The organism is Sporolactobacillus terrae (genome assembly GCF_019930545.1).
Classification (GTDB): domain Bacteria; phylum Bacillota; class Bacilli; order Bacillales; family Sporolactobacillaceae; genus Sporolactobacillus; species Sporolactobacillus terrae.
On sequence record NZ_CP082837.1, the window covers coordinates 2247233 to 2304903 of the forward strand.

Below are 57671 nucleotides of genomic sequence, written 5' to 3' on the forward strand. Positions count from 1 at the left end.
TGTTTTTGGGTGGTGTCATAGATGAGACGGAACGTGATGCCCCGATTATAGGAAGCGTCCTTCTGCTCTTTGCCTTTTTTTAATGTATAGCCAAATTTATAGGAGACAACCGTGTCCACGGACACATTCCACTGATTGCCGTAATGAGTGATCGTTAAACTGTCCGGATCGGCAAGCATGCCCAAATAAGCGGATTGCATCCCGTCCAGCTGATCTTTAAGTGCCGCGAATTCTCGGATGCGAAGCGCAGACTGCGTCTTAGCGAGCGTCTCGGTCGCCGAGGGCAGCTTTTGCGGCGCATAGTCCGAAGTCTCCCAATCCGATACTTCCGCATTGAACTGATTGATTCGGTCAAAGACTGCTTTTTGCAGCGATTTGGCATGAGCCATCCACGCTTCGGAGTCAACGTGAAGCGATACCTCCTGATCCCAAACAGAAATTTTTGCATTCTTCATAAATATGCCTAGATCATTGGTCAATTGCTGCTTTATTTTATAATTACCTGGAAGAATCGGTCCATAACTGTTGCCCTTTCTAAGGATTCCACGCTCCGAAGTATTGAGCGCAAGCACTTCTCCTTCGCGCAGTCCGTATACGGTGATTGATTGCGGTTCTACTTCTATTTTGTACTTTTTAAAGAAAAGGAACTGCCTTCCATCCTCAGAAAGCTGCAGGACTCCATCTCCATCCGTATTTTTTTCCCCTGCCTGTTCCGTCAGGCTTTGCGTCACTTGACGCGCCGCGCTTTTATTTGAACGCAAATAAGCCAGAAGCGCCTGGGTGGATGCCTTGGTGATCGGCACATTCTTATCCCCCGTTATGAGGAGCGGCTTCAAGGCTGCCGCATCATTCTCATTCACTGCCTGCTTGAAATCCTCAACCACATTTTTTGGAGATGTCTTGGCCCAGCCGATTCCGATTGAAATCAAAAGTGCGAAGAATACCACACTGCTGCCTATGATGATCTTGATGCATTTGTTCCATTCCATCGCCCTCACGTCTCCTCCCCTATTTTCTCATTCTATGCAGTTTTGGGCTGATCCAAGCCGTCTTTCACTTAAATTTTTCCCAGTCATTTGAAACGTCCCTTCATTCAAAAAATGAATGAGCAGCAGTATCGAATGATTGCACCTGCCCTTGTTTCGTCTCTCCATCGTTAGGTCAAAAAGGACAAACTGATCGATTCTATTTATCCAATTCATGACATAGAACTGACCGTAGACTTTTGTGAAGATTTTATGACAGGAGGTCGATGATCATTAAACGCAAGCTTCTTTTCATCCTCGGACTCGCGCTGCTTCTCGTTATTGCCGGGTGCGGCGGATCAGGTTCCAAAAAAGAAGAGGGCAAGACCAGCGTGGCCACATTGAAGGTCAAAAGCGGTGAATTCATTACGATGAACAGCCAGGAAAATACGGATGACAGCGCACTTCTCGCTTTGCAGATCAGCATCACCAACAACTCAGACAAGTCGCTCGACCTCTTGAGCGATGACTTCTCACTTTATGATCCAAACGATGAGAAGGTATCGGTCGATGAAGCCATTTACGACGCGCCTGATGACTTCAAAATGCTGAATACAGATGGTTTGGCAAAAGGGAAAACGGTAACCGGATACCTCCCGTTCCGGGTTGCGAAAAACAAGTCCTATGAGCTGCATTATCAGCCGAGCGTCTATGAGGACAGCAAACAGGCAGATGAAATTGTCGTGAAAATCAATACGAAAAATTATAAAGATCATAGCGGGGAAGCAAAAGATGCGCTGGACGCATACGTACAGACCGTTTTCTTTGCGAAAGACGTCAGTAACTATTCAAAATGGGTTGCAAATGACGCTGCCAAAGAAAAACAACGCTTGAAAGAACGCTTTATTAAGAATATGGGCAGCACACTGGATGATCAGCTTTCCAATCAGCAAAAAAATCAAATTTACACCAATTTTATTGCGGCCAATCGTGAGAAAGGCAGCGTTACGTTGAAAGTCAACACCGCTTTTCCAAATTCGGCTGTTGTCGAAGTCACACCCAAAGTCTTGTATCTTGATGATATGTACGATGAGGTTCAAGATCTGAAGGATCAATTTATCGATGACAACCGCGGCGCATATTCCGATTACAATGCTGCAATGAAAGGATGGTACGCATACGTTGCCAAAAATTTTGGCGAAGTTTTCAAAAACAATGAAGCGCGTACCTCGGACAATGCTTACAAAATCAACCTGAAGAAGCAAGGCGATAAATGGGCTGTTGATTCAGAAAAGCGTAGCGACAACTATGACTATGAAGACCTGCTCAGTGAAATGACCGGCGGCTATTAATGAAGCGATTTGCAGCACGATAAGAAACCGGATTGCCGCACACGATCCGGTTTCTGAATGCGAAGGATAGGGACAACAACGATTGCCAATCGTTGCCTCGAGCAAGAACTTCCCCATCCATTCTAATTCCACTTGATCTACTCAAACAATAAATTCAATTGAGCGCTTCTTAATCAAAATTTCGAATGGCCGGTGCAAACAAAATAAGTGCGGCAGCACCTACACTCACACTGCTCATTATGGTTATCGCTCCAATTCCGCCGAGCACGCCCGCCAGCCATCCGGTCATTAAATAGCCGAGTGGCAAAAGCGCAAAAGATCCGACCATATCAATGCTAGCGACACGCCCAAAGACCTCAGGGGAAACAAGTTCCTGCATACTTGTTTCCCATATTAAACCGAAAATCATGACCCCTGCACCTTCGACGATCATTAATAAAACAAACAAGAAGGAATGATGCGCATAAGGCATTAGCCATAACGCGAGTCCTGCGATTAGAATGCCGCTATAACCGATCATGCCACGATGCCGCCATTGTTTTCGCATTCCGAAAAAGAATGCAGCTGCAATAGAGCCGAATGCTGCGCCCGACATGGTTAACCCATACATATAATTGGGTAAATGCGCATGGACTTTGATCAGCCATGGCACGAGCACCGTAATCATACCGGATAAACAAATATTAGCAAAGCTGAAAAAGACAATCGTTACCCATAGCCATGTATTCTTTTTAATCACTTGAATTCCTGCAAAACATTCATGAACAAACGTTTCCTTCCGGCTCTTCCTTTTTTCAACGCTGCCTTCTTGTACTAAAAACATGAGGCAAAGAAACGAGAGAAAAAATGTACATGCATCAATACCGAAGCCAAGCGTGGCCGATGCAAAACTTACGATCAGCCCGCCAATCGACGGTCCGATAAGACGCAGTAACTGTTCGCTGAATTGGTTGAGCGCATTGGCTGCGTTGCGAATATCAGAGACAAATATCCTTGCTCTCATTGCCGCAAAGGCTGGTTGAAACAGGCCGTTCATTAACCCCATACCAGCTATAATCACGATTAAAACCGGAAGCGACAACCGTCCAAAGGTGCCGAGCGTCATTAAACCCATCATGAGCAGAAACCGAATCAGATCTGCAATCTGCATGATTCTTATGCGATTGAAACGATCGACAATGACCCCGGATACCGGAAGGATTAAAACCACCGGAATCATATAGGCTGCCATGATCGTTCCCATTGCCATTGGGGAATCGGTCAGTTCATAAACGAATAAGGGTAAAATCACATTGGTAATCGCGGATCCGAACGTTGACAGAGCGTTGCCGATCCATAAACTGCGAAACGCTTTGGATACCGCCAATGGTCTAAAAAATTCCGGGTATTTTTGTTTCTTTATCAATTGGTTTTGAGGCATAGGATCACATCCAGAATAATATTGTTATACGTACAAAAATATTTGCACGTTAATCCAAAAAAAATACTTACTGATCTTGCGTAGGAAAGAATGAGAGGCTGGTATAAAACGTTTTCGTCTTTTCTTGTGTGCTTCGGTTGCTTTTGCTCTGCATATACGTATAAATAGCTTTAATTTTTTGCTCGACAACTTTTGCTTCATGATCCGTTAGACGTGCTTGAAAAGGAATAAATAGAAATTTACGCGCCTGAAGATCAGAACGTGCGATATTCTTGCGCAGCGCTTCCAATGCGCAAAATGCATTTTCCTTAAGCACATTATCCAAATCGGGAACAGTCTCCCCGTTGAGTAGCGATGCAACCTTCTCTAACGAAATGTTTTCAGCAATTGGCTGATAAAACTTTTGCTGGATCCCGTTCTTTAGCTCCGTTCTCACAACTCTGATTAATCCGACACGTTCCAATTCTGTTAAGTGATAACGCACTTTGGAAGGCGCCATATGTAATTCTTCCGAAAGGATTTTCCCTGTCTTCTCATGATCCGATAAGGACCATATGATTTTAACCCTTAACGGATCGCTAAGCACTTTTAGCTGATCAAGATTAGAGAGATAAAAAACATCCTCCATTTTCATTCGCCCTCCTTGATCCCAATGCGCAATTTTTTTTGCACGTTCAATAAAATTATAATACGTAATGTGTATGAAAAATGCAACTTGTTTTTTTGATTGGGAAAGATGATAAAAACATTTTTCTTTTCAAAAGCATGGGCGAAACTTCAGTTGACCCGATCATCCGTTTTCCTAGCTATGAATGGTCTTATCCCACGACCACGAGGATTAATCCCCAAAGGCATTTGACTGCTCCCCCACGAAAGCCCGCTTTTTCATTTAAGGAAGCGGGAGCGGGTTTTCGTGTCTAAAAAGGTAAAGTGTAGAATGAATCGACAAGATTAAATAGAAACAGGAAAGCGGACCTTTTCGGGGGACTGCTTTCCTGTTTTCTTTCACTTTTTCGCATACACATTTTACCACGTTAAAGCATATATGCTTTACATCGCGTCATTTACAGCAGCGCAAGGATTCGATACACTAGCTGTGGGATTTTCAAATGTATGAATAAAGAAAAAAGGATTTCGAAACGACTAAGGATGATCATCACTCGAAAAATAGATGGAGGTTGAACGACGATGAAGCTATTCATGTATGGTGTTCAGGCCCATGAAAAGGAAATCATCCGCGCGTGGGCAGATGCGCATGCCATTGACATTGAAACAACCGCAGATTTTCTCTCGGAAAAAACGGTGGATCGAGCCAAAGGTTATGACGGTATCTGCATCCAGCAGCCGGTTCCATTAGGCGCTGCAAAGCTCTATGCCGCACTAAAAAGCTATGGCATCAAGCAGATTGCGACACGAACAGCAGGCTACGATATGATTGATCTTCAAGAAGCAGAAAGAAATGAATTGATCGTCACCAATGTCCCGGCCTATTCGCCGTATGCAGTGGCAGAACTCGCCGTCACCCAAGCGATGCAGCTCGTGCGTCATGTCTCGCAATTCCAAAAAAGGATCGCGGACAACGATTTTCGTTGGGACGGTTTAATGTCCCGGGAAATACGCTCAATGACTGTCGGCATCGTCGGTACCGGCCGCATTGGCGTGACAGCTGCTCAGCTCTTTAAAGGGCTCGGTGCTAAAATCATTGGTTTCGACCAGTATCCGAACGACCGCTTAAAGGATTTAATTGAGTATCGTTCGTCACTCGAAGAGGTACTCAAAGAAGCGGACATCGTATCGCTGCACACCCCGCTCTTTGATTCGACGCGCCATATGATCAATGCGCGCACGCTTAAATTAATGAAAAAAAGTGCTTATCTGATCAACATTGCACGCGGCGCACTCATTGATACCGAAGCCTTGATCGATGCACTGGAAAGCGGCGAAATTGCCGGTGCAGCACTGGATACCTTTGAAAATGAGACGGTCATCAACAAGAAATTAAGCGGACAATCGCTTAATGATCCGCTTTTAGAAAAACTGATCGCCATGGACCAAGTGCTCTTAACCCCGCATGTCGGCTTTTTCACCGAAACGGCAATACGCAACATCGTTGACGGCGCATTAAACAGTGTCCTTGAGGTTTTGCAAACCGGGACCAGCAAAAACCGTGTGAAGCCGGCTGTCACTCAATAAGTTTTTGAGAAAAACGAGGCTAAGTGTGATCCATAAACAGGGTTGAATACACTCCCGCTTGCTCGCTTGCCGCGGGCGGATGAGCCAAATAGCAACACGCAGAAAAGGGCCATGACCCTTCACAGTCATGACCCTTTTTCTTTATTCAGAATCGCTTTTCAGCAAGCCGCGCAAGCTCATTTTCAGCATAGCCAAGAATTGATTAATGATGGGTTTTAGCTCTTCAACCGTTGAATCAGGATGGGTTTGCGAGTACGCCATCGCGCGTGTCATATAGTAAGTGTAATGCGACTCGAACACTGCCTGAAGAACATCAGCATCAACATCTTCTTTAAGATCCAGATTGGTCACGATTTTTTTAAAAAACTGCGGTGCAACAGATGTGAGTTCCCTTAGCAACCGTGTCATTTTATCGGAAAGCTCTTTTGGCGGACGTGTAAACGCCGCCATCAGCATCTGATAAACATCCGGGTAGTCATGGAAGAATTGAAATTCCAAGGTACAGTAGTGCTTGAGCTTTTCGATCAAGTCGCCATCAAAGTTCCACTGCGTATAGTTGAGCTCTGTTTCCGATATCTCGAGTGCGTAGTTGACACTCGCTTCAAAAAGCTTTTCTTTCGATTCATAATAGTGAAAGATCAACCCTTTTGAGACCATTGAGGCTTTTGCGATCTGATTCGTCGATGCACGGTCGAATCCTTTAACCGCAAACTCGTGAATGGCCGCGGTCAAAATGGCTCTTTCTTTCGATTCCTCCATTTATACGTTCAAATCCTTCCTTCGGTAGATCCAGAACGTGAGCAATCCCGCCACAACAATCACAACAAGATCGATCACAATATAATTCCACTCAATCCCGCTTTTAAAGATCGTGCTCGGCAGCGCGGCGTCAACAGGTGAAGCGTAGAGCAACCCTTTGAAATCATTATTCATTTTTCCGACAACGCCAAGGATAAACGTAAGAAAAACAAGACCAAGAGACAGCGATGTCGCCGATTTATTCGAAGACAAAAAGGCGGAGAGCAGAAAGCCAACCGATAAAAAGGTCAAGCCCATCACCCATCCGGCAAAAGTCAGCTGTGTAAATCCGTCAAAGAGATCGGAGACCGAAGCTCCCGTTTCCTTAAACATCAAGCAGACAAGATAAGCGATCGCCATCGATACTAACCAGTATAAAGTATAGAGAACTGTGTTGGCGAGCATTTTTTCACCCACAATAGCGATCCGTGGAATCGGCTGGGAGAACAGATAGCTGATCGTTCCTTCCGATTCTTCGCGCGACAGTGCATTGGTGCCCAGCATCGCAGCAAAAATTCCGGTTGCGAGCATCACGTATTGGTACTCATAGCCAAAATAGCCTTTTATCGTGGTCAGCATGCCCAAATCAGACAGGTTGAATGCTTTCATCATATCCTTAGGCATCGCTTTCATCTGGTCAAGCCCCATATCCTTCATTGCCGGGAATAAGGAAACGAGGCCTAACGTCAAAATACCGACGACAATCATCCAAATGAGCAGTGTTTTGCAATGCGTTTTGCATTCCAGTCGAAAAAGTGTCATAACCGTTCACCCTCCTGACGTTCGTACATCGCCATAAATTGTTCTTCCAAATCACGATTTGCAACCGTCACATCGTCAAGCTGCGGAGACAAATTGGATAAAGTCGAAAAAAGTTGTGCCATATTGCCTTCATACGTAAAGCGTGCTTCGTGATCTGTTTTTTTCACGCATGTTGCGCCGATCTTTTCCATCACGGCAATCGGAAGCTGGTCGGCTTTTACTGTAATGACCTTTACGTTTTGGTTAACCTGGGTCAGATCCTCGACCCCGATCAGCTTACCGCTGCGGATAAAGGCGATCCTCGAGCAGTAATCCTCAACTTCTTTTAGATTGTGGCTCGACAGGAAAATGGTGACACCCTGTTCCTGCTTTTCTTTGAGCACTCGGAACAAGCGTGCATGGATCAGTGGGTCAAGTCCGTTCGTCGGTTCATCCATAATGATTAATTCCGGATGATGGATCAATGCGCAAACGAGCGCTACTTTTTTCTTATTGCCCAGCGACAGATCGCCGAATTTCTTCTGTGGATCAATTTGGAAAAGATCACAATAGCGTTTCAGCTCGGCCGAATCGCCTTTCATGTGGTGAAAATCCAGCGTGTAGCGGAACAAATCGCGCACGCGGAGCTGCGGATAGAAACGTACATCGCTCGGCACATAGCCGATTTGTTTCTTCACATCCAAATCATGCTCCGGCACATTTTTTCCCAGTAGTTTGATTTTACCGCCACTGCTTTTAATAAAATTCAGCATCATATTCATCGTTGTTGATTTCCCCGCACCATTCGGTCCGATAAATCCAAAAAATTCCCCTTTTTCTACCGTGAACGAAACATCATTCACGGCGACAAACTTGCCAAACCGTTTGCTGATATGACTCAGTTCAATAACCGGCATGTTTGTGTACCTCCCTTTTAGACCTGCGTGATTCTTTTACCTTGTGCACGCGCGTTGACCAATTGGTCAATGACACTATACCATGTGTTGACCAGATGGTCAATCCCCGATCGAATCGTTCAAATTTTAGCAATCGCACGCAGCAAACTGCGCCTAAAGACCGCAAATGGAACAGGATCGATTTTACAGTATAGCCTTTGCTGCATGCTGCATAATAAAAAACGATTAGGGGGGATAATCAAATGGCAAAACCGGATGATCGTTCGGATAATTGGGGAAAAATTGCACACAACATCGGCAATACACTGCAGAACATCAACGAAACTGAGGATTACCTCAAGGCACACGGCGATAAAGTAAGCGAAGAAGAAAAACGCCAGCTGCTTGAAAAGAATCAGCGCCGCGTGGAAAGTGTCCACGGACTCCGCGAAGAAATTAAAGATGAAGCACGATTTAGCAAAACCCATTAACGTGAAAAGAAGGTGCCGCAACGTCTCGATTGACGATGCAGCGCCTTCTTTCATGGTCTGATGTGCTCAAATTTTTGTTTCAACGGCTTTCGTTTCAATTGAAAAGCCAAGATCTTCAATCATTTGATAATCTTTTGTCGTATCCTGACCTTTTGTCGTCAGATAGTCACCGATGAAAATCGAATTGGCGATATAAAGACCGAGATTTTGCGACGAACGCAGATTTACTTCGCGCCCACCGGCAATACGAATTTCCTTTGTTGGATTAATAAACCGAAAAACCGCTAAAATCTTTAAGCATCGATTTGGATTCAGTTCATCCATGTTTTCCAGTTTCGTACCCGGAATCGGATTCAAAAAGTTAATTGGAATGGAATCGGCATCCAGTTCCTTTAAAGCATAAGCCATGTCGATAATATCGGCGTCTGTTTCACCCATGCCGCAAATCACTCCGGAACATGGCGAAATTTTGGCGTTTTTCACTGCCTTAATCGTTGCGACACGATCCTGATAATGATGTGTGGTCGCAATTTGGTCATAGTGAGAAGCGTTCGTATTCAGGTTGTGATTAAAGCGATCCACACCCGCCGCTTTTAACGCTTTGGCCTGCTCCCCATTAATCAAGCCAAGACACGCACAAATTTTAATAGGCATTTCCTTTTTGATCTTTTTGACTGCCGAGCAGACAGTGCGCACTTCGCGCGGCGAAGCCTTTCGTCCGCTCATGACAATGCAATAGGTTCCGATCTGATTCTCATAGGCCTGTCTTGCTCCTTGAACAATCACATCCTCGCTCACCAATGGATAGGCGTCGATTGACGTTTCGGCGTAAATCGATTGGGAACAATAGGCACAATTTTCGGCACAGCGGCCGCTTTTCGCATTAATAATCAGATTTAATTTCATCGCCGTTCCATAATAATGTCTGCGCAATTGGTATGCCCCGTAGACAAGATCCAGTGTTTCATCATCTGCGACCCGGAGCATTTCCTGCGCTTCGCTGCGTGTACAGGCGTAACCGCCAATCACACGCTGCGCAAGATGATACCATTTCACAACGATCCCTCCCCGATTTTATACAAGTTTCGATTTTTTTAGAAAGGGCAGTCTTTGCTTTAGCCGACACGCAACGACAGCTGCCGCCCCGGCTTTTACAAGATCAAGCAATAGCAGCGGCAAATTGCTTTCCGCTACACCAAGAAGCGGCAAGTGATTATAGAAAGCAAACCACGGGACGCCGACGAAATAAATGATCAAAATACCGGCGAGAATCGCCAGATAATAGCGAAACAGCGCCCATTTTTTTGTGTTTATGTAATCCGTAATCAGACCAATGACAAAGGTGGCAAGCGGCCATGCGAGAATATAGCCTCCAGTTGGTCCAAGCAAAACCCCTAATCCCCCGCGATATCCGGAAAGTACTGGAACTCCTGCCGCTGCAAGTGCTATAAAAACGAGCATCGCAACAAGCCCTTTTCTAGCTCCTAAGATACTGCCGACCAGCATCACACCGATCATTTGAAACGTAAAAGGAACAGGAATAAATGGAATAACTAGAGTTGGCAGTGCGCCAAAAGCAATCATCACGGCGACGAACAGTGAAACTAAGGTAATCGATCGCGTTTTCAAGAATAGCCCTCCTTTTCGTTAACCAAAAATAATTTTAGGTTTACATTCGTTATATGTCAACCATATCTTTAAAAAAGTTAACATTTAGGGTGATAAGAAGAACCGGGCAAAAAGCGCTCGGTCCTTACTTCCGCCTTCCATTCGGGCTTTGTTCATCACCTTGTGCACAAACGACACTCCAGCTGCTCGCTTGCCGCGGGCGCACCGCGAGCTGCTGCGCGTCGTTGTGTGGCGCTTTCCGATTCTGCCAAGGCGATCCTGTACGCAGACTCCCATGCTCACCTTTATTAAGCAGCTCCTTTTCAGATCCACTAAAGATAAGCCTCTAGGCGTAGAGGAAATTACAGCTTCAGCTGATTTTGGATCGGCACCGTCTCATGTAAAGTAGGTATAGAAACTCTTTTGAAAGGAATGGCCAGCTTGTACGCCTACATCCTCTTGACCCACGCAAAAACACTGCCTTCTGCTTTAATTAAATTATGGACCGGAGATGCGTACACACACGCAGCGCTTGCACTCGATACACCGCAACATATGTACAGTTTCGGCCGTAAAGGCAAGTATAATTTTCTTAACGGAGGGTTTACAGAAAACGAGCTAAAGGATCAGCCTGCCGACCTGCGGCTGATGATTCTGCGTTTAACGATCTCTCCAGCACAGCATCGGCAACTTGCATGTTTGATTCGCAGTTTCCGCAACCGTAGAAATCAGCTGCACTACAATTTTTCAGGGATCCTCGGTCTGATGCTGCAAAAAGAAATACACAGCCAAGATCGCTTCTTTTGCTCACAATTTGTGGCGGCTGTGTTGGCTGAATGCGGAATTTGTGCGTTCCCCAAACCGTGCTGTTTCATCAAACCAGCGGATTTTGCGCAGATTGACGAAGCAAACGTGCTGTTTGAAGGCTTAATCAGTGATTATTTCGCTATGTCCCAAGACCTATTGGATGGAGATGTTACTCTGCAAATGATGCAGCCCCGTACAGTTTCCCCGTTATACTAAGGTTATCTCAAATATACTTCACCATACGGTATTCAGCGACAAAGCCGTGATCCTCCTTCATCGCATCAGGATCTTCGCCAATGATCGTAAAGCCCATCTTTTTGTAGGCACGTATCGCCGGTTCATTATGGGTCATCACATACAGATAAATTTTGCTAATCCCCTGTTTTTTCACCTGTTCAATGATGTAATTAATGATTCGTTTGGAGAGCCGTTGTCCGCGGTATTCATCGGAAACATAGACACTGGTCAAATTTGCGCGGTGCTCCATCTTCGGCAGTTTTTCTCGATCAAGTGAAGCAATGGCAACCAGTTTCTCGCCATCAAAGCCGCCGACCGTCATGACATGTTTCTTGGACAAGTCGTCGCGGATCTGGCTGATTGTCTTGCTGCGTTCCGTATCAAAATCTGAGGCGAAGGCCTCCGGATTCTTTATTAATGCTTCCAGTCTTAGTTTTTGATATTGCTCTGCATCTTCAGCAGTTAATACTCGGAAAGTGACCATAACCGTTCCTCCACTATACAATGTCGCGGTTATTATGCGCTTATCCCGACCGTTTCATGAGCTGAATCTCGGAGAACTCACTCTCAGCCGCGCTGAACGTGTTCGATTGTCTTGTTTATCAACCACTTTAGCGTTTTTATCAGTCAGTTCGACAAGTTTATCAACCACTTTGGTGATTTTATCAGTCACTTTAGCGTTTTTATCAGTCACTTTGACAAATTTATCGACCAGTTTGCTTTTTCATCGAGTATTTCCTCCGATAAGTAGTAGATTCTCGATTTTTTATTTCCATCAAAATGGAGAGCCGTGCGATGAAGTAGCCGTCTTGTCGTTGATTCAGAGCCTAAGTTGAGAAAATCGCGGCATTGGCTGTTTGTGATCGCCGGTCCATAGATAAGAAAATAATCCCGCAGTGCAGTTAGATACGCGAACCGGGCGTGATGGTCACACGCCCTGCAAATCCAGCGTTGTTTCACCTTTTCCACCGGCGTCGCTCCGCAGTTAGGGCACTGCACACCTTTTTTAATCTGTTCCGATTGAATCTTGAACGTTTTGAATGGCTGAATCATTTTCTTCTGATGCGCAGCGAGAAGATTGGCCGCGATCTTATCCAATTCACCTGCAGAAAGGTGCGCTTCGGTAAATTGCTTATTGATTTTAAGTAATTCCGATTTAAGATTCGCTCTGCGCACAATTTTCTTGATTTGATCATTATTCAAATCTGTGACTTGGATCTGCGCCGCCGAAGCGATCACAACGTGATTCCGTATCGGCAAGAACACGCCGCGTTTGCTCAACCACTGACGAAGCGAATCCGTTAAATGATTCGCCTGCGAAATTGGATCATCATAAATATCGAGAGTATCATCCAATTCACGAATGAGCTGAAGCATCGCTGTATCGAAAGTCAGCTTACCAATGATATTCTTCACTTCTAGAATTAGTGCGAAACGTTCACAAAGGGCAAGAAAATCAATCTGAAAATAATGGATCCCGTCGTATAATCGGAGATTGTGAAAAATGCGGAAGTCTTCTTCGGGGAGGTAGCAAAGCGGGTAACTCATCGACCGTTCACCGCGATAGCCGGCGATTGCTCGCTTATAAAGCGAGCGGATATCCTCGTGCGCGGCACATGGATTCAACCTTCGAACAAGTGCTTCGTACTGAAGCACATGGAACGGTACTTGGATTGGTTTTACGTACACACCATCGCCTCTCTTTCATTAATAAAAAGGTTCGACAACGCCATGCGTAATTCCTTTTTTCGGGAACCGCGCGGCAAAATCAGTCCTCCAAAATTAAATTCAGGCTTTCCCTGCATCCCGCAATGATCTCCTCGTTCTGTTGATCGAGCCCATAAACAAACAGCGCAACAGTTGTAAATGCCGCCTTCCAGCGCGCTAATGCTTTTGTCCGCTCACTGACATCTCCATAAACAGAAAAAAATTCAGCACGTGCACAGCTTGGCAAAAAACTGTAAACAAGCGGCAAGTCGATCGCTGGATTGCCAATATGGACGTCGCCCCAATCAATCACTCCGCTCACCCGGTGCTGCGCGTCGATCACGATGTTGCGGCTATGCAAGTCTCCATGAACCAAGCAATGCTTCTGTGAGGGAGCGATTACCCCGGCAACGTAACGCCGTAGCGCATCTGTGGAACGATACGCGGCGCGCGTTTACCAAATAGACCGTCTTGTCGTAACCCTTGCCCAGATCAGCAATTTTTGCCGGTGCCAGCTCAGGAAACTGTACCTCAATCAGCTCCTTAGCCTTCTCCTTGGAAACCACATAGTCTGGATCCCAACTGTTCGCCATCGTGATCCACCTCCTATTTTATGCGTTCATTTTTGACCCTCGTCACCACGCATCTTCGGGCACGCATCACCACTTATCGCGCTCTTCGCTTCATCACGATCGTCAAAACAACCATCACCAACCCAAGCGCCATCCCCATTGCTCCAAAACTCACCGTAAAACGCAACTGTTCAATCAGCCATCCGGACAAGGGAAACAGAACAATCATCGCTACGCTGAACAACATGCTCGAAACGCTAAGCAGCGTCGCACGGCTTGAGGACGGGATCAGCGCATTAAAGTAATTGCTGAAGATTGGCTGGCTGACCGAAACAAGCGTGTTCAGCGTAATAAAGCAACCGATCAGGAGTGGCAGTTGATTCACAAATGTAAGGATCAGCAACCCGCAAAGCAGCGCAGAGAAATATAGAATTAAGTTCGCTTGCCCGGCCCATCGTTCAATCTGCGGCGAGATTTTCGCGCCAATAATTTGGAACACGGCGGATGCGATCATCAGCAAGCTGATCTGATATCCTTTGAATCCGTACCCATCCACAAGCGACTGAAAATAAAAATAATAGGTTGCCGCAACCCCTTCAAACAGCGCGAAAAAAAGCATTAGAAAACGCAGCTGCCCATTTTCTTTTAAGAAAAGCGCCGCGTTCTTCAAAATCGCAAAATAGCTGGTCACTTTTTCCTCTTTTCGCTGCGATTTTCTCGGTTCTCTCATCATCAAGACCGACAGAATCGCCAGCATCGAGATGGCAATCTGAATCCAGTAGACACCTTCAAAATAGGCAGTGACGAACCAGCCGGCGACAAAAATCCCCAATGTATCCGCCAATTCATAAAGCGCATTAACATTCGCCGAAACCTTGATGTAGCGCTTTTCTTGATTCAAACAGCGCAGTGATTCGTAAACCAATGCGTCGGTTGTGCCCGAATTTAGATTGTACGACCACGCTGAAATAATAAAGCCAACGGCAAACCAAAGAAAGTCATGAGAAAAAATCAAAATGATGCTGCTGATCATCGCGCAGACGCGTCCAAGAATCAGTACCGCCCGGTAGCTTAAACGATCCGCAAGTGCACCGCTTGGTACTTCAAAAAGAAAACTGCTGACATGAAAGATACTCTCGAGCAGCCCAACTTCAACTAAAGACATCCCGCGATGGGTCAGGTAAAGCACCCACAGCGCCGTCACACCGAAGAACGAGCAAAAATTGTAGATATAATTATAGCGAATATTATGATTAAAGCTTCTGACAAACATCGAAATCTACTCCATTCACTGCAACCGATACTAAGATTCAAAGAAGTATGGCCGGATCATCATGCAGTTAAAATTAGATCAACTTCCCCATCGTACCAAAGAAGGGACGATTTAAAAAGAAGTAGCTCGGAAAACGGATATAATCCGTCAACCTTGAATTTGAACGGCGCTCCGGCCAAATGTATTCTTTCTGATCTTGTGCGTTAGAAAAACCGGGCAAAAAGCGTCCGGTCTTTACTTCCGCCTTCCATTAGGCCTTTGATTCATCACCTTTTGTACGAACGACACTCCATCTGCTCGCATCAACAGGGCGTGACCGCGGGCAGGTACCAACAAGACAACTTTCTTTACCCTGTAAAAAAAAGCGCTGCTGAATCCGTTTGGATTTAAGCAGCACTTTTTCACACACACATCACTATAGAACATTTTGGCTCCATCTCCGATCGATACGGAAAATCTTCCAAATGAGATAGGAAATGAGCCAGACTGCAAGAAAGAGGAAAATTAAACCGTAACCCATCCAATTTAAGTCGATCGCCTGCACCCAATTCCAGAAGCCGCCTTGGAGGTGGAACTGCTCACTGACTACCTGACTGAGTTCAATGCTGCCGATCAGCAAAGCAGCCAGCACCGAGATCGCTGTAACCGTTAAATTGTAATAGACTTTGCGGACCGGTGTATCCAATGCCCAACGATACGCACGTGTCATCATGACCGAATCCGTGGTATCCATCACATTCATCCCGGCCGCAAAAAGAAGCGGCAACGCAAGAACGGCGGCAATAGACATATGCGCACGCGCGGATTCTGCAGACAATGCAAGCAGACTGATTTCCGTTGCCGTGTCAAAGCCAAGGCCGAACAGGAAGCCGAGCGGCAGCACATGCCAGCTTTGACTAATAAAAGCAAAGAGCGGCCGAAACATGCGCGATAAAAAGCCGCGCGACTGAAGCAGCTGATCAAATTGTTTTTGATCAAACGCGTGCTGCTTTAAGCGAAGAAACAGTTTCTGCAAATCAATTAAGATAAATAGATTAATGAAAGCAATGACTAACAGAAAACTTCCGGACACGGTCGCACCGATGACGCCGCCAACATGTGAAAGAAGCGGCAAATGCTGCTGCGCCCAGTGCACCGAAAAAGCAAGTGCAGCAGCCATCAGAAACACAACGGAAGAATGGCCGAGCGAGAAGTAAAAACCAACGCCCATTGAATTCTGATTTTGCTGCATTAATTTACGCACCGTATTGTCAATTGCGGCAATATGATCGGCATCAAAGGCATGACGCAGCCCAAGCGTATAGGCAACCATTCCGAGCCCAAGGATAAATGGATTTGTTCTTGCCACGAAGATAAGCAGACTGAATCCAAGTAGATGAAGCAACAGGGATCCAATGTAGTAAGGCAAACTTTTTTTTAACACATCAATTCTTCCTTTCATGCCTGGCAGCTTTCTGCGCAAGTTCTGCGCTTACTTGCGCGCCGCATCAGGACTTTTTCTTCCATTTTTAAGCATGCGACATGCTGAGAAAAACCAAGCTGTGCTTGGTCCTTTATCTCCAGCCATGTGTGATGGATTCGTGTCTTTTCGGTGCTGAATCGTCGCTTCGGTTGCTCGCTTGCCGCGGGCGCACCGCGAGCCTCCTCAGACAGGCCAGGAATCTGCGGGGTCTCGCTGGCACGCATCAACAACGCGCGATCCCGCAGGCGCCAGAGCCCCTCCGCTTTGATTCTTGGCCAAGACACCGGTCTATTGGTTTGAAGACGGGGCAAAATCCTATACTTTCTTATCCTGTTAGAAAAAACGGCGGCTCTTTCCAGATTCGAAAAAGTCGCCGTTCTTTTCTGCGTACACGCTATTGGTGATCGCTCAGGAAACAAACGCCTTGCGTTCTTCCTCGGACAGCGTTTCGTTCATACGACCACTGCGAAAACCGCTGAGGTCGAGCGTGACATAACGGAATCCAAACTCGGTTAATTTGGCGCTTACTTCACCGCTGCGCTCAAGCAAGTCACTCAAGCGTTCTGCCGGCACCTCAACACGGGCAATTTCTCCGTGATAGCGAACGCGCACAACCGGGAAAGCGAGGTCGCGAAGATAGGCTTCCGACGCCATCACTTGATCAATCTTCTCCGGCGTCAGCGTTGTGCCGTAAGGGAAGCGCGAAGATACGGAGCAGGAGGAAACTTTGTTCCAGTTCGTCAGGCCAATTCCTTTCGCCAATGCACGCACATCGGTTTTATAGAAACCGGCTTCTTGAAGCACACTGCGTGCCCCTGCCTCTGTGCGCGCGCGAAGGCCCGGACGGAAGTCGCTGTTGTCATCCATGATCATGCCGTCAAGAACATAATTAAAGCCTTGTTCCTGCGCAATCACGTTCATCCGTGCATAGAAACATTTTTTAGCATAGTACCAGCTGTCCGGCGTATTATGCTTAATGTGTTCATCAGCAAGATAGTTCAGCTGAGTCCCCATCACCTCAGCACCAAGAGCTTTCGCTAAAGCAACTGCTTTTTCATATTCTTCATCGGTAAACAGTTCTGAATTGGCGACAACCGCCAACACACGATCCTTGCCCAGCGTATCCAAAGCCATTTTCAAAACCAGTGTGCTGTCAATTCCTCCGGAAAAGCCAACAACAACACGATCCATTTTCTTCAAAAGATCAGTCAACATTTGTGTTTTTTCAGTTAACGTATGCATGAATTTCTACCTTCTTTTTTATTTTCATTGTATTGATCACAGCCTGGTCATAGTCCAAGAAATCCGCGTGCAAACAGCGCGGCACAAGCAGCGCCAAGAAATGGCGCAATACCCGGTACAAGGATTCCGTATTGCCAATCATTATCCGCCTTGCCGCCAGGAATCGGCAGCATGGCGTGCGCAATACGCGGGCCCATGTCTCGAGCAAGGTTCATCGCAAATCCGGTCGGACCGCCCATGCCCATACCGATCGCCCAGACAAGCAAGCCCACGCCGATCGGCAGCAGCGCCGGGGCTTTCGTCGTTGCACCCGCAATCGCCAAGATTGCCGTAATAAAAATGAACGTATCAATGAATTCGACAAAGAAATTACGCGGCAAATTCCGCACGTTCGGATTGGTTGAGAAAATATTTCGGATTGCCACACGATTAATCGATTCGGACGCCTTAAACTGGTCATAATAAGCGATGAAGACAACAATCGAACCGAAGACGCCGCCAAGAACCTCTGCAAGACTAATCGGAATCACGTTGGCCCATGGAATATTGCCCAGAATCGCTTGAGCCAGCGTCATTGCCGGATTGATGTTAACTGCGCCAAAGATGAATAAAGAAACGGTAATCCCAAATCCCCACGTTGTAATGGCAAAAATGTGGCCGGAATGTTGGTACTTTGATGTATTGAGCACCTCGCAGCAGTGCACACCGACGCCAAAGACAATCATTAATGCTGTTCCCAAAAATTCGGCCAATAACTGATGAATCACAAATTTCTCCTCCAAACACTTTTCTTTTTGTCAGCTGTTCAGAAGCCGGTCTACCTCTTGTTTCACCGTCTCCAGAGAAGTCCCGTATTCGCGTGCAGCTTTTGCGCAATCGTCATATTCGGCCATTTGTTTGACAAGATCGCCATGGCTTGCAACTTTTACACGAATTGGACCAAACCTTGTTTCTACTGTTTTGAAGTGACGTTTCATAATCACCCGCTGCATCCGCTGATAGCGAACGCCAATGGTACTGGTGTGTTTCATGAGCATGCTCGCAAAACGATCACGTTCTGCAGGGGCGCAGAGTACCGAGAGTTTTATTGCCGGACGATTTTTCTTCATGAAAATCGGTGTAAAAAAGACATCAAACGCGCCTGCTTCCAAGAGCAGATCCATCGCAAAACCAAGGGACTCGCCATCCTCATCATCAAGATTGGCTTCAATCAACAGTACCGAATCTTGGTCGCTGCTGACCGTTTGCATGCTTTTTTTCTCATCAAAAAGAAGGACGCGCAGTGCGTTGAATGCGCCGGTATCCCGCTTGCCGAAGCCATACCCGCTTTTGAGCAGAATCTGCGCTTCCGGGATCGGTCCGAATTGGCGAACCAACGCTTTCACCAGTCCCATTCCCGTTGGCGTAATAAGCTCGGTTTGGATGTCTGTGCGCTGCTTAATCGGAATATTAGTCCCGATACGCATCTGCATCACCGCAGGCACCGGCACCGGCATTTCCCCATGCGCCACGTGAATAAAACCGGATCCGTCGGTCAGCTCGGAGGCACGCACCTCATCAACCTTAAGCAGATCAAGCGCGACGAAACAGCCGACAATATCAACAATCGAGTCCAACGCGCCAACCTCATGAAAATGGACCGCTTCCAGCGGCATGTGATGCACGGCTGCTTCCGCTTTGGCAATTTCGGTAAAAACAGCAAGCGACTGCTGTTTGATTTTTTCCGACAATGTGCTGGCAGCAATCAACGCAGCGATATCGCTCAGATGACGCACCGCATCCTGGTGGTGATGCTCATAATGCGGGTCGTGGTGGCTCTCGATAAAACCATGATCCTTCTCATGAGTCAATTGAACGTCGAAACGGGTTCCATAGATGCTGCTTTTAGACAGCCGTTCCACGTGAAGCTGATAACCGTCGACATTCAATTTAGCAAGCTCCGCCTTAAACTGGTCAAAATCGACACCAAGGTCGAGCAGCGCCCCGATGAACATATCGCCGCTGATCCCGGAAAAGGCATCTAAATAAAGTGTTTTCATCATTTTTCCTCCCTATCGGCAATCGTTCCGTTATAAATGATTGATCATGCTGGCAGAATAGGCTGCGCCAAATCCATTATCAATATTGACAACGGTAATCCCCGATGCGCAGCTGTTCAGCATCGTCAGCAGCGCCGTTACTCCTTTTAGATTTGTCCCGTAGCCGACACTGGTCGGCACGGCAATCAGCGGTTTATCGATCAACCCGCCGACAACACTGGCAAGGGCTCCTTCCATGCCGGCAATGCAGATCACAACCTTGGCGCCGCGAATAACGTCCAGACGTGCGAACAGCCGATGAATCCCTGCCACGCCGACATCATAAATACGTGCCACACGGTTTCCGTATGCTTCTGCGGTCACTGCCGCCTCTTCAGCGATCGGAACATCGGAGGTACCTGCCGTTACGATGGCGATATAGCTTTGCGTCTGTTTCACTTCTGCGCGGTTGACCAACGCGCAACGCGCCGTTTTATAGTAGACCGCATCAGGAGTTGCCTTTTTGATGGTTTCAAATTTATCAGAGGAAAGGCGGGTGCATAAAATGTTGACCGTTTGCTTGCGCATCGCCTGAATGATGCCAATGATCTGCTCCGCCGTCTTCCCCTCGCCGTAAATCACTTCCGGGTAACCGTTGCGCTGCTCTCGCGAAAGATCCACCTTAGCAAATCCGAGATCAGCAAAAGTATTTCCCTGTAGCGCTTGTCCTGCCTCTCCGTGCTCGGGCTTCAAGCAGCCGGTCTCATTGAACGGGTCGCGTTTCATTTTTTGGCCCCTTTCCTCTTTAAATTAAGCAAGCAACCGATTAGCGCACAATAACGCCTAAACCATCGGGGATCACAACAATCTTGGCATCCTTGCCTTCACGTTCGTACGCCATCTCCAATGCTTGATCGAGCGACGTCGCAAGCGACATATGCATGTCCGTGATCAAATCCGGTTCAACGAGATCGGAAACCATGATGACATGATGATGAACCAAAATTCGTGCCAAGATCTGCGCGGTCCATTGATCCGGAATCGTTTTCAACTTCGGGGTATTAATGGCACGATCCAAGAATGCTTTTGGATCGGAAATATCGGCAAGATTGTGATAAAACCCTTCGCCGCCGTGTCCGTCCCGGCAACCGGCAACCATGATGATCGTCCCGCCTTCTTTATTGGTTGCCTCGGCAGCTGTCATGCCTTTAACGGCCTGATAGATGTTCTGGTCAAGCGGATACCCGCCGTTTGTCGAGATCGCGATGTCGCAGTCAATTTTTTTTACTCGCGACAACCCTTGCAGAAATTCACAACCTTTTTGATGCGCCGCTTCCATATCTCCGGCAAACGATCCGATGATTTTCTTATCTTCATCGAGCACAACATTGACAATAAAAGCAAGTTTTGCCTTGCGCGCTGCATACACCATATCCTCATGAATCGGGTTGTGATGCAGGTTACCGGTACGTGCTTTATCGGAATTAATAAATGGACCGGAATGGTTGGCCATAATCGTCTTGTAGGAAGCAATTCCCGGAAGCACCGATTTACGGCCGCCGGAAAATCCAGCAAAGAAATGCGATTCAATAAATCCTTCCGAAAGCAGTAAATCGGCTTCAGCAGCTACTTTGTTGATGATGCATTCGCCGCCCGACGGAAGCTGGCCGATCTTGACCATCGACGCATCGTCTGTCGAAATGTGCATTACGATTTCTTCTTCATCCACGATTTTTTGTCCATATTTGTTAACAAGTTCCTCGCGTGTCGACGGGCGATGAAAACCGGTGGCAACGAGAATACGAATGCGGGCTTCCGGAGCGGCTTCACGCAAATGCCGCAAAAGAATTGGTGTGATGATGTGTGAAGGCACCGGACGCGTGTGATCGGAGCTAATAATGACAATATTTTTCTTACCCTTGGCCAACGCTTCTAGCGGCAGCGAACCGATCGGGTGGTCGAGTGATTCTTCAACGATCGCATTTTCAGATCGATCGGCGTGATAGGTTGCCGCTTCAGAGATTAACTTTCCAGCAAAGTTATTGTCGGGCAAATCAGCAACAAGCGTTGTTTTGTCATAAGGCAGTTCAATTCGAACCATAAATCAACAGCTCTCTTTTTAATTTTGTCAAAAAGAATGAAAGACTCAAGACGTTACTTAGTATTAGAAAAAATAAGGCTGCACATGCACGCGAAAACCGGTTCTGCCAAACTTTTTCATGCACCATCTGTTATAAATCAAAACAAAAAGGTTGTCGGTTCCGTTTGCTATCATCAAAAAATGTTAACAAATGTTTCCTTTATTTGTGATATATATTAGCTGAAATGGCGTTAAAATAGGAATATAGATAACATTTGTATCCGTAATCCGTGCAGATCCTTCCCGATAGGAATGAAAAGATCAATGGTATTGAGTGAAATCGAATATTTAATTAATTTTCTGGATGCGCATAACGTGCCGACAATTAACAAAAGTCGACACACCTACTTGACCTATCACGGTCTTGAAGAGCGTTATACCTATGTTTTAAAGAAGGGTATTATAAAGAACAGCATCATTTTGCAGGATGGACGCGAATTCAACTTATCGTATATCGCAAAGCCTGATGTCATCTCACTGCTGCGCGACGAAGTTTCCAAGTTCACCGAACAGCCGTTTAATGTGCGTGTCGAATCCGATAAAGCAACCTTCTATCAAATCGACCGCGTGACGTTTTGGAACTATGTAAATGCCAATCAAGAGTTGCAAAACTATGTGAAAAGCTATTATCGTAAAAAATTATCGGAGAATATCTTCCGTTTGCAGCGGATGATGATGAATGGCAAAAAAGGAGCGGTTTGCGCCTTTATTTACAGTCTTATCGACTTATTCGGGCGCAAAATTCGAGAAGGAATGCTGATTGATTTCGTTGTCACCAACGATGATATCGCCGGATTCTGCGGAATCAGTGCGCGCAGCAGCGTGAACCGTATGATCAGTGAACTTCGAAACGACGGTGCGCTGATGATCAAGAATCGACGGTTTATCATTACCGATATTAGCTATCTGCTCGATCATATTGCCAATTAACGGCTGTATGAAAACGCTCAATGATTAGAGAAAGAGGATGTCACAAACGTCTATGACTATGCGACATCCTTCTTTGCTTTGCAGCTGCATAAGGACACAAAATGAAGGTGTGGACTGCTCGCTAAGCTAGCCGGTATAAACCATGCTTGGAAGGCGCTGAATTTGACGAACCTAATCGAGTATCATTAGAGTGAGTAATAGATAAGCACCATAATTATTGACTGCATGCCCGCATGTCGAACGATCAAACGATAAAAGGAGTTGCTTTCGAGAAAATGAGTCTGGATGATCATGCGGCCACGCCAATGTCAGATAGTGCCAATGGATCGCTTAAAGCGGAAACCACCCGACTAGCTGATCTGATCTATACTCATTCTTCGCATGATGGGACCTATGCCGCGCGGATCCCCGGATTATATGTCAATCGCTATTCGCGAATTGAAGCCACAGATTATGTGCATACCATTTATTCGCCTGCTGTCGGCATTGCCGCGCAGGGTAAAAAAATCATAACCGTCGGAAAGGATGTCTATGAATACGCAGGGTCACGTATTTTTATTGCTCCCGTTGCCTTACCGGTTGCAATGAAAACCATTTTGGCCAGCCCTACCGAACCGTTCTTGGGCGTAGGGCTATATCTCGACCCGCAAAGGATTGCGGCGTTGGTGCCGAAAGTATATCCGCAGGGCTTGCCAATGATTCGTAATCGGCGTGCGGGTTATGTCATGGATGCTGATTTGGCTTTGATTAACGCCATGGCAAGACTGGTCGATTGTCTCTCTAGTCCCGGCGATGATCATTTAATTGCCCCGCTCATCACGGATGAGATTTTCATTCGACTTCTTCGCAGCCCCATTGGTGTTTACGTTGCTGAGACCGTTTTTGCGGAATCCAACGTGCAGCGGGTTGTGAAAGCAATTGACTGGCTCCAGAACAACTTCTCCCAGCCATTTAAAATCGCTGATTTGGCAGAGATGGTCCATTTGAGCGAATCCTCTTTCCGTGAGCATTTTAAGTCCGTCACCGCGATGAGTCCCTTGCAATACCGCAATGTACTGCGTCTTCAAGAAGCCAGGCGGCTGATGTTATCCAATCAAATGGATGCGACGACTGCATGCCGGATTGTGGGATATGCGAGCGATTCCCAATTCAGCCGGGAATACAGTCGCTTCTTTGGAAGCCCGCCAAACAGGGATATCACCAGATGGCGCCAAGAAAGACGGAATTTAAACTGATCAGGATGCCTCGTCGCCTTTTTTTCATATCTCCGCTGCTTCAAGGCTTCGCGCTTTTTTGAACAGGTTCCGTTGAATCGGGCAATGACTCAATCAGAACACGCAAACATCCAAGTGAACCCTCTTCTATAATTAGGTTAACCATGAGCCGACCGTGCACTTCGCTGACGGCACTGAGCATGGTTCAAACCACCCAATTATACTGCTTATAAGGAGGTTTTTCATATGCGTGTTTTTGTTACGGGAGCGACCGGATTCATCGGATTGGCGGTTGTTCGTGAACTCATGGATGCTGGCCATCATGTTGTCGGCCTTGTTCGTTCCGAAGAAGCTGCCAAAAGGCTTATTGCCCTTGGTGCAAAGGCTCACCAGGGTTCAATCGAAGACCTGGAAAGCTTGCGCAGCGGTGCTGCAGCTGCAGATGGCGTCATTCACACAGCCTTCTTCCACAAGTTCTCTCATGCACGACTGTCAACACGCCTGCGAATCGTGCTTGGTGGACCCCCCCGTCAGGTGCCATCGCGATTCATGGCGGCAGCTGTCGAAACGGACCGACGTGCCATTGAGACACTGGGCAGCGCGCTTTCCGGGCGCGACCGCCCTCTTGTTGTCGCTATGCCGACACTGACCCTCACTCCCAATCAACTCGGAACGGAGGACAATGCGGCTGACCCTAATTCCGCTGGAAAATTACGCGTCCCGTCGGAAAAAACAACGCTGGCGTTAGCCGATCGAGGCGTTCGCTCCTCAATTGTTCGTATTCCTCCACTTGTACACGGTGATGGCGATACGCATGGGTTCGTCCCAAGTCTGATCGGCATCGCTCGCAAGAAGGGCATTTCAGCCTGCATTGGAACTGGGGCCACCCGTTGGCCCGCTGTGCATCACCTCGATGTGGCACATCTTTTTTGCCTCGCTTTGGAAAAGGCTCCGGCAGGGTCGCGGTTTCACGCGGTTGCCGATGAGGGCGTGCCCTTTCGTGATATCGCCGTCGCCCTTGGCCAACATCTCAACCTACCGGTAAAAAGCATAGACGCGAAAAAGGCAAGTTCGCATTTCGGATGGCTGGGCGACTTCGCATCGGTCGACAACCCTGTATCAAGCGTATTAACCCATGAGCGCTTGGGGTGGCGCCCCGTGCATCCTTCTCTAATTGAAGACATTAATCAAGGTTACTATTTTCAGAGATAATAGCCTCTGCTGCACGTATTCCAGCCTTTGTGCTGATCGGACCACTTTTCAAGTATCCCTTTCGCTTCCAAAAACAAAGCGCTTCCCGTTGATTGGGAAGCGCTTTGTTCATTCTATGATCTTTAGATTTCTGTGCCGACACCTTCGTATGCGTCTTCGAGGATCTGCTTCAATTCGCTGATTAGAGGTTCTTTCGGATTGGTGCCTGTGCATTGATCTTCATAGGCGAGTTCAGCAAGTTTATCGACCGATTCATCAAAATGTTTCTTGTCGACGCCATTGGCTTTCAGACTCAGGTTTACGTCACAGTCATGGGCCAGTTTAATAAACGCTTTGACGAAGCTTTCTTTCAATTCTTCCGTTGTGTTCCCCTCGAAGCCTAAGAAGCGAGCAATTGCCGCATAATCTTCATCCGCAGTGAAGCGGCTGTATTTCGGCCAGATCGCCAATTTTTTCGGAATCTTGGCGTTATAACGGACAACAGGAGCAAAAGCAATTGCAATGGCCAGGCCATGTGGCAGCCCGAACTCTCCGCCTAGTTTATGAGCCAGTGAGTGGTTAATGCCTAGAAAAGCATTGGCAAACGCCATACCGGCAATCGTTGATGCATTATGCATATTCTCACGTGCCGTTTGATCACCGGCAAATGACGCGCGCAGATTATCAAAAACAAGTTTGATTGCCTGCAGCGACCAACCGCGTGTATAGTCACTCGCATAAACCGATACATACGATTCGACGGCATGGGTCAAGACGTCGAGTCCCGTCCATGCTACGGTTCGTTTCGGTAGCGTTTCAACGAACTGCGGATCGACAATTGCAATATCCGGCTGCATCGCGTAGTCCGTAATTGGGTACTTGACATGGGTTTTGGAATCGGTGATGACGGCATACGGGGTTACTTCCGAACCAGTCCCCGATGTTGTCGGAATCCCGATATATTTTACCTTTTTGAGCTCCGGTACTTTATAGGTCCGTTTGCGAATATCGTGGAATTTCTGTTTTGCACCAATGAATGAAGCATCCGGACGTTCGTAAAAAAGCCACATGCCCTTTGCAGCATCCATCGCAGAACCACCGCCGAGCGCAATAATCGTATCCGGCTGAAATTGTTTCATCGCAGCGACACCGCGATCGACGGTGTCGGTCGTCGGATCCGGTTCAACCTGTGAGAAAATTTCAATTGCCGGTTTGTCGCTGCGCGTGTTCAGCATCGCAACCACTCGATCGGCATAACCGAATTTGACCATCCCTGGATCACAGACGAGGAAGACACGTTTCATTCCGGTCATTTCTTTTAAATAGCGTAATGAATTACGTTCAAAATAGATTTTCGGCGGCAATTTAACCCACTGCATGTTGTTGCGGCGTTTGGCAACAACCTTGATGTTGAGCAGATCGAAATCGGAAACGTTGTGAGAAATTGAGTTCTGACCGTAAGAACCTGTGCCAAGCGTCAGCGACGGAACCATGTTATTGTACATATTGCCAAGGCCGCCGAGCGCAGATGGCGAGTTCACAATAATGCGGCATGCATTCATTTTCAAGCTGTACTGTTTTATCAATTCCTGATCCTTGGTATGGACGGCCGCCGTATGGCCCGCGCCGCCGAAATCGAGCAGCGCTTTGGCAATCTTAAATGCATGATCATGATCCTTTGCCCGATACATCGACAGTACCGGAGAAAGCTTCTCACGAGACAGTGGTTCATCCGGGCCGACGCCGTCGATCTCTGCAATCAGTACCTTCGTTTCTTTTGGAACTTCAATACCGGCAAGTTTGGCAATTTGATAGGCTGACTTTCCGGCAATCGGACCACGTACACTTCCTCGTTTTGGATCCATCATTGCTTCGCCCAAAGCATCATTATTCTTTTTATCAAGAACAACACTGCCCAGCCGCTTGAACTCAGCCTTAACTGCTTCGTAAATGGCTTCGTCAACAATCACACTGTTTTCCGATGCACAGATCATGCCGTTATCGAACGTCTTCGAAAGCGTGATATCATTCACCGCTTGCTTGATGTCCGCGGTTTTCTCAATGTACGCCGGTCCGTTCCCCGGTCCAACGCCGAGCGCCGGTTTCCCGGTCGAATACGCTGCCTTCACCATGCCCGGACCGCCGGTGGCCAGCACCGTCGCGACATCCGGATGATTCATTAACGCTCCGGTTGCTTGAATACTTGGTTTATCGATCCATTGAATCGCGTTTTCCGGTGCGCCCGCTTCAACGGCCGCTTTTGCGATAATCTTTGCAGTTTCCACGCATGCTTTCTGAGCCTGAGGGTGAAAGCCGAAAATAATTGTATTTCGCGTTTTCAGCGCAATCAGCGCCTTGAAAACAACGGTCGAGGTCGGGTTGGTGACCGGCGTAACCCCAGCAATGACGCCCACCGGTTCAGCGATTTTCACAATCTGCTCTTGATCATCTTCTTCAATAACCCCAACCGTTTTGTCATGGCGAATTTTACTCCAAATGTATTCACTAGCGTAAATATTTTTCACTGCTTTATCTTCAACGACGCCGCGCCCTGTTTCTTCCACAGCCATTTTCGCCAGTTTCATATGATTATCCAAAGCAGCGATGGCCATTGCTTCACAAACTTTATCAACACTCTCTTGGTCAAAATCGGCAAGTGTATTCAGTGCGATTTTCGATTTTTGAACCAAACCGTCAATATAGGTCTTGATCGATTCCAGCTCAACTTCGTTCTGGGGTTGTGCAGTTGCTGTCTTTTGATCTTTATTTTTTTGATTGTCCTTCGTGTTAACCGCTTTTAACATAACAAATCGCTCCTTTATTGTGAATTGTTTCACTTAAAACTAGTGAACTTACAGATTCATGCGATTGAATGCCCTTTCTGAAAACGCTTTCCTTCAATACACTTATCATAATCCTTAACACATAAAAATTCAATGGTTCTTTAGAAAATCTTTTCTTACCAGGTGGGTTATTATGAAAACGTCTGCTTCACCTAAAAAAAAGCATTATCCCAGCGGTAACGTTCTGGCAAGCCATTCCTACTGCACCTGATTCACATCCTATGCGCACGCGCAGAGCTATTCCCATCCAAAAGAAAAAAACAGCCTCTGATCATGAGGCTGTCCGTTACTGTTCTGTCATTCATTTTTTCAATTTGAGTGTTTGTGCGGTTTCCGTTTGGATTTTATCCGCAAGAACCGGATCATCCGCAAGCTGAATTCCGTAAGAAGGAATCATCTGCTTGATTTTCCCTTGCCAAAGCTTCATCTGATCGGGAAAGCATCGCTCAAGAACATCAAGCATGACGAAAACGGCGGTCGATGCGCCGATTAAAATCACATCTGTTTTACCCATTGCGACCTTCCCCAACTTTTTTTCACTGCTCATTACGTTCAATTCATTCCATTATAATTGTCTGGGGCACTTACAGCCAATTCTAATCAATCGGGAAAAGGATCGGTTCTCCAGGTAGAAGAACGGGTCAAATATTTATATTCTGAATATACCGTAGCGAATCAGCAGTAACCGATCACTCCGTATGAATGGTTATGATCACCGAGAAAGAATTTGATGAATATGCGTTTTCAAATCAGGCAAGACCTCTTCCTCAAACCATGGATTTTTTTTCATCCAAATGTTGTTGCGCGGTGACGGGTGCACGAGCGGAAAATAGTTAGGTAGATAATTACGATAATGCTTAACAACCTGAGTCAGCGTTTGTTTTGAACCCGTCTTTAGGTAGTACCGCTGGGCATATGAGCCGACGAGCAACGTTAACTTCACGTCCGGCATAGCCTTAATCAATTGCTGATGCCATTTAGAAGCAAAGTCAGCTCTCGGTGGTACATCTCCATGTTTCCCTTTGCCTGGGAAATAAAAATCCATCGGGAGAACCGCAATTTTTCCAGAATGATAAAAAGTATCATCCGATACCCCCATCCACTCTCTCAAACGAATGCCACTTGGATCATTCCAAATAATCATTGTCTTCTGTGCCTTTTCACCGGGGGCCTGACCGATAATGAGTATCTTTGCCGACGAAGCAGCATAGTAGAGTGGTTCGATATTCTTGCGCGTAAACTGAATATTGTCAGGATCCGCTTTTATACGATTGAAAATAGCTTTTAATGTATCCATTCGATTATCTCCATACATGCTGACTACTTTTTTATAACTGCCATTAAACGATTTTGTGAATCACTTGAGCCCATTCTTCTTTGCTGATCATGTCTGCACTACAAGCGATACATGATCCCTCGTGACGAGTCTGAGGTGACAACCATCCATGATCTTTATAAAGCACTCAATCATGTACGCCGATGATTCACCCACGTATTTTAGACTGAGTTAACCGCTCATACTTATCCTTCAATACGGATACTTCGCTCTCGTCACAGGAGACAAAATGTCCGGGAATGATTTGGCGCAGCCTCTTCTTCGATGCCGCTCCTGTCTTTTGACGATCCGGTTGAAAAATCAATCTTTTTTTATGCTGCTCGCGAAGTGGATCTGCTTGCGGGATCGCCGAAATCAATGCCTCTGTATAGGGGTGGAGCGGACAATGATACAGGTCATCTGCCTGCGCCAATTCGACGATCTTGCCCGCGTACATCACACCGATCCGATCACTTATATACTTGACCATGGAAAGGTCATGAGCGATGAATAAAAGTGTGAGTCCACGTTCTTTTTGTAACTTCTTTAATAAGTTAACAATTTGGGCTTGAATTGAAACATCCAGAGCTGAGATGGGTTCATCCGCAATGATTAGCTCCGGTTGAACGGCAAGTGCCCGAGCGATACCCACGCGCTGACGCTGGCCACCGGAAAGTTCATAAGGATAGCGCCAAGCAAAATTCGGGTCCAGACCAACCGTTGTCAGAAGTTCGGCAACCTGCTGCTCTAAATCTTTTTTGTTTTTTGCAAGATCATTCAGGATTATTCCTTCTGCGACAATTTGACCGATCATTAAATGTGGGTCAAGCGAAGAGTAAGGATCTTGGAAAATCATCTGCACCTTTTGATGGAACTCACGTTTCATTTGTCTCCCATAATGAGTGCCCATCGACTGATCTTCCAACCGTATGGTGCCGCCCGACGCTTTATAGAGGCCCATGATGGTTCGCCCTAGGGTCGATTTGCCGCATCCCGATTCACCGACAAGGCCAAAGGTCTCTCCTTGATACAGTTTGAGTGAAAGATCATCAACGGCGTGCAACAGGCTTCCCCCATTTGAAAAGGATTTCTTCAAATGACTGACCTCAAGCATGACTTTGTCTGTGTGCCTTATTTTTTCATCTTCCTTGTTTTCGAATCGTCGCTTACTCTCGGCCTGCTTTCCACGCATGCGAATTTCCTTTGGCGCATCTACGGCTGGTGCTTCAGGGTGCAGTAACCAGGTTGCAGCAAAATGAGTATCGGAAACCCGAAACATCGGTGGTTGTTTGATCTGATCGATTTTCATCGCATATTTATTTCTCGGTGCGAACGCGTCACCTTGAATGGACTGCTGCAGATTCGGCGGTGTGCCCGGTATTGTGTATAACACATCACCGGTTGTTTCCAGACTGGGCGTTGCACTGAGCAGCCCCCACGAATAGGGGTGCTTAGAATGATAGAAAATATCCGTTGATGTTCCGATCTCAACGATCTTTCCCGCATACATGACAGCTACGCGGTCCGCCACATTCGCAATCACACCGAGATCATGCGAGATAAAAATAATGGACATGCCGTTCTCTTTTTGAATATCCTTCAGCAGTTCGATGATCTGTGCCTGAACGGTGACATCAAGAGCTGTCGTTGGTTCGTCAGCGAGTAAAATATCTGGTTTGCATGCCAATGCAATCGCGATCATCGCTCTCTGCCGCATGCCACCGGAAAATTGATGCGGATACTGTTTCATTCGCAGACTGGCATCCTTGATTCCGACCCGTTGTAACAGCTGCAAAACCTTCTCTTTCGCTTCGGTGCTCGGCAGCTTCTGATGCGTCTTCACAGCCTCCATAATTTGATTGCCTACTGTCATCGTTGGATTCAATGAAGTCATTGGATCCTGGAAAATCATCGAAATCCCTCGTCCGCGAACTCTTCGTAGGACACGCTCTTTCTCCCCAGCCAAGTTTAATCCTTTGTACCAGATACGCCCTTTCTTAATTCGCGTATTTTGTTTAGGAAGCACGCCGATAATCGCCTTGGCCAAGGTTGATTTTCCAGAGCCGGATTCACCAACGAGACCGAGTATCTCACCTTTTCGAAGTGACAAATTCACTCCGCGAATCGCACGGATTTCGCCTCCATACGTGTCAAAAGAAAGATTCAAATCTTCAATTTCGAGTAAAGCTTCTTCCTCCATGATTATCCCTCCTTTTTACCTTTCCCTTGTTTCTATATCGTCGATCAATGTGTGCGCTCAATCTAAATGGGTTTATCATTAAGTGGTATTATGACATTAATCACATGTTTAGTTAAAATTATAGTGATAATGATTATCATTTGCAAACGATATTCTCCCCCAAGCGCTTGTTATCAATGACAGTTTTGTGACCATTCAGGCTGCTAATAAGTAACCCGTAAAATAAGCGGAGATTTTTCGGTTATATGCAAAGTAGGGCTCATTTCGAGGAGACTTAAGGGGAGATTTTCCGGTTATGCAAAGCAGAATCCCCATTTTCACATTTTTCGAGTTGATAAGCGGAATCTCTCCGTCTATTTAAGCTATATTTTAGTTTATTTTCCAATTAAGAGAAGTTTTTCCGTCTATATTACTTCCGCAGGATGCGGTGACTTCCGAGTTGTGCACGAATGACACGCCAGCTGCTCGCTTGCCGCGGGCGCACCGCGAGCCTCCTCAGACAGGGCAGGAATCTGCGGGGTCTCGCTGGCACGCTGTTCCCGCAGGCGCCAGAGCACCTCCGCTTTGATTCTTGGCCAAGACACTGGTCTATTGGTTTGAAGACGGGGCAAAATCATGTACTTTCTTTACCTGTAAAAAAAAAACAACCTGTAATCAGGCTGCCTTTCACTAAAGCGATTTATCTTTTTCATTTACTGCCTTGCTGCAAAGAAGCAGTGCTGTTCAAAAGCAGAGTAACGTTACGAAGCCGTCTCAATGGGCAAACGGTTTATCACTTCCATAAAATCGCTGAGTGTATCCTTCCAAGTAACCGCTGTTAAATGTGCTTGGGCATGCTGCACCGTATTCGTGATCCGTTCCGGACTGTGAATCGCATCGTGGAGCGTTTGAAAAAGACTTTCTTCATCAAGATGGCAGAACAACGCGCACTGCTTCGGCATGAAGCTCAACCCCGTCCCTTCATAAAAGTCAATGACCGGCAAACCGCTGCTCATCATTTCATAAGGGACAAGCGAAAAGTTCGTCATCGACGGAGCGATACCGAAATCTGCGCGGAGAAACAGTTCATGCATCTCTTTTTTCGTCAGCTTGCCGAGGTTCTTGCCATTAATAAATTGTTCGGATTGATCGGTACCGAAATACACAATATTGAGCTGAATACCGTGTTCCCGCGCGATTCGCGCACAGTTGCTCAGCACAATTTGGATACTGATCGGTGCTCTGCGCGGACTGCTCCATTTTGTATAAGCCGCAATGGTGAATACGCTTTTATTTTTATACTCCGTAAATTCTCTCGGCTGAAACGGATACCGACGCGCATCGACCGGAAAACGAATCACATCAAGCGGGCTGCGCACTTGGCAATTCTTTTTAATCATTTCGGCGCACCATGGTCCAAGCGAAATCATGTGCAACCCTAATTCATAAGTCTTCTTCGCAAGGTAAGAGCGATCACCGAACGCATAAAAATAAGGTTCATAATCCTGAACAAAATACATCTTATAGCCCGGCTTATCTTTAAAAACATAAACCGACTCCCAAAGTGTCCCAAGCCAAATATCCGACTGATGATGCGCCAAGGCACTCATATCCAGACAGGTGCCCTGATAACCGGAATAATTGAACTCAGCATTAATTTCCATCGCTTCCCGTGATTGCGCGACATAACTTAAATAGTAGACCTGAAAGCCGCGTTTGCTCAATTCCGTTCCTAAATGCAGCATCGTCGTTTGCCCACCGTCAAAAGGAATAATTCCGGTTGTAACGAAGGTAATCGAGCGAGGCGCTTCAGGTAGCTCTTGCTTTACCTGCCTGAAGTTAAAATACTTAATAATGTCATCATAGTCGTGGATGTCTCCCTGTTGAATGTCCTGAAATGCTGTGGCAACAGGTTTCACTTGACCGTCACTCCTCCGAATTGGATAAATTTTCGTTCATTTTCACATTCTCCCTTTAATTATAGCACTGACCTGGCGTTCTCATGTCTGTTTATGCAAACAGGTGCCTGCCCGATAAATCATTGAAACACCCAAAGCCGCTTTGCTGATTGAGAAAAACCAAGCTGTGCTTGGTCCTTTATCTCCAGCCATGTGTGATGGATTCGTGTCTTTTCGGTGCTGAATCGTCGCTTCGGTTACTCGCTTGCCGCGGGCGCACCGCGAGCCTCCTTAGACAGGCCAGGAATCTGCGGGGTCTCGCTGGCACGCTGTTCCCGCAGGCGCCAGAGCACCTCCGCTTTGATTCTCGGCCAAGACACTGGGCTATTGGTTTGAAGAAAGGGCAAAATCATATACTTTCTTATTCTGTAAGAAAAACCAAGCTGTGCTCGGTCCTTACTTCCGCAGGATGCGGTGACTTCCGCGTTGCATACAGGACGTACTTCCGCAGGACGCGGCGACTTTCGCGTTGCATACAGGACGTATGCGCACTTAGCGAAAGTTCATTTCTAATTAGCGAAAGTTCCTTTACTTAGCGGAAGTTCCTTTTACTCTGAATGCGGCTTTCATTCATCAGCTATATGCTTGAACGACACTTCAGCTGCTCGCATCAACAGGGTGCGACCGCGTGCATCCAGGAGCCTCCTCAGACAGGTAGGAATCTGCGGGGTCTCGCTGGCACGCAACAACAAGGCGCGATCCCGCAGGCGCCATAGCACCTCAGCTTTGATTCTTCGCCAAGACACTGGTCTATTGGTTTGAAGAAGGGGCCAAATCATAAACTGCAAAAAAAAAGAAACATGCGGCTGCGCATGTTTCCTACTATTCTTGCTTATTAACAAAAGGAATCTGCCAATGCTCCGCGTAGTGGGTCAACGGATCTTCCCTTTGACCATTGAACCCCTTAAATTAGATGTTTAATGCTTTGTTGAGATGCGTTTTCAATTGTTCTGCATAAGCTGCTGCATCAGGATGCTTGATGACGTCATGAAAGGAAATGCTTGGCAGCCGTGTTAATCCGACAAACGCTTGCGTAAAGTGAAAATCGGCAAGCACGTCATCAACGGAACGGCCGTTGAAAAATGAGGAAGGGTCGGCAAATACGTCCTTTGGCGCGTTCCAAGTGGTGGAAACCAAGTAGCGTTTCCTATGCAACAGTCCTCCGCGTCCGTATTCCGGGGTGCTGGAATAAAACGTGTCGTGCTGGTAAACCTCTTCAATATACCGTTTTAAAACGGCGGGTGCAGCAAACCAATAAATCGGAAACTGAAAGAGAACCACATCTGCCTGCTGCCACTTGCGCGCTTCTTCTGCAATCTCGTATCCGTCCGCCACGCGCGTTGTCTCTACGGTGAACCCTTCTTCTTTCAAATGACTTGCAGCTGTATCCGCTAGAAATGTGTTCAATGCGCCCTTAGCAGAACCATAGCGCGTATCTCTACCGTTAATAATCAGAACCGTCTGCTTGGACATATCGATTCCTCCCTTGGGAAAACTTGTCCTTAAACTCATTATACTTCGTTCACTCATTCAAAAATAGTAAATGATTGGTCCATTTTCGGTGGAAATAATTTTGCATCTTCGCCTCATCGTCCAAGTCAAGAATAACAAAATCTAATCGAACATCCTTAAGCGTCCTAAATGCCTCAAATTCGCTCTTTTTAATGATTCCTTTATACAGGTAATGGTCAATTCCATCAAAACTTGGTTTTCCAAATTCAATTAACGCATGAATTATCCTTTGAATTGTACGATGCATGATCCGATAACGCAGCGGTTTTCGACGAAGGGATAATGAGCCGTATTTATAAGTCACGTTCTTGTTCACCGATAATTGATTGGATTGGGCCAATTCATCCTTCAGCTTTTCATACTCAGCTTTTACGGCTTTTAATTGACTTCGATTTTGGCTTATTCTTATCGCCGCATCGTGCAGCGTCACATGCACTTCAGGTGTTCGCTCACCCTTTATCAGTTCCTGCCCCGCTCGATTAAAAGAGGGCTTAACATAATATTCTGGAGTTAAGTGGTACGGTTCAAATAAGTCCAGCAGTTTCTGGTCTTTGTTCAAATTTCGACTGGTCAGTATCGTCAGTTTCTGGAGTAATCCGAGATTATACAGATATTCATTGAGTCCAGGATAATCGTATTGATAAATTTTTTTAGGAATGAACTTCGCAACCAAATGACTGCCAATCTCGTACCTTCTTGATTCACCGCTACTGAGACAGCCACGCACACGGTCGCGAAGTGTCCTCCCTTCCTTTTCAAGTTCTTTTAACCGTTTATACGAACCGGATTCGACAAATGCTTCCATTAATTGCTCCGCATCCCCTCTGTTTGAAGAGAGGGCTTTATTTTTATTTAAATGAGAACAGGACATAACGGCAAATGCCCCCTTTTTACAAACAGGATTCAGTCCCTATTGCCCGTTGATTCCAATCCCGATAACGATAGCTTATTTTGCAACGCTACGCGTGCATTTTGACAGGCCATCTGTACAAGATTCTTTTTTGTGCCACGTTTGGGATGGATCAAACGGATGCCCAGAAATTCTTGGATCGTTTTTTCATCATCCAATTCCGGCATTAAGATTTCTTTTGGCTTGATCTGGTGATTTCCCAAATAAAATTGTCCCAGATAAGCACGAATACTCGTTTCCGGCTCAGCATACACGGGAAAGAATGAAGCTGCGCGTTGCATTAATTTACCGCAGCGAATATGGAAAACCTGCACGCATAGCCAGCCTTCTTGAAGAGCGTAACCGAACACATCGCGATCGACGAAATCGAGGTTATTGATGCTCTGCTTGTCCATCGTCGCTTCAATACAAGAGATCAAATCATGGAGCTCCTGGGCCTTCTCAAAGTCTAACCGATCCGATGCCTCACGCATCTCCTCCTTTAATTTTCGCGCGACCGCTCGGAACCCGCCATTAAAAAAATGAACGATTTTACGCGTCACTTGGCGATATTCTTCTTCGCTCACTTCTCTGGCACAACACCCAATGCATCGGCCGATCTGGTAATAGAGACATGGCCGCTGGGCAGAAAGTGGGCAGCGCCTTAATGGGTAGAGACGATCCAGCAATGCTTTCGTTTCATTAGCAGCACTTACATTGGGGAAAGGGCCGAAATACCTTCCCTTATCTTTGCTCACCTGTCGCGTAATGATGAGCCTGGGATGGCGCTCATCCGTTATTTTTATATAGGGATAGCTTTTATCATCTTTCAGCAAGATGTTGTATTTAGGATGATAGTTTTTAATTAAATTATTTTCAAGAATGAGTGCGTCAACATCAGAGGCAGTCACAATAAACGTAAAATCAGCAATTTGACTCACTAATTTCTCCGTCTTTGGATTATGTTTGCCGATGAAGTAAGAGCGCACACGTCTCTTTAAGATCTTTGCTTTTCCAACATAAATGACCGTACCGCAATGATCCTCCATCAGATAACAGCCGGGCTGTTTCGGAAGCAAGGAAAGTTTATCTCGAATCGCCTGATTCATCTCGTTCACCTCCGCGTTTCATCATCTGTTGGTTGAATCAGCACCTATTGTGTAGGCGTCCTGCTCTGGTTCATCGGTTAAAATTAATGGGCCGGTTCACTCAGAAATCAGTGATCACTCCTGCACCATGTGCGCGGATCAGCCTAGTGAATAATTCGGCGCGGCCCGTTCCAGAACGGATCGTGATCAGAATCCCGAAACGAGCCATGGCGCCGCATACAAGACCATGAATAATATCCCGTACCCCACGCCCCAGCGGTGAAGCAGTCCGGAAACAAGTCCGATCAACATGACGCCGCCGATATTCATCCACCCCGCATCCATATACGCAAGCAGGAGAACAAAAGCGTAAAACAAGCCGAGGATTGCTTCGTGGGGAATCCGTTTGAACACAAAGGCACAAATCGATTGCGCATATTTGATTGCCAGCGTATACGTGACAACGAGAGCAACGCCGGCGCCAATCACCGTCGCCAAAATGAAATCGGTCTGCGAAAGGATATGGTGCATATTGTGCGTTGTGGTAAAGACCGGTGGTGCGTCAAACAGCGCATGAGCAGGGCCTATGGCAACTGGAGAAAGGGGTATGCCTAACGCGATCAACGGGATCAGCGTCCCGGAAAGATAGGTCGCGTTTGCCAGTGCATTCATCGTTGTAATGGCAAGCACCGACCGTTCGACCGGATCTTGCGTCCGTTTTGAAAAGAGTTCGCCAAGAAGCGTCGTCATCCCGACCGGGCTAAGAATAAAAGTGAAACAACTGATCAGTGACGCGCCGGCGCTTGTGACCCATTCCTGTTTTTTCAACGCCTGAAACGGATTAAGCGATTTCCATTCGAAGGGCACTTTCTGAAGGGTAATCCTGCGCGGCTGATCACACGTCAGCCGCTCTCTTTTCTCTTTATTCAGTAGCTCAAACAGAGTTAGAATGACCGGTCCAATCGTTATGCCAAGAAAGAATGAGATGAACACCGTGGTTCCCCTTGGTACAATGCCGATGCCCCAATAGAGATAGCGCAGCCCTTCAATGAGCAGTGTGAAAGGGAGAATGGAGGCAAGTGCCAGTAACTTATTCTTACTCAGCAAGGCAAGTAATACAGCGCCGGCAAAGAAGAGCGGGTTGGCGTACGCTTTAATTGCTTCAGCAAGCGGGATTAGACTTCTTGCAAGCAGCAAACTGACCGGAACACTGACCAGTACACCGATCAGCGAACCCGCGGCCATTTTGCGCAGCGAGCGGTCGGCCATTCCCTTTCGTTTAAGCAACTGCGCATGGTCAACGAGCGGACTTGCCATAACGCCGCCGGGAATCCCGACAATGGCGGCAGGAACCGCATCCATCAGGTTATTGGCAATCACAGCTGAAATAAAAAAGCAGAGGACAACAACGGGTTGAACACCGGCGAGCACTAAGATAAGCGTGACGGGAACCAGAACGGCCGTTTCGTCCGTCCCCGGGATGATGCCAATAATTGTATATAAAAGTGCAGCCGCAACAGCTGCACCAATCATTTCTGCTAAAAGGATAAGATCCATCCATTATTCCTCACTTTCCGTCTCTTCAAAGATGCGTTTCGGCTTAATGAAGAGTGAGCAAATTATAAACCCGATAACCGCTCCGATTAAGCCAAACAAGAGTGGCATCGGCGCGTGATTTGGTGCAGCAAAATAGCCGCCTAATGTTGTGATGCTGTTGATCACAATCGCGAGGACAAGATCCTTGATCCGGACGACATCATCCCATATTTCAATCATTTCGAAATCCTGTTTTGAACGTGCAGTCATAGATAACGACTCTCCTTTCTGATTCAGTAGGCAGGAGCATGGTGTGCAAGCAGGACCGTCCCCTTTTCACGCCTTTTCTGTTCCCTTACCTGAACGGGTCGCCAGCGCTTCGGGCCGTGGTCCTCTTAGACGTGCCCACTCGAAAGGGGAACCACTCAGGATCAGATTCTTGTTCCGAAGTGCCTGTACATTTGAGCAGCCGAGGAGCAGCATAATCTGATTCATCTGTTCTTTCCATTCATTAATCTGGGCAATCAGTCCATCCTTTCCTTCTGCGAGTGCTGTATGAAGAAAGGTTCCTGAAATACCGACCGCACGGGCCCCAAGTGCAAGAGCTTTCAGAACATCCAGCGGATTGCGCACCCCTCCGGACGCAAAGAAGACCGTCTGATCAATATAGGGCTGTGCTTCAAGCATCGAGATGACCGTCGACTGACCCCAGTCCTGCAAGTAGTCAAATCGTGCCCGCTCACGGCGGAGATTCTCAATTGTGATAAAATTCACCCCTCCGTTACCGGCAACATCAATGGCCTCAGCACCTGCATCGATCAGCTTCTGATAAGTCGCACGGCTCATTCCGAACCCCACCTCTTTCACGACAACAGGAACATCAACAGAGCGGACAATCCGTTCCAGATTTTTTAGCCATGAAGAAAAATCGCGATCCCCTTCAGGCATTACGATTTCTTGTGGGGCATTTAAATGCACCTGCAGCCCATTTGCTTCCAGCATCGCGACCGCACGTTTCGCTTGTTCCCCATCGAGTTCAGCACCGATATTCGCAAAAATAAATCCATTCGGATTGACGCGGCGCAGCACCTGGAACGTGTCACGCAATTCCGGGTCTCTTAAGGCCGCCTTCTGCGAACCGGATGCAACCGCAAGCCCCGTTTCTGCCGCCGCCTTTGACAGACATTCATTGATCTTCTTTGTCTTCGCGCTACCCCCGGTCATCCCATTGATAAAGAAAGGAACCGGCCACCTGCCAAAAGACAGATCCGTTGTGTAATTAACCTGCTTAAGGCTCATTTCCGGCAGCGCGTCATGTATAAATTTTACAGAATCAAAATCATTCGTATGCTTCTGGTGGGTTTCCTGAAATAGCCGGACATGCTGATCTTTACGCGATTCCATCTCACGATCCTTCTTCCTTTTGAGTCTCTCTGTCCGATACATGCAGATCAAGCGGAGTAATTTCATGTGCGTTCCATTCTTCGATGAGCGCCTTCTGATCGGTCTGCTGATCAGCGAGAACGATGCCGCAGTCGCCTCCGCCGGCACCCGATGGTTTTGCTGCGCCCCGATGGTTTTCGGCAATGGTGCAGAGCTGATGCAGTTTATCGGTTTCAATGAGGATCCCGCACAGCTTGGCCAATTGAGCAAGAATCCTGCGGTTTTCGCGAATCCCTTCCAAAACCAACTCTGGCTGCTGCTTTAAAAAACCGGCGATCATTCTTTCAACACATGTTTTGCTTTGCTTCAAAAAGTGTTGGTAACCTTTTTCCTTACCACGTCTTGCTTTTTCCACTCGATTAATGAGCTTGGCTGTTGAGGCAGGCGTTCCTGTCCAGCCGACAATGAGGTGCAGATCCGTTGGAAGCACAAGCGGCTGAATCGACAACTTCGGCCAATCCAACTCGAGCAGTTCAAGCCAATCATTTTCTGAAGAAATGAACGGCGCCAACCATTTACGATCAAATGAGCTGTATGCAATCCAACCACCGTAAACAGCGGCAGCAATATCCCCGCATGATCCGTTCCCTTGAACCGCAAGATGTGCAAGGGCAGCCAGCTTGAATACGATTTGTTGATCAATCTTCACATCATAGAAAGCGAGGATTGCCTTCGTGCAGGCAACCGTCACAGCAGCACTGGAACCTAATCCATACTTTCTGCCATCTTTTCTTGTCAGATCACTACTGACGGATAGTTGATAAACGCCAAGTTGTTTTCCGAGCGATCGTATGTACCGCTCGGTTCGTTCGATTGCCGATAAGACAAACCGGAATGGAGAAACATCACCATCCGTGTTCCATTGGTTCGTTGCACTGCGTCTCAAATCGAGCGTTGCATTTGCCCATTGAATTCGGCCACGTGTTTCCTTTCTTTCAATGGTCACAGTGACGGATTTGTCGATTGCAGCAATGATGGCAGGGTAGCCTGGTTCAACAACCGCATACTCCCCCGCTATATAAAGTTTTCCAGGTGCAGATTGTACGCCATTCAAATTGTGAATGTCTCCTTCACTGAATAGGGTTCTCCAAATAGTCAACGCCAGGTCCCGGCCGGGCAACAGTCAAGGATTCTGGAGGGAAAAATTCAGATAGATCTTCAAGAATCCGATCGACATCTGCTTCCGAGCAAAGCAGTTTGACATTTGGGCCGGCATCCATCGTAAAATAGCACGGTATGCCTTGCTCGCGCAGATGAACGGCGCGTCGCATCACAGTCATTGTTCCTTCCTCCCAGTAAGTAAAGGGGGGCTCCGCTGCCAGCATCGCCGCATGCATCTTTAGTGCATTTGCTTCAGCAATTTTGCCAATCATGTCCAAATCGTGTTCTCGAATCGCCGGTTCTATTCTGGCAAGATCCCTTTCCGCCTCTTTGATCCAAACTGGATAAAAGGATGATGTCTTGACGGTTCGCCTCATTCCTTCGCGACTGGAAATCTTTTTGGGCTGCTTGTTCACCGCAACAGCCAAGAGGCAAATCGGCCAGTTTGCCGGATCAACCGGCACCGCATAAGAACTCGCATCGTCTGTTCCTTTCATCCATTTAACAAAACCGCCGTAAATCGAACGTGAAGCCGAGCCCGAACCGCGACGCGCAAGCCGCGAAAGCGCAGTTCCCGAGCAGTCCAGGCCATAGGCACGAGCTGCTGCGGCTGAAAGAGCAGCAAAACCAGAGGCCGAAGACGCAAAGCCGGAGGCCACCGGAACGTGATTTCTGGTTACAATTCGAGCAAACATGTGATTTCTTGATTTTTCACGAACAAGGTCCATAAAACGACTGATTTTTGCAGCGGGAGCGCCGCTTAAAGGCGCGCCAGCCATAATCACTTCATCTTCGTGCAGCCCTTGCAGTGGTTCAACACTAGTTTCCGTATAGAACGCATCGAGCGTAAGCGACAAACTACTGTTCATCGGCAGAATGAGCTGCTCGTCCTTCTTCCCCCAATACTTAATCAAAGCAATATTTGTATACGCGCGTGCAGCAGCATACAATGCACTCACTCTCCTTCTCTCTTATATCAGGTCAGTCCAAGAACCCGGCATTGACCGGAAGATCTCTGCCCTGAAGCGGCTGAATCCAAGTCTTAGCTGCGCCGGCACCCATTAACTTATTTGCTAGATCATGCGCCTTACGCACATCCTTTACCAGTGCAATCATGCAGCCGCCGCATCCCCCGCCGGTCATCTTCGCGCCAATCGCCCCATCTTTCATCGCCGTTGCAACTAAATGATCCAAAGAAGGATGGCTGACGCCCAGCTCTTGCAGAAGAAGATGCGCGTCCAGCAATATGGAGCCCAAGGCTTCTTCTTTTGCGGTCTCCAACGCATCTCTTGCGCTTGAAGTAAGGACACCTAATTGGTTTACTTTCCGCCGGAGCAGCGCGCTTTGCAGCAGACGTTGTTTCAAGGCGGTGACCGCACGCTTCGTCTGCCCTTTTATACCGCTATCGGCAATGACCAAACAACCGCGCAGCTTATGGTGAATCCATTCCATGCCTTTTCCTTTCATAAAGAAAATCGGATGCGTACTACTGGCCGCAGCTGCATCGAGACCGCTCGGATTTCCATGAAAATATTTTTCAGAAACGCCGACGAGATTGAGCAGTACATTTCGCTCAAGCGGTGTTTCAAAATAGTTGAATAAACTACGAACTACCGATATCGCAACGGCGGCGCTTGAGCCCATGCCGCGCGCTGCAGGAATCGCACTGTTAATAGTGATCGTTACATCTTTTTCAGGCCGCTTTAAAACGTGCAGTGCTGCCGGAATAACCGTTCTGAGTCCGGCAATCTGATCCGTTCCATCATTCAAAATGCCATTATAGAAGCTGCATTGCAGCCTCAGCGGTCCAAGACAGCGCGTTGTTTGCGTCACTGCATGCACTGCCGGAACGGGCAGAGCAATCGCCGGTTTTCCGTAAACAACCGAGTGTTCGCCAATCAGAATAATTTTACTGCTGCTCACGCCAATTCCAGTTTCGTGGTCTCTCATCATTGTTTCCTCATCTTCCACTAGAGTCTGCAGTATTTATCAAGAAGCACTGCCAAGGGAGGGGTCCCGAATCGTATAAATCCCCCTACCGATGCAGAGATCAAAAAAAACAGTTCAATAATCAGAATGATGCCGTTCGAATTCAAGACCCGTACTTATTTAAGCATTGGTTGAAACGCAGACGACTATTCTCCACTTACACATTTTATTGATAACGATTCTCAATTTCAAGGATAAGCTCAGTTTTTTTTTAGTCATCGATCCCCGATCAGCAAAACCGTTATGCCCCTGGTCCTCACTCATCAGAAAAAAGTCTTGTCTCCTGCGCAGTTATTGTGCTGATAAGAGGTCTATACTGTATGTTTTCATGAAGTGACAATTATGTGACACTCTATTTAACTGGATTGATGCATCCAAAGGCTGTCACAGCAAAAATCCGATAACCATGCATGATTGTACCGAAAAAGCCAGGAATACTATATATTGATTATATTATTGACTTTAATACGATATCTAGTTACGATGAGCAGGAAACGTCGTCGAGAGGAGTAAAATAATGCAGATTAAATTATCAGATGCTTACATACAAAAGATAAAGTCGGAAGTTCAGCCGCACTGGGGTGAACTCGGATGGGTCACCTATAAAAGAACCTATGCCCGCTGGATTGAGCCGCTTGGCCGCTACGAAGAATGGGACGAGACGGTAAGGCGAGTGGTTGAAGGCAATATTAATCTGGATCCGAGACTCCATGCGGATCAGGTATCCGAAGCAACCGTCCGTGAGCTTGGAAAAGAAGCCGAGCGCTTATTTAAACTCATTTACAGCCTGTGCTCCACCCCATCAGGGCGCAACCTTTGGATCTCCGGTACAGACTATCAGCAGCGTGTCGGCGATGCATTGAATAATTGCTGGTTTATTGCGATTCGTCCCCAAGCCTATGGGGACAGCCACATCGTTCCTTTCTATCTGAAGAAAGAGCAGCCGGCCGTATCCATGCCCTTCTCTTTCCTGTTTGACGAATTGATGAAGGGCGGCGGTGTCGGTTTCTCCGTTTCTAGAGCAAATATTCGTCAAATCCCTCCGGTGACGCGTCACGTGAAGCTGGATATTCTAATTAGTAAAGAAAATGGAGATTACGCAGCAGCGCTTGAGGCAGGCGCTCAAGATGCCGATACCTGGTATCAGGATCATGACCGCGCAGCTTATCTCTGTTACCAAACGCCGGATACACGCGAAGGATGGGTAGAATCGAACGCCCTGCTCATTGATGCCCACTTCTCGTCTATGATTGACCATGCATCGCATGTGGTCATCGATGTCAGCTCGATTCGTGAAAAAGGGAAAAAAATTAAAGGATTCGGCGGTGTGGCCGCAGGTCCTGTTCCGTTCATCGAAATGCTGGGCGCAGTAAACCGTGTGCTGAATCAGGCAAACGGGAAATCGCTCACATCCGTGGACTGTACGGACATCTGCAATTTAATCGGCAAAAATGTCGTTGCCGGCAATGTGCGCCGCAGTGCGGAAATTGCCCTTGGTGATCCGGACGACCAAGCCTTCGTCACGATGAAACAGGATCAGGAACAATTAATGGATCATCGCTGGGCCTCAAACAACAGTGTGCTGGTCACCCCTGATTTTAATCACTACGATGCGGTTGCCGAGGCGATTGCCAAAAATGGAGAACCGGGTATCGTCAATCTGGACAACATCCGCAACTACGGGCGGTTTGCAGACGGTCGTCAGCCGGGCATCGACGCTGATGCAGAAGGAACCAACCCCTGCGGCGAAATCTCATTAGGAAACGGCGAACCCTGCAACTTATTTGAAGTCTTCCCAGGGATTGCAGAAGAGATGGGCTGGTCGATGGAAGAAGTCTTCAGTCTTGCCGTCCGCTATGCCAAACGCGTCACGTTCTCGCACTATGATTGGCAATGCTCAAGAACAATTATCGAGAAAAATCGGCGCATCGGCATCTCAATGAGCGGCATCCAAGACTGGGTGCTCGAACGATTTGGCGAACGTCTCATCAGCGGATTCGTTGATGCGCAAGACCCGGAAAGCGGAACTTTATATCAAAAACCGGTATTTAATGAGCAAGCGGCACAATGTGTTGATGCCTTTTATCAAATGGTCGTCAAAGCCGATCAACGGTATTCCCAGACACTCGGCTGCAGTCCATCAATCAAACACACAACCGTCAAACCTTCCGGAACGGTCTCAAAGCTTGTCGGGATATCCGAAGGAATGCACTTTAGTTTTGATAAATACTTGATTCAGCGCATCCGTTTTCAGGACAGTGATCCCTTACTGCCCGTGCTGCAAAAAGCCGGCTATACGATCGAAAAAGATGTATACTCTGAAAATACAATGGTCGTCGAATTTCCGGTCAAAGCCGGCAGTGCTGATCATAAAGGCTTTGTATCCGCGAATGATGTATCGATCGGCGAACAGTTTGCGACGCAGCTGTTTCTGCAAACCTACTGGGCAGACAATTCGGTCAGCTGCACCATTACGTTCCATAAAGAGGAAGCCTCTAAGATTGCCGGACTGCTTCAGCAATACCGAAGCCGGTGCAAGTCAACCTCGCTGCTTCCCTACAGCGGACACGGCTTTGCTCAAGCACCGAAAGAGCCGATCAGTAAAGCAGCGTATCTTGAGCGCAAAGCCAAAATTGGCGCGGATGTTGCTGAACTCTATCGAACGCTCCGTCTCAAGGAACAGAAAGACCTTGAAATCGTCGATCAAAGCGACTGCGTCGGTGGCGCTTGTCCGGTAAAATAAGTGACCTGGAGGGTACCATGATGCTGGCCATTCATAAAATGACACTGCTCGCTTTGCTGACTGCAGCCGCGGTCGCCGGTCGACTTGCGATTCACGGAATGAATATCCAACCGGCGACGCTCATCATCATTCTGACCGGATGGTTTTTTGGCTGGAAGATGGGGGCTGCTGAAGGGCTATTAACGGCGCTGGTTTCCGATCTGTTTCTCGGCCTCGGCTATTGGACGCTTTTTCACATTGTCGCGTGGGGACTGATCGGACTCCTTTCCGCACTGCTTCCACAGAAGCGGTGGCTCTATTTCTTATGGCTGGTCGTGAGCGGATTAGTGTTTGGTATGATCATGGCCTTGTCCTATTTTGTTTTCACCCAAAATCCCTTAACGGTCGTCGGTCTATGGATCAGCGGACTGCCTTTTGATCTCTATCACGCGGCAGGAAATCTCATTTTCGGTTTGTTTTCTCCGCTTTTGTTCAAAGTCTTCGCAGCTGAAGCCCGTAAATTGAACAAACAGACCCGTTAAGCAAACACCCTACACGAAGAGGAGCCAGAAATAATGAAAACCATTTATCGAGTCATCATAGCGCTACTTGCAGCCGCCGTATTATTTGGTGCAGGCTTTTGGGCCGGACATCAAACGGCGCAGAACGCTGCAGCAAAACCAGCCGCACGCACGGCTCAAACTGCTGCTCCAAGCGCTTTTATCAGTATTAAGAACGGTTCCCATGTACAAGAAGGCAAAATCGCATTTTCAAAAAACGAAACCGTCTTTAGCCTGCTTCAAAAATTCAGTAAAAAACAGCATCTCGAAATGAGCAGCAGCGGCAGTGGCAAAATGGTCTATGTGACAAGCTTAAACAACAAAAAAGCCTCAAAGAACGCCGGCTGGCTGTTCACCGTTAACGGCAAACAGCCCAATGTCGGCGCTGGTGCCGTAAAGGTTCAAAAAAATGATCAGATCGTCTGGTACTATAGCAAGTTTTAAAGACTTTAGAACTGAAGCAATGCTGACGAAAGAAGTGAAAAACCATGGCAATTTATACGCGAACGGGTGACAAGGGGCAGACAAGCATCATTGGCGGTCGGCGGGATAAGGACGACATTCGAATCGAGGCCTATGGAACGGTTGACGAAACCAATAGTTTTGTCGGGTTGGCCATTGCCCAGCTTGATCCCGCCCTATTTCAGGATCTTTTGGATGACTTGGAGAAGATTCAACATGAATTGTTTGACTGCGGCAGCGATCTGGCAAGCGTGATTAAGGAACGACCGAACAAATTACACCAAGAAATGGTCGATTGGCTGGAGAAGCGGATCGATGCGTTAACCGATGAAGCGCCGAACATTGAACGCTTTATTCTTCCTGGAGGGACTGCCGCATCTGCCTCGCTCCACATCGCCCGCACCGTGGCACGGCGAGCCGAGCGATGCATCGCAGGTCTTATGAAGCAGGATCAGGCACTGTCCTCTCTACCCTTGCGCTATATCAACCGTCTCTCTGATTACTTTTTTGCCGCTGCACGCGTTGCCAACTTTCGGCTCCATGTAAAGGATGTTGACTATGTTCGAAGTGCTCGCGTCTTTCGGGGGAATAAGCATGATACTAAGAAATAAGTGCAGCGTTAATCCGTCTCATAAAGGCTGGTGTCACCATGCGTCGCTTAGCTAATTTCTTAAATGCAGATGGCATCAATTTGAAGCGAACCTTAGTCAATGTGAGCCATTGCCGCAATTGCGGCAGAGCGTTGAATGTCTATAAAATGCGCATGATCGGCGGGCCGCGAAAAGGTTCATGGACGACGATCACCGAGCCTTGTGACTGCTCGTTTTCTCAGCAAGCGCTACAAGAGGCCGACAGAATCAAGCGTGAACGCTTTTACGAACTGTCGACGATCAACGATGCCTTAAAACAGGCGACATTAAAAAATTTTTCCGCTCAGAATGCGTCACAGATCCATGCCGTTGAACATGCCGTTGAATTTGTTGAAAAAATAGGAGAAAATAAGCCGGCGAGAATGTTCTATTATGGCAAACCCGGCCTCGGAAAATCGCATTTAGCCGTGGGGATCAGTAAACTGCTTGACCAAAAATATCATAAAACATGCTTATTTATCGATGTTCCAGCTCTAAAGCTCATCTTTAAATCAACCTGGACGAAGGAGAGTACGCTCACTGAACGCGATCTGATGACCTTCATCGCCGATGCCGATCTGCTCATTCTGGATGACGTTGGTGCAGAAGGGATTACTCCATGGTCGAAGGAGCTCATGTTCGCCATACTCAATGCGCGATTATCGAAAAGTCTGCTGGTGACGACAAATCGATCAATCTCAGAACTCGATCTCGATTACGGTCCTAAAATTATCGACCGTTTTCTAGAGAATATGTCCAAAGCGGATCTTGTACACTTAGACGGTGACTACAGCCATCGTCTTGCACGCTTTATCGAGGATGATGAACAGTAAAAAGAAATAACGGCGTCGGCTTTGATTCATTAACTTTGGCCTGACGGGCACTCCAGCTGCTCGCATCAACAGAGCGCGACCGCGGGCGATCCAGGAGCCTCCTCGACTGATCCTGTAAGGGTTGCGGGGTCTCCTCCGGCTCGCGATCAACGGGAACGCTCCGCAGGAGTCTCGCATCTTCGCGCTTAATCCCAAAATAGACGTTTTTTAAGGGTGTCTCAAAAGTCAATTGACTTTTGAGACACCCTCTTTTTGATTGATCAGACATAGCGGCGCTTCAAGCTCTTCCGAATCAAGCAGTGTCACTTTTGCCGCTCAAATCTTTGTTCGTCAATAACTTAAATTTGCGCAATAAAGTTTCTGGCGTCGTACCCTGAGAAGCGTCGTCCAAAATGAAGATGCTTGTGGCGCAAAATAAGACAGTTATTCCCAAGGTTTCTCAAGCGTCAGTCCTGCAGTAAATTCTTTCGTTTGCTGTTTGCGTTTTTTCCGACTCTGATAACGGTTTTCTGCACTTTCAAAAAGGAACTGTTCCTCCTCGGTTTCAGGAATTACTTTAGGAACTAAAGTCGGCTTTCCATAGTCATCAAGTGCTACGAAAGTTAAAAAGCACGTCGTGCATAATTGACGTACACCGGTTTTAAGATTTTCATCAATAATTTTCACAAATACTTCCATCGAGGTGTTGTGACTCCATGTCACAAATGCCTCTAAGCAAACTGACGAACCCGCATAGATCGGTCGCAGAAAATCAACCGAATCAATAGAAGCAGTTACAACGAGCCTGCGCGAATGGCGAGTGGCAGCCGTTAAAGAAATATTATCCACATGCATCATCAGTTTTCCACCGAAAAATGTGCCATGGTTATTTGTATCGTTTGGTAAAACGTGAATTGAGGTCACTGAAAATGATTCTCTGGCCTTTTTCGATTCCATCGTTGTCCTCCTTCATCGACCCTTCTGAGTTCATACTGAAAATCCTCTGTTTTCGCAACAGACGGTTCGTGATTTGAATTTATTATTTATGATTGGGTTTGGCTTTGATAACAATATATTGGTCGCTTTTCGCCGGTTTCGATTCGACGATATATCTGCCGTCCCTTTCAATCCATGGTGGTGTATGCTTGCAATATAAATGCAGTTCTAGAAAGGGAGTCTGGGATATAAAGGGCTTTAACGCCTGTTTTGACGTGACTTCTGGAAATCTCTTCTGAAGTTTGATCAAATCTAAAAAATAGACATCTTTATTTTCAGTCGGTACCGGTACTGCTTTTTTCAAAATTTCTTTCTTAACCGCATTGTCGCTTTCAATGGAATGGATTTCTCGGATGATTGCTTCAAACTGTTCATCCGAGAGTTGATTTACCTGAAAAACATGAAACCCGGCTTTGTCAAAAACGACATAAGGAATTCCGCTAATCTCTTTCCCGACAAGAATTTTGCAATCATAAATCAAAGGAAGTAGCTCCTCAACATACTTTCTTTGTGCCCGAATAGAGCGCGGCTGTTGATTATTCATTTTTATTTTTCTGTTAATCACCCATCTTTTTTCGATCTTTTCATAAACAATCAATTGATCGGCCATTTTAAATGGGCACAGTCCGTTTTCCGATGAAAACACTACGAGCTTAGCCATTGTTACCCTCCCCCTGCTTCATGCCTAGCTTAGCTGCTTGTCCCTAGCTTCCTCTTGTCAAAATAAAGGTGTCGCTTATGATTGCCTGCAGAAGTGATTACCATGAAATAAATGTAATTATCAGTCAATTAAAAGCAGGAAAATAGCTGATGTGAACACGCAACTCTATAACAAACGCGTGATTTTCAGAAACTTTTTTTGGATGTCTTCTGCTCTTTCAATAGACACACCAAAATTAAAGATCGGCCGAGCAATGCGTATCAGCTGTAAAAAATCACAGTTCCCCGTCCTCTCACCGATCCCCAGTAATGTTGTATCTGCATAGTCGCAGGAGGAACCCTTTAAGGATTCAATTGTATTGGCTAATGCCATTCCCAAATCGTTATGCCCATGAAACCCAAACTTCGGCTGAGGCTTTGCAGACACCGACAATCGTTCAAATTTATGTCTGCATAAAGACGGGGTCGCTGTGCCAACTGTGTCCGAGAGTCGAATTCTTCTAATATTAAAATCCAGTAAAATATTGATAATCTCATCACTAGCGTTGCATGAATTTTAAGAGAATATTCGGAAATTATATTTTTTCTGCCAAAACTAAAAAAGTTAATGTCCACCTAAAAGGTGACTCGATCCATTTTACAGTTTTATCCAGTTAATCAGTGTCAAGGTGTCGACAGCCTTTAAAGGTGCCCTTAGGTTACTCGTTTCCGTTTCTCCATTTGAAAACGAATACGGCGGAACCATTGCTCACAGGATTTCCAAAGCACAGCTTTGAACCATCGGGTCAGTTGAAGAACTGAACGCGTTGTTTCAAGTTTCTGCTGAATCAAAACGAATAGACTGTAATGAATCAATGCCAAAAGTAGTTGATTTTGGACAGCCGTCTCACTTTGTCCATAAAACGTTCGAATCCGTACATGTTGTTTCAGCCATTTGAAGAAAAGTTCGATGGCCCATCGATGGCGATAGACATCACTGATTTCTGTCGCCGACAAGTCAAAGCGATTGGTGATGATCCGGATGTTCTTACCCTGATCGTCTTTAGCCACGATTAGACGGAAGGCATTTTCCGTTTGGTTTTGAACGCCGCCCAGCAGGATCATTTGATCCGATAAAATAGAACTTTTCTCGGGTACTTTATAGTCGTGCAGGACATGGATTACGGCGTTCTTTTTTAAACGGGAAGCAAAGAACATCCCCTCTTCTGAAAAACGATCAAAGGCCTGGTAGTCCACATAGCCTCGATCAAAGACATACATGGCTTCTTTCTCGTCAACGAGCACATCGAGTTGCGAGCGGATATTGACTTGAGCTGATGTAAGGACTGCTTTTTCCGGAAACACTTGCCCTTTTCCCATAAAGACAAGGCGAAGGTGCAGCTTGACACCGGCTTTGGTTTTGCGAAAGTGAGCCCATGGATATCGCTGAGCATTCAGGGGTATCGTCGTCGAATCCACAACCTTAAGCCGTTCATCAATTTTGGGCGCTCGTTTGCCTTTAATTTTGGCGACGAGATCAAGAAAGATCGTCATCAACAGTTGAGGGTCAACCGAGTTATTTTTTCTTGAGAGTTGTGAGGCGCTGATCGACGAAAGACCCGTTGCTTTCTGAAGCTCTTCACCTAAGACACAGTCCGAAATCGAACGCAGACTGTCTTCTTTCTGAAGATGAGCATACAGAAAAAGGGTCATATAGGCCTTTGTCGTCAGCTTTTTCACATACTTGTCACCGCCGGTTTGTCCGAGTGTTTCGTCAAGCTGTTTAAAATCTATCTGATTTAACCATTGCGAAAATGAAGAGAGATGTGTATTCTTATCCATGCGTAAATCCTTTTCTTTGGATTTGGATAGAATCACCTATCCTTCCATTGTAAAGGATTTTTTTGTTGGCTAACCACCTTAAATCCGAACATTCCTAGTATTTTGAATCATCAGCTTTAATTACTGCAACGCTAGTGATGAAAAGTAAATACATTTTGTTGTTTGTTAACAAATTTTTCATAAGTTTTAAATTGTTTATAATTGTTACAATTTTCAGCGTAGTAATTTATAACTATTGTTTATGGCCTGTTAAGTAAACGCTATTGGTTTGAAGTGAAGCTTACTTCAACATCATGTTTTGCAGGATTTTCATCTTTCAATCAACCTGAATGAAGGATGGCGATCTAATGAGGTTCTGTACCGATGCCGATCAATTCGTTCTGGATGGGTGTAGGTGCGGAGGGGATACGCCATGGACGAAGGAGCTCATGTTCGCCATCCTTAATGCGCGATTATCAAAAGGTCTGCTGGTGACAACAAATGGATTAATCTCAGTACTGTCTCAATTATGGTTCTCAAATTATCAACCATTTTCTAGATAATATGTCCCGGGATAATCTTATGCGATTAGAAGGCAATTGCAGTCCTCAACTAGCAAGCCTTATCGAGAATGATTCATAAGAGAGAAGCAGCGACCAGTGCTCATATACATTTATCTACTTACAAGAAAAACCAGGCAAAATACGCCCGGTCCTTACTTCCACAGGATGTGATGACTTCCGCGTTGTGCACACGACGTGCACGCCTTTATCGGTTACTCGCTGGCACGCATCAACTAGGCGCGATCCCGCAGGCGCCAGAGTACCTCCGTTTTGATTCTTAGCCAAGACACTGGTCTATTGGTTGAAGAAGGGGCAGAATCATAAACTTTCTTTACCTGTCAAAAAGTCCCGTCAGCTTTTCCTGACGGGACTTTCTAATTGATGACATAACGCGCTTCAAGTTCTTCCGGATCAAGCAAGGTCACTGTTTGCTTCTCGCGATGAATCAACGCTTTATCCTTTAATAACTTAAATTTACGGGACAACGTTTCTGGGGTCGTTCCCAAGAACCCCGCTAATTCCTTCATTTTCACAGGTAAATCGAAGGTCAGGGAACCCTTTGCCTTCGCTAAATCCAGCAGATAGACCGCTAATCGCGTTTCTACAGCTTCCATGAGTAAAAATTTTGACTGGTTCTCTGCAGAAACCAGTTTTTCTGCATTCGTCTCTAATAATTTCAGACTGATCTGAGGATACGTCAGCAGCAGCTTCCGGAAGTCCTGGTGAGCCAGTGTGCATACCACCGTTTCTTGAAGCGCTTCGCCAAATGAGCTGTCGTTTTCTGTACCGAATAATGCCGTTTCGCCTTCATACCCACCCGGTTCGACAACGCGCAGAAGCTGCTCGCGACCAGAGCCGGAAATCTGATAGACTTTCATGCGTCCTTTGGCTACGATGGTCAACTGCTTCTGATCATACGGTTTGAAGATCTGTTCCGCTTTCTTATAGACATGACGTTTGGTCAGTTGATCAATTTTTTCTAAATCAGATTCGTCCAAATGATTGAACAGAGGGACCAAGATCAGACAGCTATGCTTCCCCATCATTCAAACCTCCATTAATTAATCATCATCATCATCGTCTTCTTCTAATCCCTCTCGAGGAGCATGACCTAAGAACGCCTGTAACTCACGGATCTTGCAATTATTCCAGCCTAATTGCTGCACCAGAAACGCTTGAAGTACCGGTTTATCCTCTTTTTCAGCTAATTTAATCGCGCGCGTGATAAACAGATTTTGCGTATCAAAGTCTTTCACTGCAGCCACAAGCCATTCTTTAGCAGAGAGATACTTGAATTTCCCATGCTCCTCCAACATACTGTAACGGTTGAACTCCTCAGTTGTTGTCGGAATCACTTCGCTTTCATCTAACAACACTTGTGCAAGCTCGTCAAATAACCTGATTTCTGTTTGGATCGCCTGGCTGAAGAATTCCTTTAAAAATGGAGTTTCGGATCCTTTGGCATAAGAAACGGCCTGAGCCAGCTTTTCCTGATGAATCTTCAGATTGGCTAAAATATGACCGGTCATCGCTCCGGCGGTCGGGATGTGGTGATCTTTCTCCGACTGAGAAACTTCTGCTTCATACAACGCATCGATTGACATACGCGTTCCTCCTCTGAATTTATGATCCTTAAGCTTCCTTTACTTTTACCGATTCGACTTCATAACCGAGTTTCGACACGATCTGCGCAACCGCTTTGGCTGAGATCTTATCTGGATCGATTTCTGCTTTAACCTTGCTGGAATTAAACAAGACTTTCGACTTTAGAATGCCTTCCTGATGCGCAAGGCCGGTTTCAATTTTTTGCAGACATGACGGACAGGTCAGCGCCTCTAATTGTAAAATCACTTTTGTCATCTTGAACGCCCCTTTCTTTTCTTTACATTTTCAGTTTAAAGCGATTCGTTCATTAATAAATTGACAGGTATCAACTTTTAGAAATAAGAGCTAAGTGTTATGCAGCATGCTTCGTGTGGTAGCTTAACAAACGCATCCCGTTCAGGATGACCACTAAAATGCTGACTTCATGGACGAACATGCCGCTCGCCATATAAATATAGCCAAAGATCAGACCGATCAATAAGAAAGCAACGGTAGCAATGGCAATAACAATATTTTCTTTCATATTTTTTACCGTTTTCTTCGTTAATCCATAAGCATGGACAAGCTCGGTAAATCTGGATTTCATCAAAACAATGTCTGAGGTTTCCACCGCAACATCGGTCCCGCTGCCCATGGCAATGCCGATATGTGCCGAGGCAAGGGATGGGCTGTCATTGACGCCATCCCCGATGAAAGCAACCGTATGCTCCGCCTTCTTCAACTTTTCTACATAACCCACTTTATCTTCCGGCAACAGCTCTGCATGAACTTCATCAATACCAAGTTGCTGGCTAATCGCCTGCGCGGTCCGCACATTGTCACCCGTCAGCATAACCATTCTTTTGATGCCCATTGCTTTTAACGCTGCTAAAGCTGCTTTAACCCCGTCTCTTGGCGTATCGGCGATACCAAGCATAAGCGCCAGTTGCTGATCGACCGCAACTAAAACGGTGGATATTCCTTTCTCTTCCATCTCAGTTAATTTTCGTTCCTGTTCCTGGTTCAGTCGAACCCCGGCTTCAGTTAACAGGTTACGATTACCAACCAGGACGGTCTGATTTTCCACAACTGCCCGGATTCCCTTACCCTTAACCACTTTGGTTTGCGTCACCTTCAGATGACTGTACTCAATAGCGTGCGCCTCGGCATAGGCTAAGATCGCCCGACCAAGTGGGTGATCGGATTCCTTTTCAATAGCAGCTGTATAGGCTAATCCACGTTGCTGACCAGGCATGGCCTTCATTTCTACGAGCTCAGTCTGTCCTTTCGTTAGCGTGCCCGTTTTGTCAAAGACTAACGTATCCACCTTACTGAACGTATTCATGATCTCGCCGCCTTTGATCAGAACGCCGCGTTTTGCGCCATTACCGATACCGGCGACATTGGATACCGGAGCACCGATCACTAAGGCCCCCGGGCAACCCAGGACTAAGATTGTGATGGCCAGACGGATGTCCCGCGTGATCCCCCAGACAATTATTCCCAATAAGAGAACGGCTGGCGTATAGTAGCGGGCAAAATGATCAATAAACTTTTCCGCATGTGATTTCGTATCCTGAGCTTCTTCAATCAATTCAATGATCTTACCGAATGTGGTATCCTCACCCACACGAGTTGCCTTAATGCGTAACGTTCCATTGTCTAAAAGAGTCCCGGCAAAAACGGTCGCGCCCACCGACTTATCAACAACCCGCGATTCGCCCGTGACACTGGCTTCATTCAGATAGCCGTGACCTGAGGTGATCACCCCATCCACCGGGACCTGGGCACCCGTCTTCACTAAGAGCTCATCACCCGCATTGACTTCATCACTATCCGTTTCCTGCACCTGACCATTCTCTTGATAAACCCAAGCTTTCGTCGGAGCCATTTCAGTCAAGGTTTTAATTGAGTTGCGCGTTTTCTGCAAGGTTTTCTGCTCCAGATAACTCCCGAACAAAAACAGAAAGACAACGATCGCCGATTCGTTATATTCACCAATGAAAAGGGCACCGATCACAGCGATACTGACTAACAATTCGATACTGATGACCTTTACGCTCAAGGCCTGCCATGCATGAATCAAAACCGGTAAAAAGCCGACAAGTGTAGCCGCGATAAAGGTCGCCGTATAACCTAATTCCCAATGAAAAAGTCCTTTACTTAAAAAGCCGAGGACAATCAAAGCACCGGTCAAATAGGTGATGTGTTGGTTATGCTTCTGTACCCATTTCTGGACGTTCATACAGCCTCCCCCTCCTTTTTATAACTCAAGGATAAACGGAGACGAAGAATTTAAAATTGACCGCTGTCAAGAAGTAACGATTTATTGTAGCATCAATGATTCGATTTCATTGCTGAAGTTCGTGCGGCTAAGGTTCCTTTTTGGTATGGGAAGACTTTATTGAAGCTAAAAGATGCGCTATGATTGAATCAATGATTTTTAAACGAAGATGCAAGAAGCGGATGATTGACCGCTATGTACAAAGCAAAACAAGGCTGATTGACGGATTGCAAAATCGATAAAGTGGGTGATGACATGAACATTGACGTAGTGCAGCACGTTCCCTTTGAAGGACTCGCATCTATTGAAGAATGGGGCAACGATAATGGCCATACCTTTCGCATGCATAAGCTCTATGAAAATCCCTCAATACCCCGGATCGATGATCTTGAATTTCTGATCCTACTCGGCGGACCAATGAGTGCAAATGATCAGGACCAACAATGGATTGACGAAGAGCGCAGATTAATCAGAAAGACCATTTCTGAAAATAAGCCTGTATTTGGCGTCTGTTTAGGCGCTCAACAGATTGCTAAAGCATTAGGAGCCGCTGTTATTCAAGGCGATAAAGAAGTAGGCTGGCATCCAATACGTTCCGTTTCTTCAAGGTTACCGTTTATACCAGAGGAATTGACTGTTTTTCATTGGCATGGCGAGCAATTTGAACTTCCCGATAGAGCGGAACGATTAGTGAGCAGCGCGGCATGTGAAAACCAGGGATTTATCTACAGTGAAAAAGTGATTGGCTTGCAATTTCATCTGGAAATGACCCCTAATCGTGTTCAGGGATTACTGACCCATGACGGAGATTATATTGATCACTCACAATTTGTGCAAAGCGCTGAAGAAATAACCGACTTTGGTACTCCTGAACAAAACAAAACGGTTTTATTTAAACGGCTAGACTACTTCGTTGAGCACAAGTCAATTTAAAAGGAGCTACTCCTCGTTGAAGTAACTCCTCAAAAAGCCAATAGGAAAAACGCTTAAAAACAGCAGCTAAAAACGAATGATAGAAATCCAGCAGTCATTCAGGATTTTTTATTTTGCGATCAATTCATTTAGCGATACCATTTCAAGTAATCCTTGCGCCGCTTCACTCCCCTTGTTTCCACTCTTCGTCCCTGCACGTTCAATCGCCTGCTCAATCGTTTCCGTGGTCAGTACGCCAAATATGACGGGTATATCTGAATTTAACTCGATTTGCGCTACGCCTTTGGCTACTTCATTACTTACGAGTTCATAATGTGTGGTTGCACCACGAATGACAGCACCTAGAGTAATGACCCCATCATATTTTTGAGTAGCGACTACTTTTTTGGTGATAAACGGTAATTCAAAGGCACCCGGTACCCAGTAAACATCGATGTTCTTCGCATCAACGCCGTGTCTTATCAAATTATCCTGAGCACCTGCAAGTAATTTTGATGTGATCAATTCATTAAAACGAGCAATGGTAATGGCAACCTTAACCTGTTCTCCTTGATAT

54 protein-coding genes and 1 pseudogene (2 of these 55 running past the window's edge) are annotated in these 57671 nt (G+C 46.6%); 13 read left to right on the forward strand and 42 right to left on the reverse strand.

What is annotated here, in order from left to right; all coding sequences use genetic code 11:
* Positions 1-989, reverse strand: the 5' portion of a protein-coding gene (locus tag K7399_RS10725; RefSeq protein WP_128167056.1) for a TcaA second domain-containing protein. It extends 133 nt beyond the left edge of the window; only the first 989 of its 1122 coding nucleotides appear in the window; its start codon is at positions 987-989; its stop codon lies beyond the left edge, outside the window.
* 263 nt (positions 990-1252) lie between these two features.
* Between K7399_RS10725 and K7399_RS10730 the strand changes: the two genes are divergently transcribed.
* On the forward strand, positions 1253-2317 hold the full coding sequence (locus tag K7399_RS10730; RefSeq protein ID WP_128167058.1) for a DUF5105 domain-containing protein: 1065 nt from the start codon (positions 1253-1255) through the stop codon (positions 2315-2317).
* Between the two features lie 169 nt (positions 2318-2486).
* Here K7399_RS10730 and K7399_RS10735 read toward each other — a convergent pair whose 3' ends face one another.
* Together K7399_RS10735 and K7399_RS10740 are read right to left on the reverse strand one after the other, a co-directional pair.
* Positions 2487-3737 carry an MFS transporter gene (locus tag K7399_RS10735; RefSeq protein WP_128167060.1) on the reverse strand — a complete coding sequence of 417 codons (1251 nt, stop codon included), beginning with the start codon at positions 3735-3737 and terminating at the stop codon, positions 2487-2489.
* Positions 3738-3804: 67 nt separating this feature from the next.
* Positions 3805-4365 (reverse strand): ArsR/SmtB family transcription factor, encoded by a 561-nt coding sequence (locus K7399_RS10740; protein WP_028976599.1) that lies wholly within the window; start codon positions 4363-4365, stop codon positions 3805-3807.
* Positions 4366-4925: 560 nt separating this feature from the next.
* Between K7399_RS10740 and K7399_RS10745 the strand changes: the two genes are divergently transcribed.
* Positions 4926-5930 carry a D-2-hydroxyacid dehydrogenase gene (locus K7399_RS10745; protein ID WP_028976598.1) on the forward strand — a complete coding sequence of 335 codons (1005 nt, stop codon included), beginning with the start codon at positions 4926-4928 and terminating at the stop codon, positions 5928-5930.
* A 141-nt stretch (positions 5931-6071) separates the two neighbouring features.
* Here K7399_RS10745 and K7399_RS10750 read toward each other — a convergent pair whose 3' ends face one another.
* Genes K7399_RS10750 through K7399_RS10760 form a run of 3 tightly spaced genes read right to left on the reverse strand, consistent with a single transcriptional unit; the run spans position 6072 to position 8386 of the window.
* The gene (locus K7399_RS10750) at positions 6072-6689 is read right to left on the reverse strand and encodes a TetR/AcrR family transcriptional regulator (RefSeq protein ID WP_128167062.1); all 618 of its coding nucleotides are present in this window, start codon (positions 6687-6689) and stop codon (positions 6072-6074) included.
* Positions 6690-7490, reverse strand: a complete 801-nt coding sequence (locus K7399_RS10755) for an ABC transporter permease subunit (RefSeq protein WP_128167064.1) — start codon at positions 7488-7490, stop codon at positions 6690-6692.
* The gene (locus K7399_RS10760; RefSeq protein ID WP_028984171.1) at positions 7487-8386 is read right to left on the reverse strand and encodes an ABC transporter ATP-binding protein; all 900 of its coding nucleotides are present in this window, start codon (positions 8384-8386) and stop codon (positions 7487-7489) included. The genes K7399_RS10755 and K7399_RS10760 overlap by 4 nt, the downstream gene beginning before the upstream one ends.
* A 242-nt stretch (positions 8387-8628) precedes the next feature.
* Between K7399_RS10760 and tlp the strand changes: the two genes are divergently transcribed.
* Complete coding sequence (tlp, locus tag K7399_RS10765; protein ID WP_028976594.1) at positions 8629-8856, forward strand: small acid-soluble spore protein Tlp; 228 nt, start codon at positions 8629-8631, stop codon at positions 8854-8856.
* A 66-nt stretch (positions 8857-8922) separates the two neighbouring features.
* Here the strand turns inward: tlp and bioB are convergent, their stop codons facing one another.
* Together bioB and K7399_RS10775 are read right to left on the reverse strand one after the other, a co-directional pair.
* On the reverse strand, positions 8923-9912 hold the full coding sequence (gene bioB / locus K7399_RS10770; RefSeq protein ID WP_028976593.1) for a biotin synthase BioB: 990 nt from the start codon (positions 9910-9912) through the stop codon (positions 8923-8925).
* Positions 9913-9930: 18 nt separating this feature from the next.
* Positions 9931-10485, reverse strand: coding sequence for a biotin transporter BioY (locus tag K7399_RS10775; RefSeq protein WP_028984169.1), 555 nt, complete (start codon positions 10483-10485; stop codon positions 9931-9933).
* A gap of 420 nt (positions 10486-10905) precedes the next feature.
* On the opposite strand from K7399_RS10775, the gene K7399_RS10780 reads away from it, so the two are divergent.
* Positions 10906-11487 (forward strand): hypothetical protein, encoded by a 582-nt coding sequence (locus tag K7399_RS10780; protein ID WP_051575328.1) that lies wholly within the window; start codon positions 10906-10908, stop codon positions 11485-11487.
* A 7-nt stretch (positions 11488-11494) separates the two neighbouring features.
* Here K7399_RS10780 and K7399_RS10785 read toward each other — a convergent pair whose 3' ends face one another.
* From K7399_RS10785 to larA, 11 genes are all read right to left on the reverse strand, one after another.
* Positions 11495-11992, reverse strand: a complete 498-nt coding sequence (locus K7399_RS10785) for a GNAT family N-acetyltransferase (protein ID WP_010027483.1) — start codon at positions 11990-11992, stop codon at positions 11495-11497.
* Between the two features lie 206 nt (positions 11993-12198).
* Positions 12199-13197: a nuclease-related domain-containing protein gene (locus K7399_RS10790; RefSeq protein WP_028984168.1), complete on the reverse strand. Its 999-nt coding sequence runs from the start codon at positions 13195-13197 to the stop codon at positions 12199-12201.
* Positions 13198-13276: 79 nt separating this feature from the next.
* Positions 13277-13576, reverse strand: coding sequence for a phosphotransferase (locus K7399_RS10795; RefSeq protein WP_028976590.1), 300 nt, complete (start codon positions 13574-13576; stop codon positions 13277-13279).
* A complete protein-coding gene (locus tag K7399_RS10800; protein ID WP_028976589.1) occupies positions 13569-13808 on the reverse strand; it encodes a hypothetical protein in 240 nt (79 codons plus the stop codon). The genes K7399_RS10795 and K7399_RS10800 overlap by 8 nt, the downstream gene beginning before the upstream one ends.
* Positions 13809-13881: 73 nt before the next feature.
* Positions 13882-15060 (reverse strand): MFS transporter, encoded by a 1179-nt coding sequence (locus K7399_RS10805; protein ID WP_028976588.1) that lies wholly within the window; start codon positions 15058-15060, stop codon positions 13882-13884.
* 415 nt (positions 15061-15475) lie between these two features.
* Positions 15476-16501, reverse strand: a complete 1026-nt coding sequence (locus tag K7399_RS10810; RefSeq protein ID WP_128167066.1) for a HoxN/HupN/NixA family nickel/cobalt transporter — start codon at positions 16499-16501, stop codon at positions 15476-15478.
* Between the two features lie 429 nt (positions 16502-16930).
* Entirely contained in the window at positions 16931-17764 is an 834-nt protein-coding gene (gene larE / locus K7399_RS10815; RefSeq protein WP_128167068.1) for an ATP-dependent sacrificial sulfur transferase LarE, read from the reverse strand.
* A 47-nt stretch (positions 17765-17811) separates the two neighbouring features.
* Positions 17812-18531 (reverse strand): D/L-lactic acid transporter LarD, encoded by a 720-nt coding sequence (larD, locus tag K7399_RS10820; RefSeq protein WP_164875501.1) that lies wholly within the window; start codon positions 18529-18531, stop codon positions 17812-17814.
* Between the two features lie 30 nt (positions 18532-18561).
* Positions 18562-19806, reverse strand: coding sequence for a nickel pincer cofactor biosynthesis protein LarC (gene larC / locus K7399_RS10825; RefSeq protein ID WP_128167070.1), 1245 nt, complete (start codon positions 19804-19806; stop codon positions 18562-18564).
* A gap of 27 nt (positions 19807-19833) precedes the next feature.
* Positions 19834-20568 carry a nickel pincer cofactor biosynthesis protein LarB gene (gene larB, locus K7399_RS10830; protein WP_128167072.1) on the reverse strand — a complete coding sequence of 245 codons (735 nt, stop codon included), beginning with the start codon at positions 20566-20568 and terminating at the stop codon, positions 19834-19836.
* Between the two features lie 40 nt (positions 20569-20608).
* Positions 20609-21883: a nickel-dependent lactate racemase gene (gene larA, locus K7399_RS10835; protein ID WP_128167074.1), complete on the reverse strand. Its 1275-nt coding sequence runs from the start codon at positions 21881-21883 to the stop codon at positions 20609-20611.
* Between the two features lie 303 nt (positions 21884-22186).
* Between larA and K7399_RS10840 the strand changes: the two genes are divergently transcribed.
* From K7399_RS10840 to K7399_RS10850, 3 genes are all read left to right on the forward strand, one after another.
* Positions 22187-22852 (forward strand): Crp/Fnr family transcriptional regulator, encoded by a 666-nt coding sequence (locus K7399_RS10840; RefSeq protein ID WP_010025774.1) that lies wholly within the window; start codon positions 22187-22189, stop codon positions 22850-22852.
* A 275-nt stretch (positions 22853-23127) separates the two neighbouring features.
* On the forward strand, positions 23128-24087 hold the full coding sequence (locus tag K7399_RS10845) for an AraC family transcriptional regulator (protein WP_128167076.1): 960 nt from the start codon (positions 23128-23130) through the stop codon (positions 24085-24087).
* A 225-nt stretch (positions 24088-24312) separates the two neighbouring features.
* Positions 24313-25278 (forward strand): SDR family oxidoreductase, encoded by a 966-nt coding sequence (locus K7399_RS10850; RefSeq protein ID WP_128167078.1) that lies wholly within the window; start codon positions 24313-24315, stop codon positions 25276-25278.
* A 122-nt stretch (positions 25279-25400) separates the two neighbouring features.
* Here K7399_RS10850 and adhE read toward each other — a convergent pair whose 3' ends face one another.
* From adhE to mvk, 14 genes and pseudogenes are all read right to left on the reverse strand, one after another.
* A complete protein-coding gene (gene adhE / locus K7399_RS10855) occupies positions 25401-28061 on the reverse strand; it encodes a bifunctional acetaldehyde-CoA/alcohol dehydrogenase (protein ID WP_128167080.1) in 2661 nt (886 codons plus the stop codon).
* A gap of 340 nt (positions 28062-28401) precedes the next feature.
* Positions 28402-28587 (reverse strand): annotated as a pseudogene (locus K7399_RS10860) (malate:quinone oxidoreductase); the annotation flags it as partial.
* A 225-nt stretch (positions 28588-28812) separates the two neighbouring features.
* The gene (locus K7399_RS10865) at positions 28813-29397 is read right to left on the reverse strand and encodes a uracil-DNA glycosylase family protein (protein ID WP_010025764.1); all 585 of its coding nucleotides are present in this window, start codon (positions 29395-29397) and stop codon (positions 28813-28815) included.
* A 187-nt stretch (positions 29398-29584) separates the two neighbouring features.
* Positions 29585-31615, reverse strand: coding sequence for a dipeptide ABC transporter ATP-binding protein (locus tag K7399_RS16230; RefSeq protein WP_128167084.1), 2031 nt, complete (start codon positions 31613-31615; stop codon positions 29585-29587).
* A 740-nt stretch (positions 31616-32355) separates the two neighbouring features.
* Positions 32356-33513: a glycosyltransferase family protein gene (locus tag K7399_RS10880; protein WP_128167086.1), complete on the reverse strand. Its 1158-nt coding sequence runs from the start codon at positions 33511-33513 to the stop codon at positions 32356-32358.
* 948 nt (positions 33514-34461) lie between these two features.
* Complete coding sequence (locus K7399_RS10885; protein ID WP_128167088.1) at positions 34462-35025, reverse strand: NAD(P)H-dependent oxidoreductase; 564 nt, start codon at positions 35023-35025, stop codon at positions 34462-34464.
* Positions 35026-35074: 49 nt separating this feature from the next.
* Positions 35075-35869: a hypothetical protein gene (locus tag K7399_RS10890; RefSeq protein WP_128167090.1), complete on the reverse strand. Its 795-nt coding sequence runs from the start codon at positions 35867-35869 to the stop codon at positions 35075-35077.
* 98 nt (positions 35870-35967) lie between these two features.
* Positions 35968-37062 carry an excinuclease ABC subunit UvrC gene (uvrC, locus tag K7399_RS10895; protein WP_128167092.1) on the reverse strand — a complete coding sequence of 365 codons (1095 nt, stop codon included), beginning with the start codon at positions 37060-37062 and terminating at the stop codon, positions 35968-35970.
* Between the two features lie 186 nt (positions 37063-37248).
* Positions 37249-38598, reverse strand: a complete 1350-nt coding sequence (locus tag K7399_RS10900) for a tripartite tricarboxylate transporter permease (protein WP_128167094.1) — start codon at positions 38596-38598, stop codon at positions 37249-37251.
* Positions 38599-38601: 3 nt separating this feature from the next.
* Positions 38602-38847 carry a hypothetical protein gene (locus tag K7399_RS10905; RefSeq protein WP_010026965.1) on the reverse strand — a complete coding sequence of 82 codons (246 nt, stop codon included), beginning with the start codon at positions 38845-38847 and terminating at the stop codon, positions 38602-38604.
* Between the two features lie 66 nt (positions 38848-38913).
* Positions 38914-39981, reverse strand: coding sequence for a type 2 isopentenyl-diphosphate Delta-isomerase (gene fni, locus K7399_RS10910; protein WP_128167096.1), 1068 nt, complete (start codon positions 39979-39981; stop codon positions 38914-38916).
* Position 39982: 1 nt separating this feature from the next.
* Entirely contained in the window at positions 39983-41074 is a 1092-nt protein-coding gene (locus tag K7399_RS10915) for a phosphomevalonate kinase (RefSeq protein ID WP_128167098.1), read from the reverse strand.
* A 16-nt stretch (positions 41075-41090) separates the two neighbouring features.
* Positions 41091-42071, reverse strand: a complete 981-nt coding sequence (gene mvaD / locus K7399_RS10920; RefSeq protein ID WP_128167365.1) for a diphosphomevalonate decarboxylase — start codon at positions 42069-42071, stop codon at positions 41091-41093.
* Between the two features lie 31 nt (positions 42072-42102).
* A complete protein-coding gene (gene mvk, locus K7399_RS10925; protein WP_223362302.1) occupies positions 42103-43074 on the reverse strand; it encodes a mevalonate kinase in 972 nt (323 codons plus the stop codon).
* A 553-nt stretch (positions 43075-43627) separates the two neighbouring features.
* On the opposite strand from mvk, the gene nrdJ reads away from it, so the two are divergent.
* Genes nrdJ through K7399_RS10950 form a run of 5 tightly spaced genes read left to right on the forward strand, consistent with a single transcriptional unit; the run spans position 43628 to position 48316 of the window.
* On the forward strand, positions 43628-45853 hold the full coding sequence (gene nrdJ / locus K7399_RS10930; protein ID WP_128167100.1) for a ribonucleoside-triphosphate reductase, adenosylcobalamin-dependent: 2226 nt from the start codon (positions 43628-43630) through the stop codon (positions 45851-45853).
* Positions 45854-45870: 17 nt separating this feature from the next.
* A complete protein-coding gene (locus tag K7399_RS10935) occupies positions 45871-46374 on the forward strand; it encodes an ECF transporter S component (protein WP_223362303.1) in 504 nt (167 codons plus the stop codon).
* 33 nt (positions 46375-46407) lie between these two features.
* Positions 46408-46836, forward strand: coding sequence for a DUF4430 domain-containing protein (locus tag K7399_RS10940; RefSeq protein WP_128167102.1), 429 nt, complete (start codon positions 46408-46410; stop codon positions 46834-46836).
* Positions 46837-46880: 44 nt separating this feature from the next.
* Positions 46881-47465 carry a cob(I)yrinic acid a,c-diamide adenosyltransferase gene (locus tag K7399_RS10945; protein ID WP_028976563.1) on the forward strand — a complete coding sequence of 195 codons (585 nt, stop codon included), beginning with the start codon at positions 46881-46883 and terminating at the stop codon, positions 47463-47465.
* Positions 47466-47503: 38 nt separating this feature from the next.
* A complete protein-coding gene (locus tag K7399_RS10950; RefSeq protein WP_028976562.1) occupies positions 47504-48316 on the forward strand; it encodes an ATP-binding protein in 813 nt (270 codons plus the stop codon).
* A gap of 423 nt (positions 48317-48739) precedes the next feature.
* Here the strand turns inward: K7399_RS10950 and K7399_RS10955 are convergent, their stop codons facing one another.
* The 8 genes from K7399_RS10955 to K7399_RS10990 all read right to left on the reverse strand — a co-directional run bounded on the left by K7399_RS10955 (position 48740) and on the right by K7399_RS10990 (position 56143).
* On the reverse strand, positions 48740-49252 hold the full coding sequence (locus K7399_RS10955) for an acyl-CoA thioesterase (RefSeq protein ID WP_010026629.1): 513 nt from the start codon (positions 49250-49252) through the stop codon (positions 48740-48742).
* 82 nt (positions 49253-49334) lie between these two features.
* Positions 49335-49952, reverse strand: a complete 618-nt coding sequence (locus K7399_RS10960; protein ID WP_028976560.1) for a Fe-only nitrogenase accessory AnfO family protein — start codon at positions 49950-49952, stop codon at positions 49335-49337.
* 165 nt (positions 49953-50117) lie between these two features.
* Positions 50118-50483 (reverse strand): hypothetical protein, encoded by a 366-nt coding sequence (locus K7399_RS16305; RefSeq protein WP_081791735.1) that lies wholly within the window; start codon positions 50481-50483, stop codon positions 50118-50120.
* A 161-nt stretch (positions 50484-50644) separates the two neighbouring features.
* Positions 50645-51772, reverse strand: coding sequence for an IS4 family transposase (locus tag K7399_RS10970; protein ID WP_037563194.1), 1128 nt, complete (start codon positions 51770-51772; stop codon positions 50645-50647).
* 916 nt (positions 51773-52688) lie between these two features.
* A complete protein-coding gene (locus K7399_RS10975; RefSeq protein WP_028976557.1) occupies positions 52689-53360 on the reverse strand; it encodes a Crp/Fnr family transcriptional regulator in 672 nt (223 codons plus the stop codon).
* Positions 53361-53375: 15 nt separating this feature from the next.
* Positions 53376-53918 carry a ferritin-like domain-containing protein gene (locus K7399_RS10980; protein ID WP_028976556.1) on the reverse strand — a complete coding sequence of 181 codons (543 nt, stop codon included), beginning with the start codon at positions 53916-53918 and terminating at the stop codon, positions 53376-53378.
* A 28-nt stretch (positions 53919-53946) separates the two neighbouring features.
* The gene (locus tag K7399_RS10985) at positions 53947-54174 is read right to left on the reverse strand and encodes a heavy-metal-associated domain-containing protein (RefSeq protein WP_010026612.1); all 228 of its coding nucleotides are present in this window, start codon (positions 54172-54174) and stop codon (positions 53947-53949) included.
* A gap of 97 nt (positions 54175-54271) precedes the next feature.
* Positions 54272-56143, reverse strand: a complete 1872-nt coding sequence (locus K7399_RS10990; RefSeq protein WP_128167104.1) for a heavy metal translocating P-type ATPase — start codon at positions 56141-56143, stop codon at positions 54272-54274.
* Between the two features lie 294 nt (positions 56144-56437).
* On the opposite strand from K7399_RS10990, the gene K7399_RS10995 reads away from it, so the two are divergent.
* Entirely contained in the window at positions 56438-57115 is a 678-nt protein-coding gene (locus K7399_RS10995; RefSeq protein ID WP_128167106.1) for a type 1 glutamine amidotransferase, read from the forward strand.
* Positions 57116-57223: 108 nt separating this feature from the next.
* Here K7399_RS10995 and ribH read toward each other — a convergent pair whose 3' ends face one another.
* Positions 57224-57671, reverse strand: partial view of a 6,7-dimethyl-8-ribityllumazine synthase gene (ribH, locus tag K7399_RS11000; RefSeq protein WP_128167108.1) — the 3' portion only. Its footprint extends 20 nt past the window's final position; 448 of the gene's 468 nt are visible here — the last part of the coding sequence; its start codon lies beyond the right edge, outside the window; it ends in the stop codon at positions 57224-57226.

Bases quoted from the DNA above. Each gene is read 5' to 3' on its own strand.
- larA (WP_128167074.1), bottom strand. From the start codon at position 21,883: ATGGTTCGAATTGAACTGCCTTATGACAAAACAACGCTTGTTGCTGAT.
- K7399_RS10760 (WP_028984171.1), bottom strand. From the start codon at position 8,386: ATGCCGGTTATTGAACTGAGTCATATCAGCAAACGGTTTGGCAAGTTT.
- K7399_RS10800 (WP_028976589.1), bottom strand. From the start codon at position 13,808: ATGGCGAACAGTTGGGATCCAGACTATGTGGTTTCCAAGGAGAAGGCT.
- larE (WP_128167068.1), bottom strand. From the start codon at position 17,764: ATGCATACGTTAACTGAAAAAACACAAATGTTGACTGATCTTTTGAAG.
- K7399_RS10975 (WP_028976557.1), bottom strand. From the start codon at position 53,360: ATGATGGGGAAGCATAGCTGTCTGATCTTGGTCCCTCTGTTCAATCAT.
- K7399_RS10990 (WP_128167104.1), bottom strand. From the start codon at position 56,143: ATGAACGTCCAGAAATGGGTACAGAAGCATAACCAACACATCACCTAT.
- K7399_RS10845 (WP_128167076.1), top strand. From the start codon at position 23,128: ATGAGTCTGGATGATCATGCGGCCACGCCAATGTCAGATAGTGCCAAT.
- K7399_RS10805 (WP_028976588.1), bottom strand. From the start codon at position 15,060: ATGTTTGTCAGAAGCTTTAATCATAATATTCGCTATAATTATATCTAC.
- K7399_RS10745 (WP_028976598.1), top strand. From the start codon at position 4,926: ATGAAGCTATTCATGTATGGTGTTCAGGCCCATGAAAAGGAAATCATC.
- K7399_RS10785 (WP_010027483.1), bottom strand. From the start codon at position 11,992: ATGGTCACTTTCCGAGTATTAACTGCTGAAGATGCAGAGCAATATCAA.
- K7399_RS10750 (WP_128167062.1), bottom strand. From the start codon at position 6,689: ATGGAGGAATCGAAAGAAAGAGCCATTTTGACCGCGGCCATTCACGAG.
- tlp (WP_028976594.1), top strand. From the start codon at position 8,629: ATGGCAAAACCGGATGATCGTTCGGATAATTGGGGAAAAATTGCACAC.
- K7399_RS10755 (WP_128167064.1), bottom strand. From the start codon at position 7,490: ATGACACTTTTTCGACTGGAATGCAAAACGCATTGCAAAACACTGCTC.
- K7399_RS10840 (WP_010025774.1), top strand. From the start codon at position 22,187: ATGGTATTGAGTGAAATCGAATATTTAATTAATTTTCTGGATGCGCAT.
- K7399_RS10905 (WP_010026965.1), bottom strand. From the start codon at position 38,847: ATGACTGCACGTTCAAAACAGGATTTCGAAATGATTGAAATATGGGAT.
- K7399_RS10740 (WP_028976599.1), bottom strand. From the start codon at position 4,365: ATGGAGGATGTTTTTTATCTCTCTAATCTTGATCAGCTAAAAGTGCTT.
- adhE (WP_128167080.1), bottom strand. From the start codon at position 28,061: ATGTTAAAAGCGGTTAACACGAAGGACAATCAAAAAAATAAAGATCAA.
- K7399_RS10935 (WP_223362303.1), top strand. From the start codon at position 45,871: ATGATGCTGGCCATTCATAAAATGACACTGCTCGCTTTGCTGACTGCA.
- K7399_RS10865 (WP_010025764.1), bottom strand. From the start codon at position 29,397: ATGGATACATTAAAAGCTATTTTCAATCGTATAAAAGCGGATCCTGAC.
- K7399_RS10995 (WP_128167106.1), top strand. From the start codon at position 56,438: ATGAACATTGACGTAGTGCAGCACGTTCCCTTTGAAGGACTCGCATCT.
- K7399_RS10950 (WP_028976562.1), top strand. From the start codon at position 47,504: ATGCGTCGCTTAGCTAATTTCTTAAATGCAGATGGCATCAATTTGAAG.
- nrdJ (WP_128167100.1), top strand. From the start codon at position 43,628: ATGCAGATTAAATTATCAGATGCTTACATACAAAAGATAAAGTCGGAA.
- K7399_RS10960 (WP_028976560.1), bottom strand. From the start codon at position 49,952: ATGGCTAAGCTCGTAGTGTTTTCATCGGAAAACGGACTGTGCCCATTT.
- K7399_RS10970 (WP_037563194.1), bottom strand. From the start codon at position 51,772: ATGGATAAGAATACACATCTCTCTTCATTTTCGCAATGGTTAAATCAG.
- uvrC (WP_128167092.1), bottom strand. From the start codon at position 37,062: ATGAATCAGGCGATTCGAGATAAACTTTCCTTGCTTCCGAAACAGCCC.
- K7399_RS10945 (WP_028976563.1), top strand. From the start codon at position 46,881: ATGGCAATTTATACGCGAACGGGTGACAAGGGGCAGACAAGCATCATT.
- K7399_RS10850 (WP_128167078.1), top strand. From the start codon at position 24,313: ATGCGTGTTTTTGTTACGGGAGCGACCGGATTCATCGGATTGGCGGTT.
- K7399_RS10735 (WP_128167060.1), bottom strand. From the start codon at position 3,737: ATGCCTCAAAACCAATTGATAAAGAAACAAAAATACCCGGAATTTTTT.
- fni (WP_128167096.1), bottom strand. From the start codon at position 39,981: ATGGAATCGCGTAAAGATCAGCATGTCCGGCTATTTCAGGAAACCCAC.
- K7399_RS10900 (WP_128167094.1), bottom strand. From the start codon at position 38,598: ATGGATCTTATCCTTTTAGCAGAAATGATTGGTGCAGCTGTTGCGGCT.
- K7399_RS10980 (WP_028976556.1), bottom strand. From the start codon at position 53,918: ATGTCAATCGATGCGTTGTATGAAGCAGAAGTTTCTCAGTCGGAGAAA.
- mvk (WP_223362302.1), bottom strand. From the start codon at position 43,074: ATGATGAGAGACCACGAAACTGGAATTGGCGTGAGCAGCAGTAAAATT.
- K7399_RS10885 (WP_128167088.1), bottom strand. From the start codon at position 35,025: ATGTCCAAGCAGACGGTTCTGATTATTAACGGTAGAGATACGCGCTAT.
- K7399_RS10940 (WP_128167102.1), top strand. From the start codon at position 46,408: ATGAAAACCATTTATCGAGTCATCATAGCGCTACTTGCAGCCGCCGTA.
- K7399_RS10890 (WP_128167090.1), bottom strand. From the start codon at position 35,869: ATGGAAGCATTTGTCGAATCCGGTTCGTATAAACGGTTAAAAGAACTT.
- K7399_RS10730 (WP_128167058.1), top strand. From the start codon at position 1,253: ATGATCATTAAACGCAAGCTTCTTTTCATCCTCGGACTCGCGCTGCTT.
- larC (WP_128167070.1), bottom strand. From the start codon at position 19,806: ATGATGAAAACACTTTATTTAGATGCCTTTTCCGGGATCAGCGGCGAT.
- K7399_RS10985 (WP_010026612.1), bottom strand. From the start codon at position 54,174: ATGACAAAAGTGATTTTACAATTAGAGGCGCTGACCTGTCCGTCATGT.
- larB (WP_128167072.1), bottom strand. From the start codon at position 20,568: ATGAAACGCGACCCGTTCAATGAGACCGGCTGCTTGAAGCCCGAGCAC.
- K7399_RS16230 (WP_128167084.1), bottom strand. From the start codon at position 31,615: ATGGAGGAAGAAGCTTTACTCGAAATTGAAGATTTGAATCTTTCTTTT.
- K7399_RS10955 (WP_010026629.1), bottom strand. From the start codon at position 49,252: ATGGAATCGAAAAAGGCCAGAGAATCATTTTCAGTGACCTCAATTCAC.
- K7399_RS10810 (WP_128167066.1), bottom strand. From the start codon at position 16,501: ATGAAAGGAAGAATTGATGTGTTAAAAAAAAGTTTGCCTTACTACATT.